We start from the raw sequence: 57,671 nt of genomic DNA on the forward strand, positions 1-57,671 counted from the left end.
ATGCCCGACGTGGAAAGTTTTTGGCATAGCCTTGAAGAAGCCTATCAAGCGATTTTGTCGGCGCCAAGTTTTGATGCTTGGATTAAAACCACACGCCCTTTGAAATTAGACAACAATCAATTGTGGCTAGAAGTCCCTTCTGCAGTTCATCGTGATTACTGGGAAAAAAATCTTTCGGCAAAAATTGTCGAAACTGGATTTAAATTGACCGGTGCAGAAGTGATGCCCCATTTTGTTGTTGCCGATGAAAAAGACGCAGCACTGGCACAAGAACTCGAAGAACCTGCCGAAGAAGAAGTTGTTTTTAGTGAACAAAGTAAAAAAGCGATGCTTAATCCTAAGTACACTTTCGACACCTTCGTTATTGGTAAAGGAAACCAAATGGCTCATGCTGCAGCGCTTGTTGTTGCCGAGGATCCAGGTTCGATTTACAATCCCCTTTTCTTCTATGGTGGTGTAGGGTTAGGGAAAACCCATTTGATGCATGCTATTGGTCATCAAATGTTAGTGAATCAACCAGATGCCAAAGTCAAATATGTTAGTAGCGAAACGTTTACGAATGAATTTATCAACTCAATTCAAACAAAGACATCCGAACAATTTCGGAAAGAATATCGCAATGTTGACTTATTATTAGTCGATGATATTCAATTTTTGGCGGAAAAAGAAGCAACATTGGAAGAATTTTTCCATACCTTCAACGATCTTTACAATGAAAATAAACAAATTGTTTTAACAAGTGATCGCCCGCCGAATGATATTCCAAAATTACCTGAACGATTAGTTTCTCGCTTTGCTTGGGGTTTGTCTGTCGATATCACCCCGCCTGATTTAGAAACACGGATTGCAATTTTGCGCAAAAAAGCAGATGCCGAGCGTTTAGAAATTCCGGATGATACACTAAGTTATATCGCTGGTCAAATTGATTCCAACATCCGTGAATTAGAGGGTGCTTTGGTCCGCGTTCAAGCCTTTGCAACTATTAATGGAGAAGATATTACTACTAGTTTAGCGGCGGACGCCTTGAAATCTCTAAAATCAGTTGGTAGTAAAAATCAATTGTCCATTTTACAAATTCAAGAAGAAGTATCCAAATATTATCATGTGCCTCTTAAAGATTTAAAAGGGAAAAAACGGGTGAAAACAATTGTGGTTCCTCGTCAAATCTCAATGTATCTTGCTAGAGAAATGACCGACAATTCCTTGCCAAAAATTGGTGCCGAATTTGGCGGCAAAGATCATACAACGGTGATTCATGCGCACGAAAAGATTCAGCAATTATTGGAAAAAGATCCAGCGATTCAAAAAGAAGTCAGTGAAATTAAAAATTTATTGAACTCTTAGGATGTGGAAAACTAAACAAAAAAGAACAAAGATATCCACAACTTATACACAAGTGGATAACTTAGTAAAATCAATGCTCTTTTGACTTTTCCACAGAATCAACATGCCCTATTACTTTTATTATTTATTTATATATAATATACAAAACAGTGGCGTACAAAATTAGAACGTATTGAAAATACTTAAAAAGGAGTTTACATTATGAAATTAACGGTCAAACGAAGTGTCTTTTTACAAGAATTACAAACTGTTCAACGAGCAATTTCTTCTAAAACAACGATTCCAATCTTAACAGGTGTTAAAATTGTGTTATCAGAAGATGGCTTATCACTTACTGGGAGTAACGCGGATATTTCAATTGAAAGTTTTTTAAGTAAAGACGATGAAAAAGCTCAAATGACCATTGAACGCACAGGTAGCATCGTTTTACAATCTCGTTTCTTTGGCGAAATTATTCGTAAATTACCAGAAGATATGTTCACAATGGAAGTTCTAGATAACAATCAAGTTGCAATTACTTCAGGAAAAGCTGATTTTACGGTTAATGGATTAGATGCGGATAATTATCCGCACTTACCAGTAATTGATACTCAAAACCAAATGAAATTACCTGTTCATTTATTGACAAAAATTATTAGTGAAACAGGTTTTGCTGTATCGATGCACGAAAGTCGTCCAATTTTAACTGGGGTTCACTTTATTTTAGAAAATCAAAAATTACTTGCCGTTGCGACAGATTCACATCGTTTAAGTCAACGTGTGATCCCGACAGAACAAGCAGTAGAAGACTTTAACATTGTAATTCCAGGAAAAAGTTTAACTGAACTTTCTCGTTCATTAACCAATGAAGAAGAAATGGTTGAAATCAGCATTATGGAAAACCAAGTGCTATTTAAAACAGAAACAATGTACTTCTATTCTCGTTTGTTAGAAGGAAATTATCCTGATACCAACCGTTTAATTCCAACTAGCCATAACACGCAAATTGAATTTTATGTACCAGAATTGCTTTCAGCAATCGAACGTGCCTCTTTACTTTCTCATGAAGGACGTAACAATATTGTTCGCCTTTCAATTTCACCAGATTCTGTTGTTTTATATGGAAATTCACCTGAAATTGGAAAAGTCGAAGAAGCGTTAAACTATGAAAATGTTTCTGGTGAAGCGTTGGATATTTCTTTCAACCCAGATTATATGAAAGATGCGTTGCGAGCGTTTGGCGATATGAATATTACCGTGAAATTCCTTTCTCCAATTCGTCCGTTTACATTGGAGCCAACCGAAACAGAACTAGATTTCATTCAACTAATTACACCGGTTCGTACAAATTAATCATGTTTAAAAAAGACCTTCGGAAAATCACTATGATCGCCGAAGGTTCTTTTTTGTCGTCTATTTAAAGTCGATAAACGCTGCTAGATAAGCTTTTTAAAACTGGAATAGCTTTTACGCTAATGTGATTGTGAATATTTGAACTATCGTTTAACGAATAAATTCTGCCTTTTTTTCGTGGATAAAGAAAAAAGCCCTTTAATTTTTCGTTTAAGAGCTGTTCATTTTTTTATGAACATTTCCTAGTGAAAGAAGTTTACGTTGCTTAAAACGACGCTCAGACCTCTACAAGCTACTTTTCTTCAATGCATGCCCTCTTCGTTTGTCTTTGAGTTACCCCAAATTGTTTTTTAGTTAAACGCTACTCGTCATTTCTGCCAAATCAGGCCCCTTTTTTCTCAAGAAAATATCAATTTCCGTTTTAAAATGCTTTTTAAGAGTTTTTTTATCCTAATAATATTTTCGGTCATTTAGAATTAAAATTGCTTAGAATGAAAATTAGACAGATAAATTTGTTTTCTCTTATGAAAAAGGGTATAATATATATGAGAACGTATTAGAAAAAAGAGGGATGCACATTGAAAAAAACGTTTGTTTTAGCAACTGAGTATATAACGCTTGGTCAGTTTCTTAAAGAAATCAACGTCATTGGTAGTGGCGGCCAAGCCAAATGGTATTTGGCAGATAATAGCGTGTTTGTTGATGGCGAGTTGGAAAATCGTCGCGGACGGAAACTTTATGCGGGCATGATGATTGAGATACCTGAAGAAGGTACTTTTTTTATGGTGAAAAACGGAAACGAGTCCGACGATGCGGCTGAATGAGCTGACACTTCAGCATTATCGTAATTATGAAACAGTCAGCTTAGATTTTCCAAAAACGTTAAATCTTTTTTTAGGCGAAAACGCCCAAGGAAAAACCAACTTGTTAGAAAGCATTTATGTTCTAGCAATGACACGAAGTCATCGAACCAGCAATGAAAAAGAATTAATTGACTGGGAACAAGCAGCAGCTAAAATTAGCGGTGTGGTTGAAAAAAAGACAGGCACCGTGCCATTGGAAATTTTAATTTCCAACAAAGGACGTAAAACCAAGGTTAACCACATTGAGCAAAAAAGGCTCAGTGCGTACATTGGGCAACTGAATGTTATTTTATTTGCCCCAGAAGATTTATCTTTGGTGAAAGGCTCACCTCAAGTCCGCCGGAAATTTATTGACATGGAACTCGGACAAGTGAGTCCTATTTATCTTTATGATCTTGTCCAATATCAGTCTGTTTTAAAGCAACGGAACCAATACCTAAAACAACTAGCTGAAAAGAAACAAACAGATACTGTTTATCTGGATATTTTGACAGAGCAGCTAGCTGAATTTGGCGGGAAAGTTCTATACGCTCGGTTAGGTTTTCTTAAAAAATTAGAACACTGGGCAAACTTACTCCATCAAAAAATTAGTCATGGACGCGAAACGCTCACCATTGACTACGCATCAAGCATCCCAATTGACAACACGGATCTTTCCTTAGAAGCACTTCAAAATCAATTGCTCCAACAATTAATGAACAATCGTAAGCGTGAATTGTTTAAAGCGAATACTTTTTTAGGCCCTCATCGTGACGATTTGCTATTTATTGTCAATGGTCAAAATGTTCAAACGTATGGCTCACAAGGCCAACAGCGGACGACAGCTTTAAGTATTAAATTGGCAGAGATTGATTTGATGCATTCAGAAACAGGAGAATATCCTGTGTTATTACTAGATGATGTCATGAGTGAATTAGATAATGAACGTCAAATTCACTTGTTAGAAACGATTGAAGGCAAAGTTCAAACGTTCTTAACGACAACTAGTTTAGATCACATAAAAGACAAGCTAACAGTTGAACCAGATATTTTTTATGTTCAACAAGGCAAGATAGAAAGGAATTCAGCGACATGACAGAAGAAGAAAAAAACATGAGAGAACGTGCGCAAGAATATGACGCTAGTCAGATTCAAGTTTTGGAGGGCTTAGAAGCTGTCCGGAAACGTCCTGGTATGTACATAGGTTCTACTAGTGGCGAAGGGTTACACCACTTAGTATGGGAAATCGTTGACAACTCTATCGACGAAGCCTTAGCAGGATTTGCTAAATCAATTCAAGTAATTATCGAACCAGACGATAGTATTACTGTTATCGATGATGGTCGTGGAATTCCAGTCGGGATTCAAGCCAAAACAGGTCGCCCAGCTGTGGAAACAGTGTTTACAGTGCTACATGCCGGCGGGAAATTTGGCGGTGGCGGCTATAAAGTATCAGGTGGCTTGCACGGTGTTGGTTCCTCTGTTGTTAATGCTTTATCGACCAGTTTAGATGTTCGTGTTTATAAAGATGGCAAAGTGTATTACCAAGAATATCGTCGTGGTGCGGTTGTTGATGACCTAAAAGTTATCGAAGAAACGGATCGTCACGGAACTACTGTTCACTTTATTCCAGATCCTGAAATTTTTACAGAAACAACCGTTTATGATTTTGATAAATTAGCAACACGGGTTCGTGAATTAGCCTTTTTAAATCGAGGCTTACACATTTCAATTGAAGACCGTCGTGAAGGACAAGAAGATAAAAAAGAGTATCACTATGAAGGCGGGATTAAGAGTTATGTTGAGCATTTAAATGCCAATAAAGACGTTATTTTCCCAGAGCCAATCTTCATTGAAGGAGAGCAACAAGATATTACAGTGGAAGTGTCAATGCAGTATACAGATGGCTACCACTCAAATATTTTAAGTTTTGCCAACAATATTCATACTTATGAAGGCGGAACGCATGAATCTGGTTTTAAAACTTCTTTAACACGTGTGATTAATGACTATGCACGTAAACAAAAATTGATGAAAGAAAACGATGAAAAATTAACTGGGGAAGATGTTCGTGAAGGTTTAACCGCAGTGGTTTCCATCAAACATCCAGATCCTCAATTTGAAGGACAAACGAAAACGAAATTAGGGAACTCAGAAGTACGGACCGTTACGGATCGTTTATTCTCAGAATACTTTACAAAATTCTTAATGGAAAATCCAACAGTCGGCAAACAAATTGTCGAAAAAGGTATGTTGGCCTCAAAAGCTCGTTTAGCCGCTAAAAGAGCCCGTGAAGTCACCCGTCGTAAAGGCGCGTTAGAAATTAGCAACTTGCCAGGGAAGTTGGCTGATTGCTCAAGTAAAGATCCGGAAAAATGCGAATTATTTATCGTCGAAGGAGACTCGGCCGGCGGTTCAGCAAAACAAGGCCGTAGCCGTGAATTCCAAGCCATTTTACCAATTCGTGGGAAAATCTTGAATGTTGAGAAAGCCAGCATGGATAAAATTTTAGCCAATGAAGAAATTCGGTCATTATTTACAGCTATGGGAACAGGCTTCGGCGAAGATTTCGATGTTTCTAAAGCACGTTATCACAAACTAGTGATTATGACCGATGCCGATGTCGATGGTGCGCATATTCGAACGTTGTTATTAACCTTGTTCTATCGCTTCATGCGGCCAATAGTTGAAGCTGGTTATGTGTATATTGCCCAACCACCACTATATGGTGTGAAACAAGGGAAAAACATCACCTACGTTCAACCAGGCAAACATGCTGAAGAGGAACTAGCAAAAGTGTTAGAAGAATTACCTGCTTCACCAAAACCAAGTGTTCAACGTTACAAAGGGTTGGGTGAAATGGATGATCACCAACTTTGGGAAACAACAATGGACCCAGAAAAACGATTAATGGCGCGAGTGAGTGTCGATGATGCCATTGAAGCTGACCAAATTTTTGAAATGCTAATGGGCGATCGTGTGGAACCACGTCGTGCGTTTATCGAAGAAAATGCCCATTACGTGAAAAACTTGGATATTTAATGTGTCGCAACGTTGTAAGAGACGCTAGAACATATATTTAGAGGGGAAAAAATTCATGAGTGAAGAAATTAAAGAAAACATTCAAGACGTCAATCTGACCAGCGAAATGAAAGAATCTTTCATTGACTACGCAATGAGTGTTATCGTAGCCCGCGCGTTACCTGACGTTCGTGACGGTTTAAAACCTGTTCATCGCCGAATCTTATATGGAATGAACGAATTAGGGGTAACCCCTGATAAACCACACAAAAAATCAGCCCGGATTGTTGGGGATGTTATGGGTAAATATCATCCCCATGGGGACAGTGCGATTTACGAATCAATGGTGCGGATGGCACAACCTTTTAGTTATCGGGCTATGTTAGTTGACGGCCACGGAAACTTCGGTTCTGTCGATGGTGACGGCGCTGCCGCTATGCGTTATACCGAAGCACGTATGAGTAAAATTGCTTTAGAAATGCTACGAGATATTAACAAAAATACAGTCGATTTCCAAGGAAACTATGATGATTCAGAACAAGAACCAGTAGTTTTACCTGCTCGTTTTCCAAACTTACTAGTTAACGGAACAACGGGGATTGCGGTGGGGATGGCAACAAATATTCCACCACATAATTTAAGTGAAGTGATTGATGCAACAAGTTTATTGATGGACAATCCTGATGTAACGACGAATGAATTGATGGAAGTGTTACCTGGACCAGATTTTCCAACAGGCGGTTTAGTGATGGGGAAATCAGGGATTCGCCGAGCATATGAAACAGGGAAAGGTTCGATTACTGTTCGTGCAAAAGTTGAATTGACTGAAATGCCGAATGGAAAAGAACGTATTTTAGTAACTGAATTGCCTTATATGGTGAATAAAGCCAAATTAATCGAACGAATTTCTGAATTACACAGAGATAAACGAATTGAAGGAATTACTGATTTGCGGGATGAATCTTCTCGTGAAGGCATGCGGATCGTCATCGATGTTCGTCGAGATGTGAGTGCCTCTGTTGTGTTAAACAACTTGTACAAAATGACTGCCTTACAAACATCTTTTGGTTTTAACATGTTAGCCATTGAAAAAGGCGTACCGAAAATTTTAAGCTTGAAACGTATTTTAGAAAACTACGTCGAGCACCAAAAAGAAGTCATTACTCGCCGGACGATTTTTGACAAAAACAAAGCAGAAGCACGGGCGCATATTTTAGAAGGTCTACGAATTGCCTTAGATCATATCGATGAAATCATTGCCATTATCCGTGGATCACAATCAGATGACGAAGCAAAAGCAACGTTAATTGAACGCTTTGAATTTTCAGATCGTCAAGCGCAAGCGATTTTAGATATGCGTTTACGCCGTTTAACAGGCTTAGAACGCGACAAAATTGAAAATGAATATCAAGAGCTATTGAAATTCATTGCGGACTTAGAGGACATTTTAGCCCGCCCAGAACGCGTCATTGAAATCATTAAAACAGAGTTAAATGACGTTCGCACAAAATTTGGTGATGCACGACGCACAGAATTATTAGTAGGTGAAGTCTTAAGTCTTGAAGATGAAGATTTAATCGAAGAAGAAGAAGTCGTGATTACATTAACCAATAACGGCTACATTAAGCGGATGGCAAACTCTGAATTCCGGGCGCAACGCCGTGGCGGACGTGGTGTCCAAGGCATGGGCGTTCATGATGATGATTTCGTGAAAAACCTAGTTTCTTGTTCAACACACGACACGTTATTATTCTTTACGAACACTGGGAAAGTTTACCGAGCAAAAGGTTACGAAATCCCTGAATACGGTAGAACAGCAAAAGGAATTCCAGTGATTAACTTACTGGGAATTGATTCTGCAGAAAAAATTCAAGCGATTATTTCTGTTGAGGGCAAAGCGGAAGCAGGTAAATACTTGTTCTTCACAACCTTAAAAGGAACCGTCAAACGGACAGCCGTAACAGCCTTTTCTAATATCCGTAGTAATGGATTAATCGCCATTAGCTTAAAAGAAGATGATGAGTTAGTTAACGTGGTAACGACTAATGGCAATCAGAAGATGATTATCGGAACACATGCAGGATACTCTGTCACATTTGATGAAAATACTGTACGTGATATGGGCCGGACAGCATCAGGTGTTCGGGGAATCCGTCTCCGCGAAAATGATTATGTGGTCGGTGCAGCGATTCTGGATGAAAACAAAGAAGTCCTAGTTATTACTGAAAATGGTTACGGTAAGCGTACAAAAGCTTCTGAATATCCAGTTAAAGGACGTGGCGGTAAAGGGATTAAGACAGCAAATATCACTGAGAAAAATGGTCCATTAGCTGGTTTAACCACGGTCAATGGTGATGAAGATATCTTATTGATTACGAACAAAGGCGTCATTATCCGCTTTAACGTTGATTCTGTTTCTCAAACAGGACGCGCAACATTAGGGGTTCGTTTAATGAGAATGGAAGATGGTGCCAAAGTGGTAACAATGGCTGTTGTAGAACCAGAAGAAGTGGAAGAAGAAATCGTTGAAGTTGTAGAAACAACAGAAAACGAAACAACATCAGAAACAGAAGAATAACATAAAAAAGTTTCGCCAGTTGGCGAAACTTTTTTATTGGGGCTTTTCAAAACTATTTCTTGCTTTTGTCCATCAATTAGCATATAATTAGAGATTGTGAACTACCTTTTTAGGTATGTTCTCCTTGCTCTTAGCCAACTAAGAGCCTTGAAGTCCATAGGGAGGTGAAAATCAATGAGTCAAGATACGAAGTACGAAATCATGTACATTATTCGTCCGAACATTGATGAAGAAGCAAAAACTGCTTTAGTAGAACGTTTCGACACAATCTTAAAAGATAACGGAGCAGAAGTTATCGAATCTAAAGATTGGGAAAAACGCCGCTTAGCATATGAAATGAACGGATTCCGTGAAGGCATCTATCATATCGTTAATGTTACTTCTCCATCAACAGCTGGCGCAATCAACGAGTTTGATCGTTTAGCAAAAATCAATGACGATATTATCCGTCATATGATCGTGAAGGTAGAAGCATAATTTGTTTCACATGAAACATTTATTGACGAAAGGAGATGTTTTGAATGATTAATAACGTTGTATTAGTCGGAAGATTGACAAAAGATCCTGACTTACGTTACACCGCTAGTGGTTCAGCTGTTGCGACCTTTACACTTGCTGTAAACCGTAACTTTACGAATCAAAATGGTGACCGTGAAGCAGACTTTATCAACTGTGTGATTTGGCGTAAACCCGCAGAAACAATGGCTAATTATGCCCGTAAAGGTACATTATTAGGTGTTGTCGGAAGAATTCAAACTCGTAACTACGAGAACCAACAAGGTCAACGTGTCTACGTAACTGAAGTGGTTTGTGAAAACTTCCAATTGTTAGAATCTCGTTCTGCTTCAGAACAAAGAGGAACTGGCGGCGGTAGCTTTAATAACAACGAAAATGGTTATCAATCACAAAATCGTAGCTTTGGTAATAACAATGCCGGTTCTGGATTTAATAACAACAACAATAGTTTCAATCCATCATCTTCTCAGTCGCAAAACAATAACGGTATGCCTGATTTCGATAAAGATTCTGATCCATTTGGTGGCTCAGGTTCATCTATCGACATTTCAGATGATGATTTACCATTCTAAACGAATTTGATAGGAGGGAACAAGAATGGCACAACAAAGAAGAGGCGGACGTAAACGTCGGAAAGTCGACTACATCGCAGCAAACCACATCGAATACATCGACTATAAAGATACTGAATTGTTAAAACGATTCATTTCAGAACGTGGCAAAATTTTACCACGTCGTGTTACAGGTACTGGCGCTAAAAACCAACGTAAATTAACGATTGCTATTAAACGCGCACGTATCATGGGATTATTACCATTCGTTAGTGACGAACAATAATTTTATGACAATTTCCAGAACCAAAGAGCTTGCTCTTTGGTTCTTTTTTATCTTGACTAGTGTTTCACGTGAAACATAACAAGGTTCGCAGAATGAAGTGTTTTGTGATAAAATAAGGGATGAAATAACTAGTGAATCACCAGAGCAATATGCTCGTTGGAACAAGTCGCCTCAAAGGTCTGCAGAAAGATTGGAGGCAAAAAAATGCAAAAGAAGAGAATTCAAAAAAACGGTTTCTTAATTGTTGTGGGTCTTCTCTTAGTAGAATTTCTCCTCTATTTCTTACTAACAAATAAATGGCTGCTATTGGCGGTAATTATCGCATTAGATATCTTTCTCTTAGTGGTTATTCGGCTGTTGATTAGAGATGTAGAAATTACGAACGTAGAAAAGATTCAAGAAGCAAGTTCCATTGCTGAACAATCGTTGGATTATGTTGTAAATGAAGTACCTGTGGGAATTATTACGTATAACGGGGAAACACGCGCGGTAGAATGGCTTAATCCTTATGCTGCTTCTATTTTTAATAAAGACAATCAGCTAACGTTAACCGCTAGCCAAGTGACGTCTTATTTAGAATTAGCAGAACGAAACCAAGATATTTTTACGATTGACGAAAATACCTATCGCTTTAGCGTCAATAAAGAACAACATACAATTACTTTTGAAGATATCACTAAAGAAAGTAATTTGTATCAAGAAAAAGTCGAAATGCAAACGGCTATTGGCATTGTGTCTGTCGATAATTATGATGATGTCACCGATACAATGGACGAGAAAGAAATTTCTTATTTGAATAGTTTCATTACGACGATGGTTTCTGATTGGATGGACCAATACAAAGTTTTTTATAAGCGAATCAACGCAGAACGTTATTTTTTCATTGCCCAATGGGAAGATATTCAAAAAATGATGGACGAAAAATTTTCTATTTTGGATACGATCCGTAAGGAATCAGCTAACCATGAAGTAGCCATTACGTTAAGTATGGGGATTGCTTATGGGGGGCCAACCTTAGATCAAACCGGGACCACGGCTCAAACAAACCTAGATACAGCTTTAGTACGTGGCGGCGATCAAGTGGTTGTAAAAGAAGCCAAAGATGAAGCGAAGCCGTTATTTTTTGGTGGAAAAACGGCAGTAACGACGAAACGTTCTCAAGTACGTTCTCGCGCAATGAGCATGGCAATTAAGGGAATTATTGCGGAATCAGCTGACATCTATATTATGGGCCATCGTTATCCAGATATGGATGCGTTAGGTTCAGCATTTGGTGTTGCTCGTTTAGCCTCGTTTAATAATCGAAAAGCGTGGATTGTTTTAGATGAAAATGAAATCATTCCCGATGTCAAAAGAGTGTTAGAGGCGATTAAAGAGTACCCAGAATTAGAAGAGCGCATTATTAGTCCTAAAGAGGCCATGAAGCGCAAGAAAGAAAGTAGCTTATTAGTTATGGTAGATTACCATAAACCGTCTCTATCGATCTCACAAGAGCTCTATGAGCGTTTTGATAAAGTGGTAATCATTGATCACCATCGACGAGGAGACGAATTTCCAGCAAAACCCTTGCTTTCTTATATTGAATCTTCTGCCTCTTCTGCTTCAGAATTAGTCACAGAATTGATCGAATACCAAAGTAATAGCGCAAATAAACTGCAGGCCTTTGAAGCAACCATGATGTTGGCGGGAATTGTGGTTGATACGAAAAGTTTCAATACACGAACGACGGCGCGAACATTTGATGTGGCTAGTTATTTACGAACTTGTGGAGCAGACTCATCTTTAGTACAATATCTATTAAGTTCTGATCTTACAAGCTATCTGGAAATGAACAACTTAATCTCTAAAAGCGAATATGTCACAAAAGATACCGTCGTTGTTGCCGGGAGTGAAGACAAAGAATATGATAGTGTCACAGCTGCCAAAACAGCGGACACATTACTTTCTATGGCAGGGATTAATGCAGCATTTGTCATTACCAAGCGGACGGATCAACAGATTGGCATTAGTGCTCGGAGTAATGGTTCAATTAATGTCCAAATTATTATGGAAAATTTAGGTGGTGGCGGTCACTTTACTAATGCGGCAGTACAATTATCAAACGTAACAGTAGCAGAAGTAAAAGAGCAACTACTTGATGTAATTCGTCAAAATATTAATGAAATGTATGAACAGGAGTGAAGGAAATGAAAGTCATTTTTTTACAAGACGTTAAAGGAAAAGGAAAAAAAGGGGACGTAAAAGAAGTGCCAACTGGTTACGCCCAAAACTTTTTAATTAAAAATGGTTATGCGAAAGAAGCCAATAAAGGGAGCATGAGTGCGTTAGCGGGTCAAAAGAAAGCCCAAGAAAAACATGAAGCAGAAGTTTTAGCACAAGCAAAAGAAATGCAAGCCTTTTTAGAAGATGAAAAGACTGTTGTAGAGATCAAGGCAAAAGCTGGAGAAGACAGCCGTTTATTTGGCTCAATTCCTTCAAAACAAATTGCAGAAGCCTTAAACAAACAATACAATGTAAAATTGGATAAACGCAAAATCGAATTAGCCAACCCAATTCGTTCTCTAGGTTACACTAACGTACCAGTCAAACTACATCATGAAGTTACAGCGAAAATTAAGGTTCATGTTATTAGTGAATAAAATATAAAAGTTCCTACTTTTAATTTAAATACGCTCCCAAAGTTAATCTTCAAAATCTGACTTCGGGAGCGTATTTAAATTAGCAAAAATAGTTTATTCTTTCAAGAAACAAGTAGTAGAAGTTTATCAACAGGATGATGATGAGGATATCCAATGCTAGCAAAACTTTTTATAAACAAGAGATTTCCTTTCAACTTAAAAATGTGAACATAAGAAGAATTAGCCTATGAAAACAAGCTATTCCAGTTCAGCTAAATGAAACTAGGCTATAACCCTACTCAGTATTATGAATGATGCTTTCCATAAAAACACCGACTAGCTTTCACCAATCGATTATTACTTTTACAAATAATTTGAATAATTTATTAATGATATTCTACACTTAATATCCTCATTCTTATCACTGTTTATTTTAAAGAGTAGAATTCTTATTTTATTATATATGTTTTTTATAGTATTTAAGTTAGTATTAAAAGATTTTCTTTGATAAGTGCAAAAAAAGTGTTGACGCTTTCATAAAAATGCCCTATACTTGAGCTAACAAAATATTAGGCGTGTTACTACATAATAGTAGGCATAACCGAGTTGAATCTATCCCTCTAAAAGGGGATGATTTAATTCGGTTTTTTTTGTTAAAAAAATGGAGGCGAAAAAATGGAAGAAAAAATAGTAGCAGAAGAGATCTTAAAAAATGTTGGAGGGGCGCAGAATGTTTCTCACTTGGAACACTGTTCAACCCGACTAAGATTTACATTGGTTGATGACAGTAAAGTAGATAAAGAAGCGATAAAAAATATTCCAGGTGTTTTAGGTGTCACTCAGACTATGCAAACCCAAGTAATTATTGGCAGTGCAGTTATTGAAGTATATCAAGAAGTGGAAAAATTACTTTCGGGTGTTAAAATGGACAAAAATATGAGCCCGAAGAAAAAGCAAAATTGGCAATCGTTTATAGTAGATTTTGTGATTAGTATTTTTCAGCCGCTGATCCCGGCCATTGCAGGTGGAGGAATTTTAAAATCGTTGTTGATGCTGTTAAACTTGATTGGTTTATTGGATAAAACAACGTCTACTTATCAGATTTTGACCTTTGTCGGTGATGCACCCTTATACTTTTTACCGTTACTCGTTGCAATAACTACTGCGAATAAATTAAAGGTGAATAGTTTAGTAGCAGTATCTGCTGTTGGTGGGCTACTACTACCTGGATTGACAGCTATGATTACAGAAGGAACTAATTTGGCAGGATTTCCCATTCAGAATATCAATTATGCATATCAAGTTTTTCCAGCTATTTTATGTGTGATTAGTTACTCGTTTTTAGAGAAATTCTTCACCAAAATCAGCCCTAAGGTAATTAGAAGTTTCTTTGTTCCTATGATGTCTTTATTAATTGTAGTACCATTAACATTACTGGTACTTGGTCCGATTGGGTTTACTTTTGGGCAAGCCTTTGCAAGCGTGATTATGACAATCTTTGCACGGTTTGGTTGGATTGCTGTAGCTTTACTGGCAGCTTTCTTACCGTTCATGGTGGTGACAGGTATGCATAAAGCGATGATCCCTTACGTTATCACTTCCTTAGGCGAGACAGGCAAAGAAATTATTTACAATGCAGCCTCTTTAGCACATAATATCGCAGAGGCTGGGGCTTGTTTTGCAGTTACTATTCGTTCAAAGGATAAAGGCTTGAAAGCAACTGCTATTTCTGCTGGAATTTCTGCTTTATTTGGAATTACTGAGCCAGCTTTATATGGTGTAACGATTTTGCATAAGCGTGTTTTATATGGTGTAATGTTTGGTAGTTTGATTGGTGGCGCAACGCTGGGCATATTAGGTGTTGAAGCGTATGTAGCTGTAGGACCGGGAATAGCTAGTTTGTCAATGTTCATTTCAGAAACACTTCCAAATAATCTTATGTATGCAGTAATCGGTTTAGTGGTTTCTTTTATTGCTTCATTTGTATCGGTATTTATTCTCTGGAAAGAGCCAATCAGTGATAAAAATAAAGAAGATGTAAAATCTAATGAACTAATTTTCAATGCTCCCGTTGAAGGAAAAATCATTCCATTGGCACAGGTAAATGATGATGTATTTGCAAGTAAGATGTTGGGAGATGGCGTGGCAATCATTCCAACAAAGGGTGAATTATATGCACCAATCGCTGGCACAGTTACGATGGTTTATAACACAAAGCATGCATTAGGAATGCAAACAGTTGATGGTACAGAGATTCTCTTTCATATTGGCTTAGACACTGTGAATTTAGATGGAAAGTATTTTGAAAGCTTCGTCAGAGAGGGACAAGCTGTAAGACAGGGAGAATTAATGATTAAATTTAATCTTGAAGAAATTCAGAAAGCTGGATTTGATTCTACAACGATAATTGTAATCACAGAGCCCAAAAATGCTGTGCTTACTATCTTGGGCGATAAGCAGGTTACCAAAGAAGAAAAAATATTTACATTAGAAGGGATAGAAGAAAATGTCATTGCGTAGTAATTTTTTGTGGGGGGGCGCTATTGCTGCAAATCAAGTGGAAGGTGCTTGGAATATAGATAATAAAGGAATGTCTGTAGCAGATGTAGCAACATACAAGCCTAATGTTGATGTGAAAGATTATAAAGCTCATAATACCGTAACAAGTAAAATGATAGAACAAGCAAGAGAAGATTCCGAAATACAATGGTATCCCAAACGAAGAGGAATAGACTTTTATCACAGATATAAAGAAGATATTCGATTGTTTGCAGAAATGGGATTTAAAACATTGCGCATTTCTATCGCTTGGACTCGTCTGTTTCCGAATGGAGAAGAGGAAGAGCCGAATGCAGAAGGAATAGTATTTTATAAAAATGTTTTTAAAGAATTAAAGAAATATGCTATTGAACCAATCGTTACCTTATCTCATTACGAAATGCCATTGGCTTTATCTGAAAAATACAATGGTTGGGTAGCCCGTGAATTGATTGATCTTTTTGTCAAGTATGCGGAAGTTTGTTTTAAGGAGTTTGGTGAATATGTAAAATATTGGCTAACTTTTAATGAGATTGATAGCGTGGGACGACATCCTTTTACAACGGCAGGGATTGTTGAAGACAAATGTATTGACTATTCTTTGGAAGAAGCAATATATCAGGCACTTCATCATCAATATGTAGCTGCTGCTATTGCAACTAAATTGTGCCATGAACAGATTCCAGAAAGTCAAATGGGTTGTATGTTGACGAAATTAACTACGTATCCGAATACCTGTAAACCGGAGGATGTTTTGCTTTCTTTAGAGAGTAACTTAAACAATTATGCGCATGCAGACATTCAGATTTTTGGTGAGTATCCTGCCTTGTATAAACAACAAATGAAAAATAAAGGAATTATAATAAAAAAAGCCAAAGAAGACGATCAACTATTAAAAGATTATACGGCGGACTATTTAGCCTTCAGTTATTACATGTCAAGGACTGAATCATCTGATTCTTCATTAGAGCGAACATCTGGTAATACGATTATGGGTGTAAAAAATCCTTATCTTCCTTCAACTGATTGGGGTTGGCAAATTGATCCGATGGGGTTAAAAATCTCTCTTATTGAACTTCAAGATCGTTACAATGTGCCATTAATTATTGTTGAGAACGGGATGGGTGCAAGGGACGAAATCGCAGAAGATGGTCAAATTCATGATAATTATCGTATTAGTTACCTTAGAGAGCATATCAAAGCAATTTTAGAAGCAGTGGAGGCAGGCGTTGATTTATTCGGTTATGCAAGTTGGGCACCGATTGATTTAATCAGTGTCTCTACTTCACAAATGAGTAAGCGGTATGGCTATATTTATGTGGATCAGGATGATCTTGGTAAAGGAACCCTGAAGAGAACCAAAAAGGACTCTTTCTACTGGTATCAACAAGTGATTGCGAGTAATGGTCAAAATTTAGATTAGGAGAATGCAGAATGATTATAAGAAAAATACTAAATCCTAATACTATCTTAGCAGTCGACGAAGATAAAAAAGAGTATGTCTTTTTCGGAAAAGGCATTGGATATAGTCGAAAAATCGGACAAGCGGTTGATGATGAAGAGATTAATCGTGTGTTTATTCCTGTAGATAATCGTCAGATTCAAGAATATTTACGCTTGTTTGATTCAATTCCAGCGGTCTATTTTGATATTACTCAGCAAATTATCAAAAAAGCTGAAAAATTGCTGAATACGAAACTGAATACGAGCTTGTTCTTTACATTGAGTGACCATTTAAATTTTTCTATTGAGCGACATAAAAATGGTTTGAATATCTTAAACCGTGTTTTCTGGGAAATCAAAAATTATTACCCAATCGAATTTTCAGTCGGGGAGTATGCATTGAAGTTGCTAAAAAAAGAATTAGGTCAAATACTTCCTCAAGAAGAAGCGGCCAACGTTGCGTTTCATATTATTAATGCACAAACTATCGCTTCATCCACTAGTAAAGGATTAGAATATGCAAAATTGGTCGGTGGGATATCAGATATCGTTAAATATGAACTCAAAATGGATTTTGACCGAGAAGATGTCCATTATCAAAGATTTATTACCCATCTAAAATTTTTTGTAGAGCGATATTACGAAGGAAAAATGATAACAGAAAATGATTCTAGTCTTTTTGAGCAGATTGCACAGCTTTATCCAAAGGCTTTAACAGTAGCTTTCAATGTAAAGGACTACATTGAAATAATAAATGATAATAAAGTTACAAAGGAAGAAGTTGCCTATCTAACAGTTCATATTAATCGATTGATGAGTAATAAAAAATTGAATAATCGATAATCATCTAATATAGAGACAACTGGTTTAAATTGAAAAGTTGTAAGGTAGAGGCTGGTCCATAAGTGGGAATGACTTATGGACCAGCCTCTAAACCTTGAGATAAACGGATGAGGTCGGGACAGAAGTATTTAACTCCGAGAACCAAGTAGGTACTGTTCAACACTCCCAAAGGCTCAAATACACCGAGTAACCGCAGGAGCACTTTCTTAGTTCTTCGTGATTCTCAACATTTGGAAGGATTAAGATACGCCGAACACTTGTGTGAGAAAGTCAATTTCGGCTTATTGTTTTCTCGCCAAAGGCTCGTCAAAGTTTTATCCTTGTAAGTTCCAAAGGACCTTCACCAAGTAGGTACGATGATTTCATCTGCTCATGCTTCACAGTGAAACATCGCAACTCTTAGAGTTGTAGCTTCTGTTCCCGCCATTTATCAGTTTTTGAGCGGAGAGTGGAGCAAAAATCCAAAGTGATTTTTGTCCCACGCTCTTTCTTATTTTTAATTGGATTAACAGTTTATCTAGTAGATTCGATTCTCTGACTGTTCTTGAACTGGAAACACTGATTGAAAGGCACATTACTATTTAGCGATAACTTTATTTCTCCACCTTTTCCTAAATATAATTTAAACCAGCCTTTGAATTCTTAATTCTTTGAAAAGGTTAGGATCTGAAAACGATTATTTTTTTATAATAAAAATTATATAACAAATGGAATTGTTTTAACAATAATAACAGATGTATAAAGTAATTAATGTATAAATGATAATGAATCATTTTATTAGATTGTTAAGTGGAATTTTTTAGTAAATTACAACTAACTAAGATACTCTTTTTTAAAGGGCTGTGTTAAAATAAAAAGACTATAACTTTGTGGGAGAGAACAGCATGAACGAAATATTACAAGATAGAGTTCCACCGCAAAATATTGAAGCGGAACAAGCCGTTTTAGGTTCTATTTTCTTAGATGCAGATGTGCTAATAGAAGCGATGGAATATGTGGAACCTAAAGATTTCTATCGTCGTAGTCATCAGTTGATTTTCCAAACGATGATGACCTTAAGCGACCGAAATGAAGCGATTGATGTGGTAACAATCAAAGATCGCCTAGAACAAGAGAATTTGTTAGAAGATGTTGGTGGACTAAGTTATCTGTCAGATTTAGCTTTAGCTGTACCGACAGCTGCCAATGTCATTTATTATGCAAAAATTGTTGAACAAAAATCGTTGCTGCGCAACTTAATCCAAACCGCTACAGAGATTGTAACTAAAGGCTTTGAGCAAGGTGAAGATGTTGAATCTATTTTGGATGATGCAGAACGAAGCATTTTAGAAGTCTCCGAAAAGCGGAATCGTAGTGGCTTTTTATCAATTTCAGATGTTCTAAATACAACTATTGCGAATATTGACCAATTATACCAAAATGATGAAGAGATTACTGGTTTACCTACAGGCTATCAAGCATTGGATAAAATGACTGCCGGCTTGCAAGCGGAAGAGCTAATTATTTTAGCGGCCCGTCCAGCGGTAGGGAAAACCGCTTTTGCATTAAATATTGCCCAAAATGTCGGCACCAAAACAGATAAAGCTGTCGCTATTTTTAGTTTAGAAATGGGGGCAGAATCATTAGTGAACCGGATGCTTTGTGCAGAAGGATCCATTGAGGCCAGCCATTTAAGAACAGGGCAATTATCTGAAGAAGAATGGCAAAACTTAATTATTGCGATGGGTAGTTTGTCCCGTGCGAATATCTATATTGATGACACACCAGGGATTAAAATTACCGAAATTCGTGCGAAATGTCGTAAATTAGCACAAGAAAAAGGCAACTTAGGTCTAATTTTGATCGACTACCTACAATTGATTGAAGGAACTGGAAAAGAGAACCGCCAACAGGAGGTTTCTGATATTTCACGTCAATTAAAAAAATTAGCGAAAGAATTAAAAGTCCCGGTTATCGCTTTGTCACAGCTTTCTCGTGGCGTGGAACAACGTCAAGATAAACGTCCTGTGTTAAGTGATATTCGTGAGTCAGGTTCCATTGAGCAAGATGCCGATATCGTTGCCTTTCTTTATCGTGATGATTACTACGATCGTGGTGAAGGAGAAGACGGCGATCATGAGCCACCAGAAGTGGACAATGTTGTAGAAGTTATCATTGAGAAAAACCGTAGTGGTGCGCGTGGAACGGTCGAATTACTTTTCATTAAAGAATATAATAAATTTTCTTCGCTTTCGCCGAGGACAGAATTTTAAAAAAACGAACTCATTTTTTGAGTTCGTTTTTTTGCTTATTAAGGGATTAAAATCAGAGAGTAAAACACGAACAATATTCGTATATTTTATTATTTTAAAAAAACATAACTAAAAATGTTCGTATTTTTGACAGAAACGCTTTTGATTGTGAAAGAATATTCGATTTTTACCCTTGAAAGGGACTGGTTTTACTGGTACAATGATTCAGGACAAAAAAATTATGAACGAGGTGTTCGAATGTCATCAGTAGTAGTTGTTGGAACGCAATGGGGCGACGAAGGTAAAGGAAAAATTACAGACTTTCTAAGTGAAAACGCAGAAGTGATCGCTCGTTACCAAGGCGGAGATAACGCCGGACATACCATTAAATTCGACGGCGTAACGTATAAATTACATTTAATTCCTTCAGGGATTTTCTATAAAGAAAAAATTAGTGTAATTGGTAACGGCGTAGTTGTGAATCCAAAATCTTTAGTAAAAGAATTAGCTTATTTAAAAGAAAATAATGTTGCCACTGATAATTTACGTATTTCAGATCGTGCCCATGTCATCTTGCCGTATCATATTAAATTGGATCAATTGCAAGAAGATGCGAAAGGTGAAAACAAGATTGGGACAACGATTAAAGGAATTGGCCCAGCCTACATGGATAAAGCAGCACGGGTGGGAATCCGTATCGCTGATTTATTGGATAAAGAAATTTTTGCGGAACGTTTGCAAATTAACTTAGAAGAAAAAAATCGTCAATTCGTTAAAATGTTTGATAGCGAAGCCATTGAATTTGATGATATTTTTGAAGAATACTATGAATACGGACAACAAATTAAACAATATGTTACAGATACTTCGGTTATTTTAAACGATGCATTAGATGCTGGAAAACGGGTTTTATTTGAAGGGGCACAAGGTGTCATGTTGGATATCGATCAAGGAACCTATCCATTTGTTACTTCCTCTAATCCAGTAGCTGGTGGCGTAACTATCGGTAGTGGCGTTGGTCCATCAAAAATTAATAAAGTGGTTGGTGTCTGCAAAGCGTACACTTCACGTGTCGGTGACGGCCCATTCCCAACAGAATTATTTGATGAAACAGGAGAAACCATTCGTCGTGTCGGTAAAGAATACGGAACAACAACAGGACGTCCGCGTCGTGTCGGCTGGTTTGATTCAGTAGTTATGCGTCATTCAAAACGTGTATCAGGGATTACAAACTTGTCATTAAACTCGATTGACGTGTTAAGTGGTTTAGAAACGGTGAAAATTTGTACAGCTTATGAACTTGATGGTGAATTAATTTATCATTATCCAGCAAGCTTGAAAGAATTAAGCCGCTGTAAACCAGTTTATGAAGAATTACCAGGTTGGTCTGAAGATATCACTGGTTGCAAAACTTTAGCTGATTTACCAGCTAATGCTCGTAACTATGTGCATCGGATTTCAGAATTAGTTGGTGTGCGCATTTCAACATTCTCTGTAGGTCCAGACCGTAACCAAACGAACGTTTTAGAAAGCGTTTGGGCACAAATTTAAGCAGATTTTTAAGGGAACGTAAAGGATGGCTTATGCCAGTTCAGCCTTTACGTTCTTTTTTAATTTTATATAAAAATGAAAAACTATGGTAAAATAAAAGAAAACATGAAGGGGGCAATTGTCCGTGAATTATCAATTAGTGACAGATTCTTGTTGTGACTTGCCGTATACATACTTAAAAGAAAACCAAGTACCTTTTATTAGCATGAATATTCAAATTGACGGGAAAGAATATCGCGATGATTTAGGTGAAACGTTTGATTATCAGAACTTCTTAACGGCTATTAAAAATGGAAGTATGCCCACTACCTCTCAAGTTAATGTAGGACGCTACAATGAATTTTTCCGTCCTTTTGTGGAGCAAGGGTTACCGGTGATTTATTTAGCTTTTTCATCTGGGTTAAGTGGCTCTTATCAAAGTGCGTTGCAATCAGTAGAGATGTTAAAAGAAGAGTACGATAATGTAGAAATTCATATTATTGATACAAAAGCAGCTAGCTTAGGTCAAGGGATGTTAGTCCGAGAAGCCATTCGATTACAAACAGATGGTCATTCATTAGGAGAAGTTGTTGCCTATCTTGAAGAGCAAAAAATGAAACTTCACTCGTGGGTAACGGTAGATGATTTAAAACATTTAGAACGTGGCGGACGGATTTCTAAAACAGCGGCAGCACTTGGTGGCTTAATGAACATTAAACCAATTATTCGCGTGGATGCGGCAGGCAAACTAGCATCCGTTGGTAAAACTCGTGGACGAAACAAGTCCTTGCAAAAGATTGCGCAAGAAACGATTCAAGGCATTGTAGAGCCAATGAAACAAACACTGTTGATTGCATATGCGGGAACGAAAGATGACGCGGAAAAAGTCAAAGAATTAATTAAAAAAGAAATAGAGGTTAATGAGATACTGATTTATCCTCTAGGACCCACCATTACTAGTCATACCGGAATAGGTTGTATTGCTGTGTTTTCTTTTGGTGAAAAAAGAAAATAAAAAATGAGCCTGGGACAAAAATCACTTTGGATTTTTGTCCCAGGCTTAAAAATTGATAAACGGCGGGAACAGAAGCAACACTACGCGTTGCTCCGATCTCAACAACTTCTAAGAGCTAAAGCTCTAAGAGTTGAAGGTCCTTCGGAAATAAGCCGAAATTGTTGAGAATCACGAAGAACGTAGTGATTCGATGATGAACAATACCTACTTGGTCTCCAAAAATTATAGAACAATTTTCGGAAATTCTTTCTTATTTCTCGGAGTTAAACGCTTCTGTCCCGACCTCATTTTTTTAATAATCTGAACTGAATAAAACGTCCATTTGTTTTTGAATTTCTGGGTTTTCCAAGAATTCATCATAGGTTGTTTCTGCTCGATCAATGACACCTTTATCAGAAACAGCAATAATTCGGTTCGCTAATGTTTGGATAAATTGGTGGTCATGTGAAGCAAAAAGAATTGAACCAGTGAAAGCCATCAACCCATCATTTAATGCAGTGATTGATTCTAAGTCTAAGTGATTCGTTGGATCATCTAAAACTAAGACATTGGCTTTGGAAAGCATTAATTTTGAAAGCATGACACGCACTTTTTCGCCTCCGGAAAGAACATTGACTGGTTTTAGTACCTCTTCACCAGAGAATAACATCCGACCTAAGAAACTACGTAAGAACGTATTGTCATCTTCTTCTTTACCAGCAAATTGACGTAACCAATCTAAAATGGTTAATGGCTCTTCAAAGTTTTTGCTGTTGTCTTTTGGTAAATAAGCTTGGCTAGTTGTAACGCCCCAACGAACAGAACCTGTATCGGGAGTAATTTCGCCCATAATCACTTTGAATAACGTAGTCGTTGTAATATCTGAGTCAGCGATGAATGCCACTTTATCATCTTTTGTTAAGTTGAACGAGATATTATCTAAGATTTTTTTGCCATCAATCGTTACAGAGACATTTTCAACTTGTAATAAGTCATTGCCGATTTCACGTTCTGGTGTAAAACCAACGAATGGATAACGACGAGAGGAAGGTTGAATGTCATCTAAGGTAATTTTATCTAACATTTTTTTACGAGACGTTGCTTGTTTTGATTTTGAGGCATTGGCGCTAAAACGAGCGATAAAGTCTTGTAATTCTTTGATTTGTTCTTCTTTTTTGGCATTAGATTGTGCTTGCAATTTTGTCGCTAGTTGGCTTGATTCCAACCAGAAATCATAGTTACCAACGTAAAGTTTGATTTTACTAAAGTCTAAATCTGCCATGTGAGTGCAGACTTTGTTTAGGAAATGACGGTCATGGGAAACCACGATAACGGTATTTTCAAAGTTGATTAAAAATTCTTCTAACCAATTGATTGAGCGAGTGTCTAAACCATTTGTCGGCTCGTCTAATAGTAAGACATCTGGTTTGCCAAAAAGAGATTGAGCTAATAATACTTTGACTTTTTGACCAGCTGTTAATTCGCTCATTTTTTGATCATGTAATTCTTCTGGAATGTTTAGCCCTTGGAGTAAAACAGCTGCTTCAGGTTCTGCTTCCCAACCGTCAAGTTCAGCAAATTCGCCTTCTAGTTCTGCGGCACGAATCCCATCTTCATCTGAAAAATCTTCTTTCATATAGATAGCATCTTTTTCTTTCATTACTTCGTAAAGACGTTTATGTCCCATAATTACAGTTTCTAAAACAGTGTAGTCTTCGTAGTCAAAGTGATTTTGTTTCAGCGTCGCTAGTCGCTCATTAGGACCCATTGAAACCACGCCAGTTGTCGGTTGAATCTCACCTGATAAAATTTTAAGAAACGTTGATTTTCCTGCACCGTTTGCGCCGATTAAGCCGTAACAGTTGCCAGGAGTAAATTTAATATTCACTTCTTCAAAAAGTTTACGATCTGGAAATTGTAAACTTACATCATTAACAGTAATCAATTGTTTTCCTCGCTTTTAATATATTCTTGAACCTCTCTGCATTATATCGGCTACAGAACCTTTTTTCAAGGAGTTTCAATCTTTTTACAGAAACGAATAAAAAGGTGGGTTTTTTATAGAAAAAAGGCGCTTTTTTAAAATGTTTCATGTGAAACAGAAATTTTTTTCATGAAAGGGTTTTTAGTGTATTTTTTTAATGATACACTGTATCATGTAAATTAATTAGTGTATCGATTAAAGGAGCCATCAAAAATGAAGCGGATTGAAAAAATCTATCAATATGTTAAAGAGCAAACGAAGAATTTAACGCCAATGACCTTAACAAGTGATGCGGGAGTCACGACACAAGAAATTTCAGAACGTTTAAACATTCAGCGGACCAATGCTAGTAAAGATTTGAATCAACTGGTTCGTGAAGGGCGCTTGAAAAAATTATCTGGTCGACCAGTAAAATATGTCGCGCAGGTGGCGTTTCAGCATCGACCATTAACCAAGCCAGTTAAAAGTTATCGGGAAAAATCAATGGATCACTCCACAAAAACTTTTATCGAACCATTGGTTGAACCAGTAGTCACGACAAGTAAAACCCCAGAAGTTGAAGATATTTTCAAAAAAATTATCGGTTCAGCTGGAAGCATGAAAACGCCGGTTGAACAAGCCAAAGCAGCGATTTTATATCCGCCAAAAGGCTTGAATTGTTTAATTACTGGACCAACAGGTTCTGGGAAAACTTATTTTGCTCATGCCATGTTTCAATTTGCGAAGCTGAACCAAATTGTGGCCAAAGAAAAAGAGTTTGTGGTGTTTAACTGTGCAGACTATGCGCATAATCCAGAACTTTTGATGTCGCATTTATTTGGGTATGTAGAAGGGGCCTTCACAGGCGCTACGAAAGCGAAAGAAGGGATTATTGATGAAGCAGATGGCAGCATTCTGTTTTTAGATGAAGTACATCGGTTACCACCCGAAGGACAAGAAATGATTTTTTATTTTATGGATCACGGTGTGTACGCGCGTTTAGGTGAAACAGTGAAATCACATCATGCGGATGTTCGGATTATTTGTGCTACGACGGAGAATCCTACTTCTTCTTTATTGAATACTTTTGTGCGACGCATTCCGATTATCATTCAATTACCGAACTTTAGTGACCGTCCTGCGAAAGAAAAAATTGACCTCCTAAAAGTGATGGTTTCAATGGAAGCAGCGCGGATTCAACGGCGAATCTCTTTGTCAGAAGATGTGGTCAAAGCGTTAATTGGAAGTGTTTCTTATGGAAATGTCGGTCAGCTAAAATCGAATGTGCAACTTGTGACTGCGCGAGGGTTCCTTAATCAGATGGAACAAGAGGAATTAATGATTACGATGGACGAATTAACGGACAATATTAAAGAAGGCATTATGCAACTTGCCAGTAATCGAGAAGTATTGTCGGAGTTATCGAAATATCTGGAACCGCAATTAGTGGTATCACCAAATGAATCTTTAGTAGCTATTCAGTCAGATGCCTATGAATTGCCTTACAATCTATATGAGATTATTGGAGATAAAGCGGCTCTCTTAAAAGCAGACGGCTTGGACCAAGAACTAATTAATAATTTTATTACAACGGATATCAATGTTCATTTAAAATCTTTCTACAAAGATTATGGATTCACCTTTGATACAGAAAATAAATTGGCTGAAATTGTTGACCAACGAATTATTGATGTCACTAAGAAAATTTATAATTTTGCAGCGAAGCGGTTATCGTATTCGTTTCAACCCAATTTTATTTATGCAATGAGTTTACACATTAGTTCTTTCTTGAAACGCATCCAATTAGGTAAAGATCCTAAGCATCCTTTAAATGAAAGTATTCGAAATATGGTTTTAGATTATCCAACAGAGTTTGAAACAGCAAAAGAAATTAAAAATATTATTGAAAGTAGTTATCAGATGGAGATTCCTGAATCTGAAAGTTACTATTTAGCTGTTTTGCTCATTTCTTTAAGAGAAAATCCTGAGGCTGGCCGGATTGGCATTGTCGTGGCTGCGCACGGAAATAGTACCGCTAGCAGTATGGTACAAGTGGTTTCTCAATTGTTAAATGTTGATAATTTGAAGGCTGTGGATATGCCTTTAGATATGCCACCGAAAGAAGCTTTGCGTAAAATCGTTGAAGCAGTTGGTGAAGTGAATGAAGAAAATGGCGTACTATTATTAGTGGATATGGGTTCATTAAGTACGTTTTCAGAAGAAATTGTACGCCAGACAGGCATTGATGTGCGGACAGTAGACATGGTGACTACGCCAATTGTGCTTGAAGCGGCCCGCAAAACCGCATTAATTGATACACAATTGGAAACACTTCACGAGTCTTTAAAAAACTTTCATGGCTATGCCGATATTCGCCAAAGTGAAACGAAACAAATCATTGAAAATTGGAAAACAAGAGCAATTATTGCTATCTGCGCTTCTGGAGAAGGAACTGCGCGCCGAATGAAAGAGCTGATTGAGGAAGCTGTCTTGCCACAAATAGACTGGCATTTAGAAGTGATTCCTTTGTCCATTGTAAATATGAAAGAAGTCTTGCCTAAAATTCAAGAAGACTATGAAATTATTGCGACAACTGGGATTACCAATCCCAAAATTGGAGTTCCTTATATTTCCATGGAAAATTTCTTTTCCGGTGAAGCAGAAAAAATTATTCAGCAATTACTAGCAGAGCGGAAAGAAGAAGTAATGAATAAGCCGTTGGACGAAGCGGCAGCAAAAGAAATTTGTCTAAAATATATGGAGCAAAGTTTCACTTTCATTAATGGAAAAAAAATCATTGATCTGTTGTGGTCATTCGCTAAAAATATCCAAACCCAATTAGCGATGCCAGAAGAGTATACATTTTACATCAATTTGATTATGCACACATCGGGCATGTTGGAGCGTATTTTACGGAATGATACACTGACGGTTTCAGAAAAAGAACTTGGTCGATTGGTTCAAGAGCCAATTTATCCAGTGATTGTGGCCTCAATTGAGACTATGGAAGAAGCTCTTAATATGGATGTTCCAGCAGAAGAAGTTTATTTTATCGCACAGTTAGTCAAAAATGCTCAGTGTATCGAAGATAAAATCACCGAAATTGATACACTAGATTAATACAGAAAAAACGATACACTATTTATTAGTGTATCGTTTTTTTATTTTCTTAAAAAAACCTATAATTTTCTAGGTTTCGAACCGATACACTAAAGTTGGCACGAAACTTGCTTATAATAAGGTGTCCCTTTTTACCTAAAATTTTTAGGTAAAAAGACAAAGGTCCTAACCTTTAAAAATGAATTTAAAGGAGCATTCCCGATGGTAATGGATATTCGTTTAGCTCGAATTGATGATCGATTAATTCATGGCCAAGTAGCAACTGTTTGGGCAAAATTGACGAACATTAATCGCATTTTAGTGGTTAGTGATTCCGTTGCTCATGACAATTTGAGAAAAGCCTTGTTGGTTCAAGCTGCTCCACCTGGTGTCAAAGTAAATGTCATCACTGTTCAAAAAATGATTGATGTTTACCCTGATCCTCGTTTTGATTCGTTTCGAGCCATGTTGTTATTCACTAATCCTTTGGACGTGAAACGAGTGGTCGAAGGCGGTGTACAACTAACTTCTGTGAATATTGGCGGAATGAGTTTCAGTACAGGCAAGCGAATGATTACGAATGCAGTCGCAGTGGATGCCAACGATTTAAAAGCATTTCTGTTTTTAAATGAACAAGGTATTGAATTGGAAATTCGAAAAGTCGCAGCAGACAGCCAAGTGAATTTGATGGATTTACTGAAAAAAGAGCGTAGCAAAGAAAATAACGCCAGCTGACGTTCATTTTTACAGACGAAAGACATTGAAAGGATGTGGTGGCCTAGGACCAACATCATTGCTTCATGAACTGTATTGATAAAGGCAAGTGCTGATGTTGAAAAAAATCAAGAACTATTGAAATTTTTTCATTTATTTTTGTCAGAATCTGATTTATCTGATTTTTTTCAAAAAGTGAAAGCGTTTAGCAGTACAACCATGAAAAAAAACATCAATTATACAGGAGGTATAAAAATGGTAGGAATTATCCTAGCAAGTCACGGTGAATTTGCTGAAGGGATCTTGCAATCTGGTGCAATGATCTTTGGCGAACAAGAAAATGTAAAAGCAGTTACGTTAATGCCTAGCGAAGGTCCCGATGATGTAAAAGCAAAAATGCAAGAAGCCATTGCATCGTTTGACAATCAAGACGAAGTACTATTTTTAGTTGACCTATGGGGAGGAACACCATTTAACCAAGCGAACTCATTGTTAGAAGATCATAAAGACAAATGGGCAATCGTTGCAGGTATGAACTTACCAATGGTTATTGAAGCATATGCTTCTCGTTTCTCTATGGAATCAGCACAAGAAATTGCGACACACATTCTTGAAACAGCAAAAGATGGTGTCAAAGTTAAACCAGAAGAGTTACAACCAGCAGAAGCACCAAAAGCTGCTGCGACAGAAGATGCACAGCCAAAAGGTTCGTTACCACCAGGTACAGTTGTTGGCGATGGCAAAATTAAATTTGTGCTAGCACGTATTGATTCACGTTTATTACATGGTCAAGTAGCAACAGCTTGGACAAAAGCAACACAACCAAACAGAATTATTGTTGTTTCTGATGCCGTTGCAAAAGATGACTTACGTAAGAAATTAATCGAACAAGCAGCTCCTCCAGGAGTAAAAGCCAATGTTATTCCAATCAGTAAAATGATTGAAGTAGCGAAAGATCCACGTTTTGGCAATACAAAAGCATTATTATTATTTGAAAATCCTGAAGACGTCTTAAAAGTGGTTGAAGGCGGCGTAGAAATCCCAGAAGTAAACGTTGGTTCAATGGCTCACTCTGTTGGAAAAGTCGTTGTAAGCAAAGTATTATCAATGGGTCAAGAAGACGTTGATACGTTTGATGAATTAAAAGCCAAAGGCATCAAATTTGATGTGCGTAAAGTGCCAAATGATTCAAAAGCGAATATGGACGAAATTTTGAAAAAAGCAAAAAATGAGTTAGCAAACGCGTAACTCGCCAAATACAAATCAAAATAGGAGGCTTATCATGTCTGTTATATCAATTATTTTAGTTTTACTCGTTGCCTTTCTAGCTGGTATGGAAGGGATTTTGGATGAGTTCCAATTCCACCAACCGTTAGTAGCATGTACATTAATCGGATTAGTTACTGGTAATTTAGAAGCCGGAATTGTTTTAGGTGGTACTTTACAAATGATCGCGTTAGGTTGGGCGAACATCGGGGCTGCCGTTGCGCCGGATGCCGCTTTAGCATCTGTTGCCTCAGCAATTATTTTAGTTTTAGGTGGCCAAGGTGTTAAAGGTGTTCCTTCAGCGATTGCCATCGCAGTTCCTTTAGCGGTTGCAGGTTTGTTCTTAACAATGATCGTTCGGACAGTTGCGGTTCCAATCGTTCACATGATGGATGCGGCTGCTGAAAAAGGCAACATTAAACAAGTTGAAATGTTACACATTTTCGCTGTATGTTTACAAGGTATTCGTATTGCGATTCCAGCAGGTGCTTTACTATTCATTCCTGCTGACACTGTTCGTAATTTCTTAGAATCAATGCCAGCTTGGTTAACTGATGGTATGGCTATCGGTGGTGGTATGGTCGTTGCCGTAGGTTATGCATTAGTAATCAACATGATGGCAACAAAAGAAGTATGGCCATTCTTCATTATCGGTTTCGTAGTCGCAGCGATTTCTCAATTAACATTAATCGCATTAGGTGCTTTAGGTGTCGCTTTAGCTCTTATTTACTTGAACTTATCTAAAATGGGCGGTTCTTCTAACTCAAATGGCGGAGGCAACTCTGGCGACCCATTAGGCGATATTTTAAACGACTACTAATTCTGAAGGAGGAGCAAAGAAATGGCAGAAAAAATTCAATTAACTAAAAAAGATCGTTTAGCTGTAGCTTGGCGTTCAACATTTATCCAAGGTTCTTGGAACTATGAACGTATGCAAAACGGCGGTTGGGCATTCTCAATGATTCCAGCAATCAAAAAATTATATAAAACGAAAGAAGAACGTTCAGCGGCGTTAAAACGTCACTTAGAGTTCTTTAATACACACCCATACATTGCCTCACCAATCCTTGGTGTAACATTAGCTTTGGAAGAAGAACGTGCCAATGGCGCACCAGTTGATGACGTAGCGATTCAAGGGGTTAAAGTTGGGATGATGGGTCCTTTAGCCGGTGTTGGTGACCCAGTTTTCTGGTTTACTGTTCGTCCAATGTTAGGAGCTTTAGGTGCTTCCTTAGCAATGGGTGGTAATATCTTAGGCCCAATCTTATTCTTCGTTGCTTGGAACTTAATTCGTTGGTCATTCATGTGGTATACACAAGAGTTTGGTTACAAAGCAGGTTCTAAAATTACTGATGACCTTTCAGGTGGTTTACTACAAGATATTACAAAAGGTGCTTCTATTTTAGGGATGTTCGTACTGGCCGCATTAGTTCAACGTTGGGTATCGATTAAGTTCTTACCAATTGTCTCACAAGTTAAGTTAGACAAAGGTGCTTATATCGAGTGGGATAAACTTCCTGCTGGCGGTGAAGGAATGCATAAAGCCTTTGAACAAGTGAACCAAGGCTTGGCGCTTTCACCAACGAAAGTTACTACTTTACAAGATAACTTAGATCAATTGATTCCAGGTCTAGCACCATTACTACTTACATTCTTATGTATGTGGTTATTGAAGAAAAAAGTTAGCCCAATCGTTATCATTCTTGGTTTATTCGTAGTCGGCGTAGTCGGCCACTTAATCGGCTTATTATAAGAATGACGAAGTAAGTTCATTACTTCTAATCAAAAAAAGCGGAAGAGAAGTCGAGAAACTTTTCTTCCGCTTTTTTAAACAAAGATGTAATTTTGTTTGTTTCGATCAGGAAAGAAACGTATAATAAAGAGGAATTAGTCGAATGAAATGGAGCAGATAACATGGTACAATCATTAAACACAAAAGTTGATTTAGTTATAGATGCGACGGCATTTACAGGATTAACAGATTATGGACAAATTATGATAGGTGACCGCGGGTTTGAATTTTACCATGCCAAAGATCCACGTAAGTTTATCCAAATTCCGTGGGAAGAAGTCGATTACGTGTTGGCTTCAGTAATGTTCAAAGGAAAATGGATTCCTCGTTATGCGATTCAAACCAAGAAAAATGGGACGTATACGTTTGCTTCAAAAGAGCCGAAGCGAGTGTTACGAGCTATTCGTGAATATGTTGATCCAGATCACATGGTCCAATCTTTGAGTTTCTTTGATGTCATAAAAAGAGGGATCCTCTCGATTGGGAAAAAGAAAAAATAATTTATAACTGTTACTTTTTTATAAACTAGATGAAAAAGTAGCGGTTTTTTTGTGGGAAAACGAGGGACTTATTTATACAAAAAAGGCACAATTTTGCACCAAAAAAGAGACAATCAAGTGATACGTTGTTTTTAATGGAGTTATCATTGAAATGGTTTTCAGAAAGCACGATGAAAATATTTGACACCTTGTAAAATAGTAGTAACATAATAAGTGTAATAAATTATTTTATAGAGGAGTGAGTGTCATGGAACAACGACAACATCATGGAATGGACTGGGGTTCATTAGTATTAGGAATTCTATTTGTTCTGACTGCATTAATTTCTTTCCAAAATCCTGCCGGTAATTTAATTGCCATTGTGATGGTTTTTGCGATTTTTGCTATTATTAAAGGGATTTTTGAAATTTTTGTACGTAATCGTATGAAAGAATTGCTAGGCTACAAAGCTTATGCACCGATCATCTTAGGGATTATTGATATCCTAATTGGTGTTTACTTATTGTTTAACTTAAATATTGGTGTCGCTGTGTTACCATTTGTTTTTGCAATTTGGTTTTTATTCGACTCAATTTTCGGCTTATTTACTTTAGATTTTGCTAAACGAGTAAGTACAGGTTACTTCTGGTTCACATTAATTGTTGATGTTTTAGGGATTATCTTAGGTGTAATGTTATTATTTAATCCATTGTCTTCAGCATTAACTCTAAGCTTCTTAGTTGGCTTCTACTTTATGATGTTTGGTATTAGCAATATTGTATATGCTTTTAGATAAAAGAAGTAAAAAAAACAGGTTTTCCGAAAAGGAAAACCTGTTTTTTTAATAACGACGGCGGCAGTTACCATTATTTCCCGAAATTGTTCGAACAAGCCACACGATAATCGCTACGGGAACTAAAATTTTTACTGCTAGCCACAATAAGCTTCCCACGATACCGACAACGGCACTAAAGAGTGAACCGACAACTAAAAATAAAAGGACCACTAAAAGAATATTTATAAACATTGGTCGTTGATTATTCATACGTACTACCTCCAAATTTTTCCTGTTTTCTATATACAGAGTATAGCAAGAAAGCGCAACAAACACCTCCATCGGAAGGCTGATTTTTTTCTCTGGCGAATGATGGAGCCGCTGTTGGTTATTTTGGACTTTCTTATTGAAATAATCAGAATATTCTGGTGTATAATTATAAAAAAGGATTTAAAGTGAGGGATTGGATGTCGACTGAGGGATTAATCGCTTTGTTAGAAAAGAAACGAAATCATTTAAGTAAAATTGAAAATCAAGTACTGGATTATATTTTGACGCATATGACGGAAATTAGTTCACAAACCATTTATGAGGTGGCGCAGGCGTTGTTTGTCTCAACAGCCACTATTTCTCGAACAGCAAAACACTTAGGTTATCGAGGCTTCCAAGAATTAAAATACGCGATCGTCCAATCGGTGCAGAGCGAGAGCACAGAAAGCGATAGTCGTAGTTTTCAAGCCATTACACAACAGTTGATCGCCAATGTGCAAGACAGTTTTCAACAAATGGATGAAGCCAAAGTCGCGGAAATGCTTAAAATGATTGAGCGTGCGAATACGATTGAAGTGTTCGGTGTTGGTGGCAGTTTTCCTATTTGTACTGATTTTGCACGAAAGCTAACATTTTTAGGAAAAAAAGCCTATGCACGATCTGATTGGGATGAACAAGCGGTAGCAGTTAAGAATCTGGATGGACAGGATTTAGCCATTTTTGTCAGTTATACAGGAGAAACTAAGGGGATTTTAGCGTATGCACGTGTAGCGCAGGAACAGCAAGTGCCGATGATTAGTTTGATTTCGACTAAAGGAAGCACCTTGGAAAAATTGTCGACGACGACGTTATTTGCCAAAGGGACGACACGTTATCATCAGCGCGTAGATTTAAGTTCAAGAATTGCTGTCATTTGTTTGTTCGATACGGTTTTATTAATGTATGCAGAGGCAAAGCAGCCGCGGTAATTTTATGCAACACCATACTAAATGATGTAAGGGGATACAGAAAGAGTGTAGCCTCTTTTTTCTTTGTTTTGGGCTAGTTATAATGAGGGCAATGAATGTAAACGCAATCATTTTTAGTTTTGTAAAGAATGAATGGAGGAGTTAAGAAATGGCAGTAAAGAAAAAGAAAGCGACTTTCTGGGAGTTTTTCCAAGGATTAGGTAAAACGTTTATGTTGCCAGTGGCTTTATTAGCTTTTATGGGGATTTTGTTGGGATTAGGAAGTTCTTTTTCCAGTGAATCCATGATTGAAACGATCCCGTTTTTAGGAAAGCCCGCAGTAAAAATTATTTTCCAATTTATGTCGACAATTGGTGGTTTTGCGTTTGCCTATTTACCTGTCATGTTTGCAATGGCCATTCCGTTGGGGTTAGTTCGGAAAGAAAAAGGAATTGCTGCGTTTTCAGGTTTCGTAGGCTATACGGTGATGAATTTAGCGATTAATTTCTATTTAGTGCAGACGAATCGTCTCGTGGATCCTGAACAGTTGCGGGAAGCCGGCCAAGGAATGGTTTTTGGGATTCAAACGATTGAAATGGGCGTTCTTGGTGGAATTATCGCTGGGCTTATTGTATATAAGTTGCATAATCGATTTTATACGGTGCAACTACCAGATAGTTTTGCCTTCTTTTCTGGCGCACGGTTTGTACCAATTATTACTTCATTAGTGATGGCATTCGTGGGCTTAGTAATTCCGTTAGTTTGGCCACTTTTCGCGCTAATGATTATGGGGATTGGCCAACTTATCCAACGTTCTGGTATTTTTGGGCCTTTTCTGTTTGGGTCAGGGGAACGTCTACTGTTGCCGTTTGGGTTGCATCATATTTTGGTTTCCATGATTCGTTTTACTGAAGCAGGGGGTTCAGCGGTGGTGGCTGGCAAAGAAGTGTTTGGTGCGTTAAATATTTTCTATGCAGAATTGCAAAATAATTTACCGATTTCACCAAGCGCAACAGCTTTCTTGTCACAAGGGAAAATGCCGACCTTTATTTTTGGCTTACCAGCGGCGGCACTTGCGATGTATCATACTGCAGCTCCGGCGAATCGACATAAGATTAAAGGCTTACTCCTTTCGGGTGTAATTGCTACGGCTATCACTGGCATTACAGAACCAATTGAATTTTTATTCTTATTTATTAGTCCGTTATTATGGCTGTTTCATGTCATTATGACTGGTCTAGGTTTCATGGTAATGGCTTTATTGGGTGTTGTGATTGGGAACACTGATGGCGGGCTACTGGACTTTGTTATTTTTGGCTTGTTACAAGGAACTTATACAAAATGGTGGTGGGTTCTCATTGTCGGCGCTATCTGGTTTGTTATTTATTATTTCGTCTTTAAAACAGTCATTGTAACCTTTGATTTAAAAACACCTGGACGAGACAAGGTTTTAGATGAGACTGAATATACCGATCAAGAAGTTCAATATAAGAAAACGGGTGGCTATGATGCGCCTGGGATTTTAGCGGCTTTGGGTGGGCAAGAGAATATTCAAGCTATTGATAATTGCATTACGCGTTTACGTTTAGTGTTAGCAGATGCTAATAAAGTAGATGATGACAAATTAAAGCAATTAGGGGCTTTAGGCGTTGTACATTTAGATGCGCAGAATGTACAAGTGATTATCGGAACCAAAGTGACAACGGTCCGTAATCAATTAGAGATGATTTTAGGTTAGAAAAAAGACAGAAGGTGAAGAGTGTGTCGTTTGATAAAGCAATTGATCGACGAGGAACGTATTGTACACAGTGGGATTTTGTAGAAGACCGATTTGGGGAAGCGGACTTGCTTCCCTTCACTATTTCCGATACGGATTTTGCTGTGCCAGAGGCAGTTCTGGCAACATTACAGGAGCGTTTGAAACATCCCGTATTTGGCTATACGAGGTGGAACCATCCGCAATTAAAAGAAGCAATTCAAACGTGGTACCAGACAAGATTCCAGACGAAGATTGAAGAACACTGGATTATGTATACCCCGACCGTTATCTATGGGATTTCTGCTTTGATTCAATTATTGACTAACGAAGGGGAGGGCATTATTTTACAAACACCTGCCTATGATGCATTTTTTAAAGTTATTCAGGAAAATAAGCGGCAAGTAGTGGCGAATGAACTGCTTTATCAAGAGAAGCGCTACAGCATTGATTTTATTGATTTAGAAAAAAAACTAGCGCAACCAGAAAATCGCTGTTTGCTTTTATGTTCCCCGCATAATCCAACAGGACGTGTTTGGGAGCAATGGGAATTAGAGCGAATGGTTTCATTGTGCCAACAGTATGATGTGTTTTTACTTTCTGATGAAATTCATATGGATATCGTTAATAAAGGCCAAGTTCATCGACCAATTACGCAATTTGATTATAAAAAATCTGCCATTATTACCAGTGGCACGAAAACCTTTAATTTTCCAGGGCTGATTTTTGCTTACACCTTAATTCCAGATAACGAATTGCGTGACGCTTTTCAGCTCAAATTAAAAAACGCCGATGGTTTATCATCAACAAGTATTTTGGGAATGCTAGCAACCATGACGGCCTATCAAAAATGTGGTACTTGGGTTGACGAGTTGAATGATTATTTAGCGGAGAACCAACGTTACGTGAAAGATTTTTTACAGACATATTTGCCAAAAATTAAAGTGACGGAGCTGGAGGCAACTTACTTAATGTGGTTGGATGTATCAGCGGCAGTTCCAGATGTGGTCCGCTTACAAGAGGCTTTAGTTTCTGTGGGGAAAGTCGCCATTATGGACGGCTCGATTTATGGCGGTAATGGGCAACGATTTTTACGGTTAAATATTGGCTGTTCGCAAGCAAAACTACACGAAGGACTTGAAAGGATGCGCCAAGGTTTTGAAGCTGTTTTACAAAAGGATGGCACAGCATCAGCGCTTGGGAATAATTGAGAAAAGATAGCATTCCGAAAATGGTTGCAGTACAATGGAAAAATAGAAACAAATAAAATAACAAAAAGTAACAACTTGTCATTTACTGGGGGAAAAGAAATGAAAACAATTAAAACAAAGCAAGCACCACAAGCAATTGGGCCATATTCACAAGCAAAAATTGTGAATGGTTTATTGATTACTTCTGGTCAGATTCCACTGGATCCTGAAACAGGCAAGGTGGTTGGTACAACGATTAAAGAACAAACCAATCAAGTACTGAAAAATATTCAAGGGATTTTAACAGAAGCTGGTAGTGATTTTGCTCATGTAGTCAAAACGACATGCTATTTACAAAATATGGCGGATTTCACGGCATTCAATGAAGTCTATGCTGAGTATTTTAGTGCGGAATATCCTGCACGCACAACGATTGAAATCTCTAAATTACCGATGGATGTGTTGGTGGAGATGGAGATTATCGCAGAAGTAGTGGCGTAAAAAATACAGATAAAAGAGTGAGAAAAAAATCGTCTTAGATTTTTTTCTCACTCTTTTTTTCAATAAAACAATACGATTCAGCCAAAATGTCTAGCCGTGCTGGAAAATTTTCAGCAAATAGGCTACCATGGAAGAAAATCGATAAAACGAAAGTTAAATGAACAGAAAAGAGATATGAAAGAGGCTACAAGATGAAAAAAAATATTAGCCAACTAACGCAGTGGTTGAAAGAACACAGTTTATTATTGAAACTAATTTTTCTTGGTTCTGTATTAGTTTTCGTGGCTAACCAAGTGACACATATCGCTCAAGGCATGACCTGGGCGGATATTTTTTCCACGATGGAACAACAAAGTACGGGGCGTTTAATTGGTATGGTCTTGGCAGGACTGTTAGGGGTTATTCCAATGCTCCTTTATGACTATGTAGTCGTTAAGTTATTGGAAAAAGAAGGTAAGCCACCAATGAAACGAATGGATTGGTTAACTTCGGCTTGGGTCACTAATACCATTAATAACTTAGCGGGTTTTGGCGGCGTGGTTGGGGCAACGCTACGGATTAATTTTTACGGAAAAGATGTACCGCGGGGCAAGGTTGTAGCAACGGTCTCAAAAGTTGCTCTGTTCTTGATTTCAGGGTTATCTATTTTATCTTTTGTGGCGTTTGTTGATTTATTTTTTATTCGAACCCAAAATGTTTTTCGTGAATATTGGGTTTGGTTATTATTGGGCAGCCTGATTGCGCCAGCGCTCTGGTTTTTCACGTATTTAAAACGGCGAACATTGTTTAAAACATTTTTTCCAAAAGCAGTGCTCCTATTATTCGGCGCTTCATTAGGTCAATGGCTAGGTGGGATGTTTGCTTTCTTGATGATAGGTCGCTTGATGCAGGTGCCAGTTTCGATGGTTTCTGTTTACCCAATGTTTGTTATCGCTACGTTAATCGGGATGTTAACCATGGTTCCTGGTGGTATGGGAACGTTTGATGTCTTAATGATTTTGGGCTTGTCACAATTAGGGATTGATCGATCACAAGCGGTCGTCTGGTTGTTGTATTATCGTTTGTTTTATTATGTGACGCCTTTTATGACAGGAGTTATTTTGTTCTTGCAACAAGCAGGCATGAAAGTCAATCAATTTTTTGATAATTTACCTCGGTTATTTTCACAAAAAGTGGCGCATTTTATTTTGGTGGCGGCGTTATATTTTGCAGGGATTATGATGGTTCTATTGTCGACTGTGACGAATTTGTCGAATGTCAGTCGTTTATTCCAAGTGTTACTTCCCTTTTCTTTTAATTTTTTAGATCAAACATTGAATTTATTTGTAGGATTCTTGTTATTAGGTTTAGCTCGAGGCATTTCTATGAAAGTGAAAAAAGCTTATTGGCCTACAATTATTTTACTAGGATTTTGTATTGTAAATACGGTGGCACGAACGACTTCGTGGCAGTTAATTGCTGTTTATGCTGTTATTTTATTGGCGGTTATTTTGGCTCGTAAAGAATTTTATCGTGAAAAGTTTGTTTATTCATGGGGCGCTTTAACGGTAGATAGTATTTTGTTTGGCTGCTTGTTTATCGGTTATGCGGTTGCTGGCTATTACGCCGCACGACCAGCTGGTGGCAATCAAGTTATCAATCACTTTTTGTTGTTTCCGTCAGATGATGTTTGGTTTAACGGATTGATTGGTTTAAGTATTTCCTTGATTGGTTTATTCTTTTTGTATCAATATTTAGCCGAAACAACTGTTACTTTAGGTGAGGGTTTTGAGGAAGCGCGGTTGACACGCTTTTTGGAAAAATTTGGTGGCAACGAAGGCAGTCAATTTTTGTATTTAAAGGATTATGGTCATTTTTATTACCAAGAAGAAGGTGAAGATCAAGTACTTTTTGGGTTTCAAATGAAGTTTAATAAATGCTTTGTCTTGGCGGATCCAATTGGGCAACGAGAGAAATGGACAGCGGCGACACTGGCGTTTATGGATCAAGCTGATTTGTTAGGCTATCAATTAGTTTTTTATCGTATTTCGGAAGAATATGTTATGAATCTTCACGATTGCGGCTTTGAATTTATGAAAGTTGGGGAAGAAGGCTTGATTCAATTTGATGAGCCGTCAACAGTGAATCAAACAGCCTGGACGGAAACAGTGACTGAAAAAATAGCAGCAGAAGCAGCGGATTTTCAGTTTGAATTTTATCCCGAAACGATTAGTGATGCCTTATATCAAGAGTTAGAACGAGTTTCTGCGGACTGGTCACGGAATCAAAAAGAGCGCTACTTTATTGGTGGACGGTTGGATCTCGAGTACTTGAAATGCAGTAGCGTGGGCTTGGTGAGACAGAAACAAACGGTCATCGGTTTCATTACTGGAAAAGAAATGGAAAAAGGCAAAAGTATTTCGTATGATTTGTTACGTATTCGTTCAGAAGCACCTGCTTTTACTAGAGAATATTTGTTCACTCATTTTATTGAAACCTATCAACAGCAGGGCTATCAATTAATTGATATTGGGATGGCGCCGTTGGCTAACGTAGGGGAGAGCAAGTACTCTTTCTTAAAAGAACGCTTTGTTAATATTTTTTACAAGTATAGTTATCAAATTTATGCGTTTCAAGATACACGCAAGCGCAAAGAACAATATGTCACTAGTTGGCAACCACGTTATTTTGCTTATCCTAAGCGGACCAGTGTACTCTTTGCTTTTGTGCAACTTTCCTTGTTGATTACGAAAGGAAGACATCAAAGTGTTTCGCTTGTGGAAGAAGCAATGACTGAAATTTAAAAAAATCACGCGATGACTTAGCCATCGCGTGATTTTTTTATTTGTCTTCTTTTTTACGGTTTCGTCTAGCAGGAATCAAGGTTACGTAGGCAACGAAACCACCAGTACATAGAACGAATAACACGATGCCAGGAATCAATCCTTCTGGTAAATAAGAGAACTGAATAGTATGGGTTCCAGCGCTGACAGGAACGCTTAGAAAGGCATCTTTAAAGGCTTTTGGGGTAACTTTTTTGCCATCAATTTTGACACGCCAACCTTTGTCATAAGGAATTGTAGTGACGAGTACTTGATCTTTGTCGGCGGTAAAGGTACCTGAAGCAGAGCGTTTGCCAGTGGTTAAATCAACGCCTTTTTCTTGCACGGCGGAAATGGCTTTTTCAAATGCATTGGTATTTAAGCCAACTACTTGCGGCTGAACAAAACTTACTGCTTTGGTTCCATAAAAACTTACTTTGAAGTTAACAGTTGTATCTTTTGGATAGTAGCCTAAATTATAATATTGGCCAGTAATGCCAATTTGTGATTGCTGACTTGAGCCGTTCACGGTGACCGTCGCAGTGGAACTTTCCAATTGAGCAAAATCCGTTGGGAATAAACTCAAATAAGCTTGCGTATTGGCGGGCACATTGACTGTATAAGAAATCTCTTTGGCTACGTTATGTTGTTTCTCCGTAAAAGTTACGCCAGCTGTATTTTGCGTAATTGTCACGTTATTTTGAAGCGTCATCGTTGGTTGATAAAAGGTAAAATACCGTTCATTGGTATTGGCTAAAGCATTTAGTAAATTTGTTTGACTACCTAAATTATCATTGAGAGGTTGCCGAACATTGTAAATCTCTTTGTCTGCTAAAAATCCTAACGGCAAAGCATTTTCGTTACGATAAAGCTGATATTTACCAGCAGCTGCTTGTCGCTCAAAGCCGAATTTCATTGGATTGTTTTCAGCAATATTGTATTTAATGCCCATCAAAGCATCCATTAACAAGGTATTATTTTGGTAACGAATATTTAAATTCGTGCCTCGCGAGCGGAAACCTAAGGCGTTTAGGTACGTTGAAGAATGTCGGTTCCGCACGGAAGAAAACATGCTAATGCCACTGTAGCCATAGTTAATGCCGTCATTGGCCGAAACACCATTTAAATTTTCCAAGCGGTAAAAGGTATCATTTTCTTTTTTTGTTTGATCGACTAGATTTTTTAAGTCAGGATAAGGTTCAGAATACAAGCTGCGTGATGCGTAGTTCCAATCATCTAAAATACCAGTGACCATCGCCCGTGTATTAATGATTGCTTCACCAGAAACGAGCAGCAACAACAAAATCACTAAGTATTGCATAGGCGCTTTTTTCAATTGATAAAAAGCAATCCCGAAAAAGTATAATAGTAAAAAAGTTGCCGTTAATACGAAAGAGGTTAAAGTCACATACGTATAACTAGTAGCACCTTTTGTGCCCATTGCAAGAGCAAAAATTGCTAAAAGAATCAAAATCAAGCCGCTTAAGACGCCGAGATCATCCTTTTCAAATTTTTCCCAACCATAACCAGCAAGCAAAATAACTAGGAATGAAAAGAGGAAACTATAGCGGAAAAGAAACATGTTCGGCGCATGCATACCGTGCCAGAATAAATTTAAGGGCGTGATGTAAAAGCTAGCAATCAATAGGACAAACAAACTGCCAAAAAGTAGTTTGTTTTTCAATGGAACTTCTTTCGTAACGAAATAAAAGAGACAAAAAATCAAAGGCAACAACCCAATGTAAATAAAAGGAATGGACCCATATTTGGTTGTATCGTAAACGCCAATCATATTTTTCATAATAATATCTAAAAAGGCAGTCGCTTCTGTTTTAAAGGTTGTAATTTCAGAAAGAGTTTCACCATTGGTTCGTAAATCTAAGACAGCAGGTAAGACCATAATCATAGATGCTCCACCAGCTAAAAGAGAAGTAGTAAAATACGCAACGATTCGAGATTTATATCGTTGCCAGTCTGTAAACGTTCGTGCAAAATAGTACAGGAAGGAAAACAACCCAATCATAAAGCCAAAATAATAATTTGTAATGAAAAGCAAGAAATAACTGACAAACAATAATGTCGGTTTTCGTTGGTCCATTAAACGATGAATTCCTAAAATTACGAGTGGCAGATAAATAAAGGCATCCAGCCACATAATTAATTCTGAATGGGCCACAATGAAGGACATTAGCGCATAAGACACACTTAAAGTCACATGGGACCATTTAGGAATCTTAAAGGTTTGTTTTGCCAAGAACCAAAAACTCAAGCCAGCACTCCCAATTTTCAACAACGTTAGGAAATAGAGCGCATCAGGCATGTTTTGATTGTTAAAGAAAAAGACGAGCGGCGTAAATAAGCCACCAAGATAATAGGAAATTAAGGACAAGTAGTTTAGTCCCAAAGAAGCATTCCACGTATAGAAAAGACTTTGTTTTCCATGAAGAACATTGTTAAAGCTTGCGTGAAAATTTGAAAATTGAGAAAAGGCATCGCTGGCTAAAACACTGCGACTACTTCCTGGATAAATCCCAATACTCAAATAGATAATTGCCATAATTAAAAATGGAATGAAGAAACTGGCTAACATATAAGGCCAGTTGTTTTTTAAAAACTGCCTACTTTTATTTTTCATAAATAACCTCACCTGATTTTTCGAAAGTACCTATAGTTTATCATACTCTTTATTTGATGTACCAATAGAAGAAAAACTTTAAAATTTTATTAGGATCCTAAGGGTGGAGTGAAGAAGAATTAGTAGTAAGGGATTGACATTCAAATGCTAAATCACCAGCTATGTTTAGAAAAGAGCGTAGAGTCGAATAAACAAATTACTGAAGGATTTACTATTGAATGGGGTGTTATTGTGTATCAATTCATTTCATTCGCACTTCCAGTATCACATGTTTTTAAAGTAGGTCAAGTTTTGTGGTTATAAATTAAGTTGAAATGAAGCGATTGTTCTACACTCAAGCTAGCTTCTAGCGAGGGATTAAAAGACTCTCAAACGGTTATATGAAGTCGATTTTCCAATCACCACATCAAACAACGAATATTCTCCGAAAAATTGCTGAAAACGCCCTGTGGATAACTTTGTGCATAACTCTGTTGAAAACCACAAAAAAGCTTTTTATCTCGGTTTATCCACAAGGATAAGTTTTCGAGTTGCTAAAAAAAAATAGACGCAAGTTCAGAAGGCCTGCTTGCTAAAAATAAAGGAATCCCTAAAGTTGAAAGAAGATTAAAACGTTATTAAAACAACGTTTTAATCTTCTTTTTTCTAGAATTTACAAAGATTTAATGTCGAACAAATAAGCACTGTGGAAAAGTTTTTTGGAAAAAATAAGAAATTTCATCCACAAAGTTTTCTGTGGAGAATTTAAAAATGCTTGTCAAGCTTTTTTTGAAAAAATGTGGATAACTTTTTAAAGACACGCTTTTTTCCATTTGCGAATTTGCGTTCGGAAACTAGTAAAAGGGGCAACGCTATTAATGTGAATCCATTTCCAAAGAGGCCATTGTGCTTTGGTAGTCGCCCAAGCCCGTTGTTGAGGTAAAAATAATTCGTCTTCGGAAAGCGAGTCAATCCAATGAAGTAATTTTTCTAAGGTGTCTTGCAACGCAATCAGCTGACTTTCTAAACTCATTTGTCCATAGGTTTGATAAAATGATTGATAGAGAGCACCCAGTTGATTCCATTTATAACCTTCAGCTGGCGTTTGAACGGTCAGACCACGTTGTTCTTGTTCTTCCCAAGAAAGCAGCAAGTTGAGCCAGCCTAATTGATAGGCTAAGTTCTCTGAAGGTGTTTTAGCTACTGTTTCAATTCGGTGATCTTTAAGTGTTTCAGGAATTTCTGCAAATTCAGCTAAATATTTTTGTGAAGCTATTTGAATGGCCTCAATCAAGGCTTCTTTTGATTCATAGGTTCGCATTCTTCGGCTAACTTCCTTTCTTGGTAGGATCTGCTTGTTTTTCTTGAGTAATTTGAGTGACTAAACCAAAAGGATCTTTCACAATCGCATAAAATGTTGCAAATTCATTTTCAATTGGTTCTTGGATAATACAGGATTCGGGATGGCACGTGAGTTTTTCAAAAATTGTTTTGGCAGAGTGACGGCTGTCGACGGTTAAGCTGAGGGTCAATTGTTCTGTGGGCGTGGTATTCATTCCTGCAAACAAAGGATTATCAGCTAGTTGTAATTGAAAAGTGTCCATTTGTAAAATCGAGTGAGAAAGCCAGTGTTCTTCGCCAGCGGGAATGGTCAAAGAAGGATTTAAACGCTCTTTAAATTCTTGATTAGTAATTTTAAAAAGAATATCACCAGCAAAGGCTTCTTGGTAAAACGTCAAGGCTTCCGTTGCTCGTCCGTTTAAGACCATAAAAAGGGCAAATTGTGTGTTTTTCATTGTTTGAACCTCCTAAGATTGATAAGATAAGCATAACAATAAAAGGTGTCAAAAAGTGACACCGATGGAGGGAAAAATGAAAAAATCAGAACGTTTAAATCAGGAACTTTTTTTCTTGAGAACCCATCCTCAGTTTAATTTAAATCAGTTAATGAAAACTTTTGGGATTTCTAAAAGCACAGCTTTGCGGGATATTGAAGCTTTGGAAAATTTAGGCGTGCCGCTATATGTGGAGAATGGTCGTTATGGTGGCTATCGAGTTTTAAACAAACCGTTGTTGCCGCCGATTTATTTTAACGAAAATGAAGTGTTAGCAATCTTTTTTTCGTTACAATTACTGAAATTAGTCGCAGAGTCACCGTTTGGTCATTCCTATCAGCAAATTAAGCAAAAATTATTGCATTCTTTAGATGAACCAACCCAATTTAAAATCAGTCAAATGAGTAAGGTCGTCTACTACGAAGGAATTGAACAAGTAGAAGCACCAGGCAATTTAGAGCAGCTGTTTCATTGTATTTTGGCGCAACAAGTAATTCAGTTTAACTATACCAGATATGAAGCAACAACGAAAAAAATCTTACCAACCCGGTTAACTATTTTAGAAGGGTATTGGTATTGTTCAGGCTATGATGTGACTAAAAAGGCTTGGCGTACTTACCGCTGTGATTTTATGGAGGCTATTCAGCAGTTAAACCAAACACTGGATTTTACGACTGAAGAACTGAAAGAATCGTATCGCCATCAACAAACGACGGCACGTACGATTCCATTTAAAGCAATCATTACAGAAAAAGGCAAAGAATTTTTTTATAAACATCGCTTTGACAATATTCAGTTGGAAGAAACGCTCACGCAGTGTTTTTTAGTTGGACAGATTCATCCAACAGAAACACAATTTTTAGCCAACTATTTTATGGGCTTTGGTGAAGAAGTGACAATTTTAGAGCCAGTCCAAGTGAAACAAGCGTATGTAGAAAGTATAATGAGGATTCAAAAAAAATATCAAGAATAGATTGTGGAACTGTGAACAATCTCATGTGTAAAAATGCACATTGGAGAGGAGAAAGAAAAACCCTTGATTTAAAAATCAAGGGTTTTTCTTTCTAAGAACGTGCTTGCCCATTTCCATAAATAACATATTTTGTCGAAGTAAGCTCTGCTAGACCCATAGGTCCACGGGCATGTAATTTTTGCGTACTAATGCCGATTTCGGCGCCAAATCCAAATTCAAAACCATCCGTGAAACGAGTTGAAGCATTCGCATAAACAGCGGCTGCATCCACTTGTTGTAAAAATTGTTGTGTGGCAAAGTAATTATCACTAATAATACTTTCAGAATGTTTTGTATTGTAGCGATTAATATGCTGGATGGCTTCGTCTAAAGAATCAACGACTTTCACTGCTAAGATAAAGTCGAGAAATTCCGTTTCCCAATCTTGTTCAGTCGCTGGAATGGCTTCTTCAAAAATTGCTAACGCACGTTCATCTGCCCGAAGTTCCACGTGAAACTCCTTCAAGGCTTTTTCAATTGTTGGTAAAAAGGCTTCAGCCACCTCTTGATGAATTAATAACGTTTCGGCGGCGTTACAGACAGAAGGACGTTGACATTTAGCATTGACAATAATTTCAGTTGCCATTGTTAACTGGGCGTCTTTGTCCACGTAAATATGACAATTGCCTGTTCCTGTTTCAATAACAGGAACAGTTGCTGTTGTCAAAACAGTTTTGATTAAGTTGGCGCCGCCACGCGGAATGAGGACATCCAAGTAGTCATTTAAGCGCATAAGTTGTTGGGCTGTTTCTCTAGAAGTATCATCAACAAATTGAATGAGATGGGGAGAAACGGCTTCTTGGATTAGCGCTTCTTGTAAAATTGTCACCAATATCTGATTGGAGTGAAACGCTTCTTTTCCGCCTCGAAGAATAACAGCATTTCCTGATTTGAAACAAAGGCTAGCGGCATCTGTTGTCACGTTCGGCCGCGATTCATAAATGATTCCAATAACACCTAAAGGCACGCGTTGTTGCCCAATTAACAGCCCCGCTTCATTGCGCCACATTTTATCTACTTCCCCAATTGGATCGGGTAAAGTAGCGACTTGGCGTATGCCCTCGGCCATCGCTGTGATCCGTTCTTCTGTTAAACGTAAGCGGTCTTGCATTGTTTCAGAAATTCCGTGGGTAGCGGCTTGCTCTAAATCTAATGCATTTGCTTGTAAAATGCGGGGTGCATTGGCTTCAATGGCTGCGGCCATTTTGTTTAACAAAGTATTTTTTTGACGAGTATCCATCAAGCCTAGCGTATAAGAGGCTTCTTTAGCTTGTTGCCCTAGTTGCTTTAAATCAGTCACTTTCATGCCCTCCTTTAATAAATAACGTACCGATATCTTTTCCTTCTAAAATTTCAAAAATGATTTTTGGCTGCTTTCCGTTTGCTAAAATCATCGCCTGTTGATTAGCTAACACACGTTCAGCAGCTTTTAATTTACTAGACATCCCACCAGTGCCAAAGCGGCTCCCCTTACCACCGGCTAATTGGAACAAGTCTTCATTAATTTCATTGATTTCAGAGAATAACGTGGCTTCTTTGTTGACAGTAGGGTTATCTGAAAAGAAACCATCAATATCTGATAACATAACTAACAAGTCAGCTTGAACAATTTGGCAGACAATGGCAGACAATTGATCGTTATCCCCGAACTTGGTTAAGTGATCCAATTCTTCAATTGCGACAGTATCATTTTCATTGACAATAGGAATAATATTCATTTTTAACAGTTGTTCAAAAGTATTAGTAACATTATTGCGACTTTCAGGATATTCAATAACATCACGTGTTAATAAAACTTGTGCCATTTGTTGGCTATAGGTTGAAAACCGCTGATTATAAATGTTCATTAATTCTGCTTGTCCGACTGCAGCGACTGCCTGTTGTTCTGGAATTGTCGTTGGGCGCACAGATAGATTTAATTTATTCAGTCCGACACCAATTGCGCCAGAAGAAACTAAAATAATTTCTTTGCCTTGGTTGCTTAAATCACTCAAAGTAAAGGCTAATTGATCAATTGCTTTTAAGTTAATATTGCCATTGGGATAAATCAGAGAACTGGTTCCGACTTTGATCACAATTCGTTTGGCCTGTTGGAGTTTGTTTCTCATAAGTGCCTCGTTTCTTTTTACAGTAAAATTTGACACTCATTATAACAAAATCAGCGGCTACTAGAAAGTGCTAAATAATGAATAGTAAAGAAAGTTTAATGAAAGTGTGAACTTTTTGAGGGAATCTTGGGACTTTTTGGGATTTGGTCTGTTTATTTTAAGAGAAGATGATAGACTAAAAGAAGGAAAATAAACAAAAATTCTCCTCTTTTTTGCGTAGTCTAGATTAACTGGGCTTTTAGAAATGAGAAACTTACTAAAAACAACCAGAGTATCAGAGATTATGGTAAAATAGGAGTAGTTTAGACAGTAGGGGAGAATGAATATGAAACAACGTGGTTTTGAGATTATTTCTAAGTATCAAGAAGAGGGCTTGAGTGTCCCACAACGAGCAACAAAAGGTGCCGCGGGGTATGATTTTCAAGCAGCCGAAACGGTCGTTGTACCAAGTCTTTGGAAGTTACAACAAGCTGAAGAAAATCCCAAACCAATTTTAGTTAAAACAGGAATTAAGGCGTATATGCCTGATTCTGAATATTTAGAATTGGTAAGTCGTTCTTCGAACCCGCTAAAACGATTCCTACTTTTAGCGAATGGTGTCGGAGTCATTGACAGTGATTATTATAATAACGAGAATAACGAAGGACATATCATGTTCCAATTTTTAAACTTTGGATATGAAGATGTTGTCATTGAAAAAGGTGAACGAATTGGCCAAGGGATTTTTAAACCGTTTTTATTAGCGGATGATGACCAAGTCGATGCAGAAAGAACGGGCGGTTTTGGTTCGTCTGGACAAAAATAAAGCCCATTTTTTCAGTAGGCAACGTTATTCAAACCATTTAATAAATGTTAAAATAAACAACAGATAAGGAGATTCTACATGGCAAAAAAAGCAAAAGTTCAATTTGAATGTCAAAGCTGTGGGTATGTGTCTCCAAAATATCTCGGCCGCTGTCCTAATTGTGGACAATGGAATTCGATGGTGGAAGAGGTTATTCAAGATACTTCTGATCGTCGTGCTAGAGTAAGTTTGACTGGTAAAAAGACACAACCACAACGGCTATCTGAAGTCGTACCTAAAAAAGAGCCTCGTGTAAAAACTGAATTAGTGGAGCTGAATCGGGTTTTAGGTGGTGGCGTTGTTCCAGGTTCGTTAGTTTTAATCGGTGGCGATCCCGGAATAGGTAAGTCAACATTGCTCTTACAAGTATCGCAACAATTAGCAGCCACAGGTGGCACGGTTTTATATGTTTCTGGTGAAGAAAGTGCTGAGCAAATTAAATTGCGAGCGGAGCGTTTAGGCACCGTCAACGAGACATTTTACTTATACGCAGAAACAGATATGCACGAAATATCACGAGCCATTGAAAAATTAGAACCAGACTATGTCATTATTGACTCGATTCAAACAATGACGCAGCCAGATGTTACCAGCGTTGCTGGTAGTGTCAGTCAAGTCCGAGAAACAACTGCCGAATTATTGAAACTGGCAAAAACGAATGGGATTGCCATTTTTATTGTCGGACACGTAACGAAGGAAGGGTCTATCGCAGGGCCACGGATGTTGGAACATATGGTAGACACGGTTCTTTATTTTGAAGGAGATAAGCATCACACCTTTAGAATCTTACGGGCTGTCAAAAATCGGTTTGGCTCAACGAATGAGATTGGTATTTTTGAAATGCAGACACATGGATTGGTTGAAGTTATGAATCCTTCTCAGGTCTTTTTAGAAGAACGTTTAGAAGGAGCCACCGGATCTTCGATTGTGGTAGCAATGGAAGGTTCACGCCCCATTTTGGTGGAAATCCAAGCGTTAGTTACCCCAACGATGTTTGGCAATGCCAAGCGAACGACCACCGGGTTGGACTTTAATCGCGTTTCTTTAATCATGGCGGTTTTAGAAAAACGGGCAGGCCTTTTATTACAAAACCAGGATGCGTATCTAAAAGCGGCTGGTGGAGTCAAAATTAATGAACCAGCTATTGATTTAGCGTTAGCAATCAGTATTGCTTCTAGCTATAAAGAAAAAGGAACCTCATCTTCAGAATGTTTCATTGGTGAGATTGGTTTAACTGGTGAAATCCGCCGCGTGAATAGTATTGAACAACGAGTGCGTGAAGCGCAAAAACTAGGCTTTACAAAAGTCTATGTCCCTAAAAATAACCTTGGTGGCTGGGAAGCGCCTGAAGGGATTGAAATTATTGGCGTTTCAACAATTGGTGAAACGTTAAGAAAAGTTTTTAAATAATGAAAAAAGTAGAAATAATCCGTTTAGGTTGTTAGTGGCGTATGATTTTTGTACGCCCCACAACACTAGACGTCTTTATTAAATAAACGAGGAGGATGGCTATATGCAAAAACGAATCATCACGTTGCTGATGATCATTGCTGGTGCAAGTTTAGGAATTTCTCTTTTCCCAATGGCTTGGGAAATGGCTAAGCAAGGCAATAACAGTTGGTTAAACAATAACTTTACGAACGGATTAATCGGTGCAATTATTTTCTTTATTTTATCTTTAGGGTTAGCAAAGTATATTGTTTCCGCTGTCAAAAAAATCGAAGCAGCTTTAAATGAAATGAGTTTAACCTATTTATTATTTGGAAGTATTGGTGCCATCATTGGTTTAACAATTGGTGTCATTATTTCCATTCCAATGTACAACTTACAAATTCCTGTCGTGAATAGTTTACTGCCAATTCTAGTTATGATTATTCTGGGTTACTTAGGTTTCCGAATGGGAACAACACGGATTGAGGAGTGGAAAAAAGTTTTTACACCTCGCCAAAAGAAAGCAAATACGGAAGACACCGAAGGACAAATGTTGGAACGTAAAGTGGAAGACAACTTCCATAAATACAAAATTTTAGACACCAGTGTCATCATTGATGGCAGAATCTACGATATCGCGAAAACGGGCTTTTTAGAAGGTGTTTTGCTCATCCCTAACTTTGTTTTATATGAATTACAATACATTGCTGATTCTGGAGACAGTTTAAAACGGGTGAGAGGTCGTCGTGGCTTAGATATTTTAAATGCTTTACAAAAAGAAGAAGGTATCTCCGTTGAGATGTATGACGGAGATTTCGAGGATATCTCTGAAGTAGACAGTAAATTAATCAAATTAGCAAAATTATTAGATGGCGTGGTTGTGACCAATGACTACAACTTAAATAAAGTCTCTGAATTTCAAAATGTGCCTGTTTTAAACATTAATGCTTTAGCTAATGCTGTGAAACCAGTGGTGATTCCAGGTGAAACGATGAATGTGATGGTTGTAAAAGCCGGAACAGAGCGTCAACAAGGGGTCGCTTACTTAGATGATGGCACAATGGTTGTGGTAGAAGATGGCCAGCATTACATGAATGAGCAAATCGAAGTGGTCGTCACAAGTGCTTTACAAACCGCAGCTGGGCGTATGATTTTTGCCAAACCGGCGCACGCGGGTCGCGGGATTAATGATCGCAAGGATAACCATCCTAAAAACGATAAAAATTAAGCAAAGTGAGGACTTAGTATGATTCGAATCGGTCAAGGTTTTGATGTTCATCAATTAGTTCCGCAACGACCTTTAATTATTGGTGGGGTTACTCTTCCTTATGAAAAAGGTCTGTTAGGTCACTCAGATGCTGATGTTTTAACACATGCAATTATTGATGCAATCCTTGGTGCCGCTGGTCTGGGTGATATTGGGCAACTGTTTCCCGAAACCGATCCGCAGTTCAAAAATGCGAATTCTGTAAACTTATTAAAAAAAGTAAATGAAAAAGTTGGGCGGTCGGGCTTTACTATTGGCAATATTGATTGTACAATTTTAGCGGAAGAGCCAAAGATGAGCCCATACTTGGCAGAGATGAAAAAGAATCTAGCCGCGAGTTGCCACTTAGCGGTCACACAAGTGAACATTAAGGCAACGACCATGGAAACAATGGGCTTTGTTGGTAAAAAAGAAGGAATCGGCGCAATTGCCATTGCTTTATTGGAAAAATAACTGAAAACGACGTTAAACCGTCTGTTTTTAAAAAATGGAAAGAGGAATGAACATGACGAAAGTTCGTGTGCGTTACGCACCAAGTCCAACTGGACACTTGCACATTGGGAATGCAAGAACAGCATTATTTAACTACTTATTTGCCCGCCACAATGACGGAGAATTTATCATTCGTATCGAGGATACCGACCAAAAACGGAACATCGAAGACGGCGAGAAAAGTCAGTTGGAAAACTTAGCATGGTTAGGGATGGAATGGGATGAATCACCTGCTCATCCGGGAGAATATGGTCCATATCGTCAATCAGAACGTAAAGAAATTTACCAACCATTGATTGATCAATTATTAAGTAGCAATCGTGCGTATAAGTGTTATTGTACGCCAGAAGAATTAGAAGCAGAACGTGAAGCACAACAAGCTCGTGGGGAAATGCCTCACTACGCAGGCACTTGTGCGAATTTAACACCTTCTGAACAAGCAGCCAAAGAAGCGGCTGGTCTAGAACCAGTGATTCGTTTCCGTGTGCCACGTAATACAGAATACAAATTTGATGACATCGTGAAAGGTGAAATTACTTTTGAGTCAGATAACATTGGTGGCGATTTTGTCATCCAAAAACGCGATGGGATGCCAACGTATAACTTTGCCGTTGCAGTAGATGATCACTTAATGAAAATTTCTCACGTTTTACGTGGCGATGATCACATTGCGAACACACCAAAACAATTAATGATTTACGAAGCGTTTGAATGGACACCACCTGTCTTTGGCCATATGACCTTAATCATTAATTCAGAAACTGGCAAAAAATTGAGCAAACGTGATGAAACAATTTTACAATTTATTGAACAATACCGTGAATTAGGTTACTTACCAGAAGCCATGTTCAACTTTATTGCTTTACTAGGATGGTCTCCTGTTGGCGAAGAAGAAATCTTCTCACAAGAAGACTTGATTAAATTGTTTGATGAACAACGCTTAAGCAAGTCACCAGCGGCCTTTGATGCGAAAAAATTAGAATGGATTAACAATCAATACATGAAACAAATGGACTTAGGTGAACTAACAGATATGTGTATTCCTTATTTAGTCGCTGACGGTCGTGTTGAAGAAAATCCATCTCCTGAAAAAATCGAATGGTTAAAACAATTAGTTAGCTTGTATCAACCACAAATGAGTTATGCAGCTGAAATTGTGGAACTATCAAACTTGTTCTTTAATGAACATCCAGTTTTAGATGATGCTGCGAAAGAATTCTTGCAAGGAGAAACAGTGCCAACTGTGTTACATGCGTTTAAAGAACAATTAGAAGCCTTGGACGTTTTCGATGTCCCAAGTATTAAAGCAGCGATTAAAGCCGTCCAAAAAGAAACCGGCGTTAAAGGCAAAAACTTGTTTATGCCAATTCGAATTGCTGTTTCTGGACAAATGCATGGTCCTGAATTAGGCGAAACCATCGAATTATTAGGCAAAGAAAAAGCATTAGATCATTTAAATAAAGTGTTATAAAAACACAAAGAATAGAAGAAGTAGACAAGCAGATGGATTTCAGAGACGCTGTGGGTGGTGAGAACAGCGAGCATCTTTTGTCGAAATGCATCTATGAGTGGCTTTGGTGAAAAAAGTAACCGAAGACGTCGGCAGGCGTTAACTGTATCGAGGCAAGAGCTAGTTCTTGTGAAGAAAAGTGGAACCACGCATGGGCGTCTTTTAAGCAACGTTTTTTTGTTGCTTAAAAGACGTTTTTTATTTTTGTATAATAGAAAGGAGTTCACCATATGAGTTGGTTGAAACGTAGCGTCGCAGCTGTTAAAAGAAACGATCCTGCAGCGCGGACCACACTAGAAGTTCTTTTAACGTATCCTGGCTTGCACGCCCTGTTTTGGCATCGCTTGTCTCATTTCTTATATAGGCATCAGTTGTTTTTGTTGGCGAAGATTCATGCACAATTTTGGCGTTTCATAACGGGCGTAGAAATTCATCCTGGGGCCACAATTGGTGCGGGGGTTTTTATCGATCACGGCATGGGCATTGTGATTGGGGAAACCGCGGAAATAGAAGAAGATGTTGTTTTGTTTCACGGAGTGACGTTAGGTGGGACCGGTCGTGATACGGGTAAACGCCATCCAACAGTGAAAAAAGGAGCGATGATTTCGGCACGAGCTCAAATTTTAGGGCCAGTTGTGATTGGTGAACGTTCAAAAATTGGGGCGGGTGCTGTTGTTATTTCAGACATCCCAGCAGATGCTACAGCTGTGGGTGTTCCTGCGAAAGTCGTTCGTCTAAATGGAAGAAAGGTGGAAAAAGGGCATGATTAAAATTTATAATACATTGACCAGAGAAAAAGAAGTATTTACGCCAATTGAGGCGCATAAAGTTCGGATGTATGTCTGCGGACCAACCGTGTATAACTATATCCATATCGGTAATGCGCGCAGTGCGATCGCCTTTGATACAATTCGTCGTTATTTTGAATATCGTGGGTATGAAGTGAATTATGTCTCGAATTTTACAGATGTCGATGATAAAATTATCAAGGCAGCCAAAGAATTGAAAATTACTGCGCCGGAAGTGGCGGATCGTTTTATCAAAGCCTTTGAAGAAGACACGCAAGCATTGAATGTTCAACCAGCAACGTTACATCCTCGGGTGATGGACCACATGCCTGATATCTTAGCTTTCATCGAAGTTTTAATTGAAAAAGGTTTTGCTTATGAGGTCGCAGGTGATGTGTATTATCGCACCCGTAAATTCCCTAATTATGGTAAATTAAGCCATCAATCGATTGATGAATTAGAAGTGGGGGCAAGTCAACGAACTGGCGTTGAACAACAATTAAAAGAAGACCCATTGGATTTTGCTCTTTGGAAAAGTGCCAAAGAAGATGAAATTTCTTGGGATTCTCCTTGGGGTAAAGGACGTCCCGGCTGGCATATTGAATGCTCTGTCATGGCGACAAAACACTTGGGAGAGACGATTGATATTCATGGCGGTGGACAAGATTTAGAATTTCCACATCATGAGAATGAAATTGCACAGAGCGAAGCCAAAACAGGTCATACCTTTGCCAATTACTGGATGCATAACGGCTATGTCACAATTGGTGAAGACGATGAAAAAATGAGCAAATCCCTAGGTAACTTCATTACTGTTCATGAAATGATTCAAAAAGTGGATCCGCAAATTTTACGTTTCTTTATGTCCACCACCCAGTACCGTCGCCCGATTCGTTATAGCGAAAGCACTCTAAAAGAGGCAGCAGCCAATTATCAAAAATTGAAAAATGCGTTTGAAAATTTACGTTTTAGACAAGCAGATGCGGTCGCAAGTTTGCCAGAGGATGAACACTATTTGGCTCAATTAAACGAATTAGAACAACGTTTTATTACGGAAATGGACGATGATTTCAATGCAGCTAACGGGATTACGGTCGTTTATGAATTAGCGAAGATGATGAATCAGTACAGTGAACAAGCGACAGTTTCGGAACCAATTCTAGTGGCGATGGATAAGCTTTTCAGTGGCTGGTTAGCTATTTTTGGTTTATTCTTTAAAAACGAAGAATTAGTGGATGCACAAGTCGATGCGTTAATTGAAGAACGGAACCAAGCACGGAAAGACCGTGATTTTGCCCGAAGTGATGAAATCCGCGATTTATTAAAAGAACAAGGCATTGTTTTAGAAGATACTCCGCAAGGAACGAGATGGAGAAGAAGTGAATGAGAGATTACAAACAATTAAACGGTTTAGCTTTGGCCTATGTTGGCGATGCGATTTATGAAATTTACATTCGTGATTATTTAGTTTCCTTAGGACAAACGAAACCGAATGTTTTGCATCGCATGGCGACACACTACGTGTCAGCAAAAGCCCAAGCAAGCTTAATGCAAGCGATGTTAGCGGGAGAAATGCTAACGGAGGAAGAAGAAGTGATGTACAAACGCGGTCGGAATGCTAAAAGTCACACCTTTGCCAAAAATGCTGATGTGACGACCTATCGGGTAGCGACCGGTTTCGAATCCTTGATGGGTTATTTACATTTAACACAACAAAAAGAACGTTTAGAAGAATTAATTAACTGGTGTATCAAGAAAGTAGGTGAAACCAATGAAAAATGAAAAATCTCGTCCTTTTAAAAAAGGTAAGAAACGTCCAGAACGTTCAGATAAGCGTTCAAAAGAACGGAACCCACGACCAGCGACAGCAGGTGCTGATGGAACCTCAGAAGAGCTAGCAGATAACTTTGTCTTTGGTTTCCATGCCACTGTTGAGGCGTTGCAGCAAGGACGCGGGAATAAATTGTTTTTACAAGAAGATGCTCGTGGCGAGAAAATTGAGCAATTAAAACAAGCAGCGAAAGAACAGGCTGTTCCAGTCAAATGGGTGCCTAAAGCAAAATTAGATACGATGAGTGATCACGGCGTGCATCAAGGCATGGTTTTAGCAATCACAGCGTATCAATATTTAACTTTAGAAGAATTATTGGAACAAACAAAAGAAAAGACAGAAACACCATTTTTCCTAATTTTAGACAGTCTAGAGGACCCACATAACTTTGGCTCAATTTTGCGAACAGCTGATGCGACAGGCGTGGACGGTATTATCATTCCGAAACATCGTGCAGTGGGAATTACACCAACCGTAACCAAAGCGTCAACAGGGGCCGTGGAACATATTCCAGTGGCTCGTGTAACGAATCTAGCGCAAAGTATTGCAACGCTAAAAGAGAATCAATTTTGGATTTTTGGTACAGATATGTCTGGGACGGATTATCGTCGCTGGAATACACAAGGCGCAATTGCCTTAATCATCGGAAATGAAGGTCGTGGCATGAGTCAAGGTCTTCATAAAGAAGTGGATGAATTATTAACGATTCCAATGACTGGACACGTTCAAAGCTTAAACGCTGGTGTGGCTGCAGGCTTGCTAATGTATGAAGTCTATCGTGGCCGCAACCCATTATAGAAGAAGGCGATTGTATGAAAAAACAATTGTTAATCGTTGATGGCTATAATATGATTGGTGCTTGGCCAGAATTGGTCCAGTTGAAAAAGCAAGAGCGTTTAGAGGATGCGCGTGAACTGCTTCTTAGTCGTCTGTCCAATTATGCCAAATATGAAGGGTTGGAAATCATTGTGGTCTTTGATGCCCAATTAGTCCCAGGTATTCAGCAAACGTACAAAAAGTACCTTTTGACCGTGGTTTTCACCAAAGAAGATGAAACAGCAGATAGTTATATTGAACGTCTAGCTGGTGAAAAAAATGATCGTTTAACGCAAGTAACAGTCGCAACGAGTGATTTGGCTGAACAATGGGTGGTCTTTTCACAAGGTGCATTGCGGACTTCGGCCAATGAACTTTACAAAGCTGTCCAGAAAACAGAAAAGACGATTGCCATTCATGCAACAGATATCCATTTCCAGCAATTTCGTCGAAATTCTCCATGGAACGTGGAGCAGTTATCAAAACTTTCTGAGAAGCTAGAAGAATTGTCTCAAAAAAAAGATTAAACAAATGTTCGCTTAAGTCATAAATTTCTAACATGCTATGCTCTCCTAAATCATTCGATACGTTTATCGAAAAGGAGGGCTTTTTATGTTAGAACAGATTCAACAAGCATTAGCAGGAGACCAAGAACAATTTCAAGCCTTATATGGGCAATATCAGCCAGTGATTTATAAGTGCATGAAAAAATACTATTTAAAAGATTATGATACTGAAGACTGGCTTCAAGAAGGACGAATTGTCTTCTTTCGGACGTTAGAACGATTTGATTCAGAAAAACAAGCATCATTAGGAAAGTTTTTTAAACGAAATTTTGAAAATCACGTACATAGCTTAATTCGCCATCAATGCGCCTATAAGCGGCGAACAGATACCTTGTCT

The 57,671-nt window shown here is 38.0% G+C and carries 48 protein-coding genes and 1 other annotated feature (1 of these 49 running past the window's edge); of the genes, 41 read left to right on the forward strand and 7 right to left on the reverse strand.

Annotated elements, in window-relative coordinates; translation table 11 throughout:
- From dnaA to IGJ37_RS00085, 17 genes are all read left to right on the forward strand, one after another.
- Window positions 1-1,344 (forward strand): chromosomal replication initiator protein DnaA, encoded by a 1,344-nt coding sequence (gene dnaA, locus IGJ37_RS00005; protein WP_002356013.1) that lies wholly within the window; start codon window positions 1-3, stop codon window positions 1,342-1,344.
- 201 nt (window positions 1,345-1,545) lie between these two features.
- Window positions 1,546-2,676, forward strand: coding sequence for a DNA polymerase III subunit beta (dnaN, locus tag IGJ37_RS00010; protein WP_002356014.1), 1,131 nt, complete (start codon window positions 1,546-1,548; stop codon window positions 2,674-2,676).
- Window positions 2,677-3,254: 578 nt separating this feature from the next.
- Window positions 3,255-3,500: a S4 domain-containing protein YaaA gene (yaaA, locus tag IGJ37_RS00015; RefSeq protein WP_002356015.1), complete on the forward strand. Its 246-nt coding sequence runs from the start codon at window positions 3,255-3,257 to the stop codon at window positions 3,498-3,500.
- Window positions 3,487-4,614: a DNA replication/repair protein RecF gene (gene recF / locus IGJ37_RS00020; RefSeq protein ID WP_010709099.1), complete on the forward strand. Its 1,128-nt coding sequence runs from the start codon at window positions 3,487-3,489 to the stop codon at window positions 4,612-4,614. Before yaaA ends, recF begins: the two co-directional genes overlap by 14 nt.
- Window positions 4,611-6,560 (forward strand): DNA topoisomerase (ATP-hydrolyzing) subunit B, encoded by a 1,950-nt coding sequence (gene gyrB / locus IGJ37_RS00025; protein WP_002359210.1) that lies wholly within the window; start codon window positions 4,611-4,613, stop codon window positions 6,558-6,560. The genes recF and gyrB overlap by 4 nt, the downstream gene beginning before the upstream one ends.
- Before the next feature lie 55 nt (window positions 6,561-6,615).
- Complete coding sequence (gene gyrA, locus IGJ37_RS00030; RefSeq protein WP_002361457.1) at window positions 6,616-9,117, forward strand: DNA gyrase subunit A; 2,502 nt, start codon at window positions 6,616-6,618, stop codon at window positions 9,115-9,117.
- Window positions 9,118-9,291: 174 nt separating this feature from the next.
- A complete protein-coding gene (gene rpsF / locus IGJ37_RS00035; protein ID WP_002356019.1) occupies window positions 9,292-9,594 on the forward strand; it encodes a 30S ribosomal protein S6 in 303 nt (100 codons plus the stop codon).
- A gap of 44 nt (window positions 9,595-9,638) precedes the next feature.
- Entirely contained in the window at window positions 9,639-10,205 is a 567-nt protein-coding gene (gene ssb / locus IGJ37_RS00040) for a single-stranded DNA-binding protein (RefSeq protein WP_002364599.1), read from the forward strand.
- 25 nt (window positions 10,206-10,230) lie between these two features.
- Window positions 10,231-10,470 carry a 30S ribosomal protein S18 gene (rpsR, locus tag IGJ37_RS00045; protein ID WP_002356021.1) on the forward strand — a complete coding sequence of 80 codons (240 nt, stop codon included), beginning with the start codon at window positions 10,231-10,233 and terminating at the stop codon, window positions 10,468-10,470.
- Window positions 10,471-10,626: 156 nt separating this feature from the next.
- Window positions 10,627-12,651 carry a DHH family phosphoesterase gene (locus IGJ37_RS00050; RefSeq protein WP_002363542.1) on the forward strand — a complete coding sequence of 675 codons (2,025 nt, stop codon included), beginning with the start codon at window positions 10,627-10,629 and terminating at the stop codon, window positions 12,649-12,651.
- Window positions 12,652-12,656: 5 nt separating this feature from the next.
- A complete protein-coding gene (rplI, locus tag IGJ37_RS00055) occupies window positions 12,657-13,109 on the forward strand; it encodes a 50S ribosomal protein L9 (RefSeq protein ID WP_002379834.1) in 453 nt (150 codons plus the stop codon).
- A gap of 654 nt (window positions 13,110-13,763) precedes the next feature.
- Window positions 13,764-15,608 carry a beta-glucoside-specific PTS transporter subunit IIABC gene (locus IGJ37_RS00060; protein WP_002379835.1) on the forward strand — a complete coding sequence of 615 codons (1,845 nt, stop codon included), beginning with the start codon at window positions 13,764-13,766 and terminating at the stop codon, window positions 15,606-15,608.
- The gene (locus tag IGJ37_RS00065) at window positions 15,595-17,049 is read left to right on the forward strand and encodes a glycoside hydrolase family 1 protein (protein WP_002397045.1); all 1,455 of its coding nucleotides are present in this window, start codon (window positions 15,595-15,597) and stop codon (window positions 17,047-17,049) included. The genes IGJ37_RS00060 and IGJ37_RS00065 overlap by 14 nt, the downstream gene beginning before the upstream one ends.
- 11 nt (window positions 17,050-17,060) lie before the next feature.
- Complete coding sequence (locus IGJ37_RS00070) at window positions 17,061-17,912, forward strand: PRD domain-containing protein (protein ID WP_002379837.1); 852 nt, start codon at window positions 17,061-17,063, stop codon at window positions 17,910-17,912.
- A gap of 884 nt (window positions 17,913-18,796) precedes the next feature.
- Window positions 18,797-20,164 (forward strand): replicative DNA helicase, encoded by a 1,368-nt coding sequence (gene dnaB / locus IGJ37_RS00075; RefSeq protein ID WP_002393102.1) that lies wholly within the window; start codon window positions 18,797-18,799, stop codon window positions 20,162-20,164.
- Window positions 20,165-20,401: 237 nt separating this feature from the next.
- A complete protein-coding gene (locus IGJ37_RS00080) occupies window positions 20,402-21,694 on the forward strand; it encodes an adenylosuccinate synthase (RefSeq protein WP_002359213.1) in 1,293 nt (430 codons plus the stop codon).
- A gap of 124 nt (window positions 21,695-21,818) precedes the next feature.
- Window positions 21,819-22,688 (forward strand): DegV family protein, encoded by an 870-nt coding sequence (locus tag IGJ37_RS00085; RefSeq protein ID WP_104866470.1) that lies wholly within the window; start codon window positions 21,819-21,821, stop codon window positions 22,686-22,688.
- A gap of 292 nt (window positions 22,689-22,980) precedes the next feature.
- On the opposite strand, the gene IGJ37_RS00090 is transcribed toward IGJ37_RS00085, so the two are convergent.
- Entirely contained in the window at window positions 22,981-24,612 is a 1,632-nt protein-coding gene (locus IGJ37_RS00090; RefSeq protein WP_325815127.1) for an ABC-F family ATP-binding cassette domain-containing protein, read from the reverse strand.
- 252 nt (window positions 24,613-24,864) lie between these two features.
- Here IGJ37_RS00090 and IGJ37_RS00095 point away from each other — a divergent pair, with 252 nt between their 5' ends.
- The 7 genes from IGJ37_RS00095 to IGJ37_RS00125 all read left to right on the forward strand — a co-directional run bounded on the left by IGJ37_RS00095 (window position 24,865) and on the right by IGJ37_RS00125 (window position 32,776).
- A complete protein-coding gene (locus IGJ37_RS00095; protein WP_002356028.1) occupies window positions 24,865-27,750 on the forward strand; it encodes a sigma 54-interacting transcriptional regulator in 2,886 nt (961 codons plus the stop codon).
- A gap of 201 nt (window positions 27,751-27,951) precedes the next feature.
- Window positions 27,952-28,464, forward strand: a complete 513-nt coding sequence (locus IGJ37_RS00100) for a mannose/fructose/sorbose PTS transporter subunit IIB (RefSeq protein WP_002385473.1) — start codon at window positions 27,952-27,954, stop codon at window positions 28,462-28,464.
- 234 nt (window positions 28,465-28,698) lie between these two features.
- Window positions 28,699-29,691 carry a mannose/fructose/sorbose PTS transporter subunit IIA gene (locus tag IGJ37_RS00105; protein ID WP_002356030.1) on the forward strand — a complete coding sequence of 331 codons (993 nt, stop codon included), beginning with the start codon at window positions 28,699-28,701 and terminating at the stop codon, window positions 29,689-29,691.
- A 34-nt stretch (window positions 29,692-29,725) separates the two neighbouring features.
- Window positions 29,726-30,529 carry a PTS mannose/fructose/sorbose transporter subunit IIC gene (locus tag IGJ37_RS00110; protein ID WP_002356031.1) on the forward strand — a complete coding sequence of 268 codons (804 nt, stop codon included), beginning with the start codon at window positions 29,726-29,728 and terminating at the stop codon, window positions 30,527-30,529.
- Between the two features lie 21 nt (window positions 30,530-30,550).
- Complete coding sequence (locus IGJ37_RS00115) at window positions 30,551-31,462, forward strand: PTS system mannose/fructose/sorbose family transporter subunit IID (protein WP_002356032.1); 912 nt, start codon at window positions 30,551-30,553, stop codon at window positions 31,460-31,462.
- 161 nt (window positions 31,463-31,623) lie between these two features.
- Window positions 31,624-32,001 (forward strand): DUF956 family protein, encoded by a 378-nt coding sequence (locus IGJ37_RS00120; RefSeq protein WP_002356033.1) that lies wholly within the window; start codon window positions 31,624-31,626, stop codon window positions 31,999-32,001.
- Between the two features lie 247 nt (window positions 32,002-32,248).
- Entirely contained in the window at window positions 32,249-32,776 is a 528-nt protein-coding gene (locus IGJ37_RS00125) for an HdeD family acid-resistance protein (protein WP_002356034.1), read from the forward strand.
- Window positions 32,777-32,821: 45 nt separating this feature from the next.
- Here IGJ37_RS00125 and IGJ37_RS00130 read toward each other — a convergent pair whose 3' ends face one another.
- Window positions 32,822-33,025 carry a hypothetical protein gene (locus tag IGJ37_RS00130; protein WP_002381332.1) on the reverse strand — a complete coding sequence of 68 codons (204 nt, stop codon included), beginning with the start codon at window positions 33,023-33,025 and terminating at the stop codon, window positions 32,822-32,824.
- 197 nt (window positions 33,026-33,222) lie between these two features.
- Here IGJ37_RS00130 and IGJ37_RS00135 point away from each other — a divergent pair, with 197 nt between their 5' ends.
- The 5 genes from IGJ37_RS00135 (at window position 33,223) to mprF (ending at window position 40,202) form a co-directional block, all read left to right on the forward strand.
- A complete protein-coding gene (locus IGJ37_RS00135) occupies window positions 33,223-33,993 on the forward strand; it encodes a MurR/RpiR family transcriptional regulator (protein ID WP_033593352.1) in 771 nt (256 codons plus the stop codon).
- A gap of 148 nt (window positions 33,994-34,141) precedes the next feature.
- Window positions 34,142-35,710, forward strand: coding sequence for a maltose/glucose-specific PTS transporter subunit IIBC (malX, locus tag IGJ37_RS00140; protein ID WP_033593349.1), 1,569 nt, complete (start codon window positions 34,142-34,144; stop codon window positions 35,708-35,710).
- A 14-nt stretch (window positions 35,711-35,724) separates the two neighbouring features.
- The gene (locus IGJ37_RS00145) at window positions 35,725-36,939 is read left to right on the forward strand and encodes a MalY/PatB family protein (protein ID WP_033626856.1); all 1,215 of its coding nucleotides are present in this window, start codon (window positions 35,725-35,727) and stop codon (window positions 36,937-36,939) included.
- Window positions 36,940-37,038: 99 nt separating this feature from the next.
- The gene (locus IGJ37_RS00150; protein WP_033598408.1) at window positions 37,039-37,419 is read left to right on the forward strand and encodes a RidA family protein; all 381 of its coding nucleotides are present in this window, start codon (window positions 37,039-37,041) and stop codon (window positions 37,417-37,419) included.
- Window positions 37,420-37,610: 191 nt separating this feature from the next.
- Complete coding sequence (gene mprF, locus IGJ37_RS00155) at window positions 37,611-40,202, forward strand: bifunctional lysylphosphatidylglycerol flippase/synthetase MprF (protein ID WP_325815130.1); 2,592 nt, start codon at window positions 37,611-37,613, stop codon at window positions 40,200-40,202.
- Window positions 40,203-40,239: 37 nt separating this feature from the next.
- Here mprF and IGJ37_RS00160 read toward each other — a convergent pair whose 3' ends face one another.
- From IGJ37_RS00160 to IGJ37_RS00170, 3 genes are all read right to left on the reverse strand, one after another.
- Window positions 40,240-42,855, reverse strand: a complete 2,616-nt coding sequence (locus IGJ37_RS00160; protein WP_002361467.1) for a YfhO family protein — start codon at window positions 42,853-42,855, stop codon at window positions 40,240-40,242.
- A 790-nt stretch (window positions 42,856-43,645) separates the two neighbouring features.
- Window positions 43,646-44,155, reverse strand: coding sequence for a ClbS/DfsB family four-helix bundle protein (locus IGJ37_RS00165; protein WP_002356044.1), 510 nt, complete (start codon window positions 44,153-44,155; stop codon window positions 43,646-43,648).
- 7 nt (window positions 44,156-44,162) lie between these two features.
- Window positions 44,163-44,630, reverse strand: coding sequence for a VOC family protein (locus IGJ37_RS00170; RefSeq protein ID WP_002370604.1), 468 nt, complete (start codon window positions 44,628-44,630; stop codon window positions 44,163-44,165).
- Window positions 44,631-44,694: 64 nt separating this feature from the next.
- On the opposite strand from IGJ37_RS00170, the gene IGJ37_RS00175 reads away from it, so the two are divergent.
- A complete protein-coding gene (locus IGJ37_RS00175) occupies window positions 44,695-45,642 on the forward strand; it encodes a helix-turn-helix transcriptional regulator (protein WP_252671665.1) in 948 nt (315 codons plus the stop codon).
- Window positions 45,643-45,733: 91 nt separating this feature from the next.
- Here IGJ37_RS00175 and IGJ37_RS00180 read toward each other — a convergent pair whose 3' ends face one another.
- The gene (locus IGJ37_RS00180) at window positions 45,734-46,987 is read right to left on the reverse strand and encodes a glutamate-5-semialdehyde dehydrogenase (protein ID WP_002385467.1); all 1,254 of its coding nucleotides are present in this window, start codon (window positions 46,985-46,987) and stop codon (window positions 45,734-45,736) included.
- Window positions 46,974-47,789, reverse strand: coding sequence for a glutamate 5-kinase (proB, locus tag IGJ37_RS00185; RefSeq protein ID WP_002389550.1), 816 nt, complete (start codon window positions 47,787-47,789; stop codon window positions 46,974-46,976). Before proB ends, IGJ37_RS00180 begins: the two co-directional genes overlap by 14 nt.
- Window positions 47,790-48,108: 319 nt before the next feature.
- Here proB and IGJ37_RS00190 point away from each other — a divergent pair, with 319 nt between their 5' ends.
- The 11 genes from IGJ37_RS00190 to IGJ37_RS00240 all read left to right on the forward strand — a co-directional run.
- On the forward strand, window positions 48,109-48,594 hold the full coding sequence (locus tag IGJ37_RS00190) for a dUTP diphosphatase (RefSeq protein ID WP_252671659.1): 486 nt from the start codon (window positions 48,109-48,111) through the stop codon (window positions 48,592-48,594).
- A gap of 78 nt (window positions 48,595-48,672) precedes the next feature.
- On the forward strand, window positions 48,673-50,043 hold the full coding sequence (gene radA / locus IGJ37_RS00195) for a DNA repair protein RadA (RefSeq protein WP_002356050.1): 1,371 nt from the start codon (window positions 48,673-48,675) through the stop codon (window positions 50,041-50,043).
- A 103-nt stretch (window positions 50,044-50,146) separates the two neighbouring features.
- Entirely contained in the window at window positions 50,147-51,292 is a 1,146-nt protein-coding gene (locus IGJ37_RS00200; RefSeq protein WP_002368622.1) for a PIN/TRAM domain-containing protein, read from the forward strand.
- An 18-nt stretch (window positions 51,293-51,310) separates the two neighbouring features.
- Window positions 51,311-51,784 (forward strand): 2-C-methyl-D-erythritol 2,4-cyclodiphosphate synthase, encoded by a 474-nt coding sequence (gene ispF, locus IGJ37_RS00205; protein WP_002408156.1) that lies wholly within the window; start codon window positions 51,311-51,313, stop codon window positions 51,782-51,784.
- Between the two features lie 52 nt (window positions 51,785-51,836).
- Window positions 51,837-53,294 (forward strand): glutamate--tRNA ligase, encoded by a 1,458-nt coding sequence (gene gltX, locus IGJ37_RS00210; RefSeq protein WP_002381335.1) that lies wholly within the window; start codon window positions 51,837-51,839, stop codon window positions 53,292-53,294.
- Window positions 53,293-53,499 (forward strand) — a binding site (T-box leader). It overlaps the preceding gene by 2 nt.
- Before the next feature lie 64 nt (window positions 53,500-53,563).
- The gene (epsC, locus tag IGJ37_RS00215; protein WP_002356054.1) at window positions 53,564-54,103 is read left to right on the forward strand and encodes a serine O-acetyltransferase EpsC; all 540 of its coding nucleotides are present in this window, start codon (window positions 53,564-53,566) and stop codon (window positions 54,101-54,103) included.
- Window positions 54,096-55,508, forward strand: coding sequence for a cysteine--tRNA ligase (cysS, locus tag IGJ37_RS00220; protein WP_002364581.1), 1,413 nt, complete (start codon window positions 54,096-54,098; stop codon window positions 55,506-55,508). Before epsC ends, cysS begins: the two co-directional genes overlap by 8 nt.
- Window positions 55,505-55,903 (forward strand): Mini-ribonuclease 3, encoded by a 399-nt coding sequence (locus IGJ37_RS00225; protein ID WP_002356056.1) that lies wholly within the window; start codon window positions 55,505-55,507, stop codon window positions 55,901-55,903. Before cysS ends, IGJ37_RS00225 begins: the two co-directional genes overlap by 4 nt.
- Window positions 55,893-56,750, forward strand: a complete 858-nt coding sequence (gene rlmB / locus IGJ37_RS00230) for a 23S rRNA (guanosine(2251)-2'-O)-methyltransferase RlmB (protein ID WP_002356057.1) — start codon at window positions 55,893-55,895, stop codon at window positions 56,748-56,750. The genes IGJ37_RS00225 and rlmB overlap by 11 nt, the downstream gene beginning before the upstream one ends.
- Before the next feature lie 14 nt (window positions 56,751-56,764).
- Window positions 56,765-57,295 carry an NYN domain-containing protein gene (locus tag IGJ37_RS00235; protein ID WP_002356058.1) on the forward strand — a complete coding sequence of 177 codons (531 nt, stop codon included), beginning with the start codon at window positions 56,765-56,767 and terminating at the stop codon, window positions 57,293-57,295.
- A gap of 85 nt (window positions 57,296-57,380) precedes the next feature.
- A protein-coding gene (locus tag IGJ37_RS00240; RefSeq protein WP_325815133.1) for a sigma-70 family RNA polymerase sigma factor crosses the window boundary here: on the forward strand, window positions 57,381-57,671 show its 5' portion. 276 nt of this gene lie beyond the right edge of the window; the window shows 291 of its 567 coding nt (coding positions 1-291); it begins with the start codon at window positions 57,381-57,383; its stop codon lies off the right edge, out of view.

Origin of the sequence: Enterococcus sp. AZ104, assembly GCF_050546705.1 — a bacterium.
GTDB lineage: Bacteria > Bacillota > Bacilli > Lactobacillales > Enterococcaceae > Enterococcus > Enterococcus faecalis.

Excerpts from the sequence above, each read along its gene's own strand:
- dnaA (WP_002356013.1), top strand. The coding sequence starts at position 1 with ATGCCCGACGTGGAAAGTTTTTGGCATAGCCTTGAAGAAGCCTATCAA.
- dnaN (WP_002356014.1), top strand. The coding sequence starts at position 1,546 with ATGAAATTAACGGTCAAACGAAGTGTCTTTTTACAAGAATTACAAACT.
- recF (WP_010709099.1), top strand. The coding sequence starts at position 3,487 with ATGCGGCTGAATGAGCTGACACTTCAGCATTATCGTAATTATGAAACA.
- gyrB (WP_002359210.1), top strand. The coding sequence starts at position 4,611 with ATGACAGAAGAAGAAAAAAACATGAGAGAACGTGCGCAAGAATATGAC.
- gyrA (WP_002361457.1), top strand. The coding sequence starts at position 6,616 with ATGAGTGAAGAAATTAAAGAAAACATTCAAGACGTCAATCTGACCAGC.
- rpsF (WP_002356019.1), top strand. The coding sequence starts at position 9,292 with ATGAGTCAAGATACGAAGTACGAAATCATGTACATTATTCGTCCGAAC.
- ssb (WP_002364599.1), top strand. The coding sequence starts at position 9,639 with ATGATTAATAACGTTGTATTAGTCGGAAGATTGACAAAAGATCCTGAC.
- rpsR (WP_002356021.1), top strand. The coding sequence starts at position 10,231 with ATGGCACAACAAAGAAGAGGCGGACGTAAACGTCGGAAAGTCGACTAC.
- rplI (WP_002379834.1), top strand. The coding sequence starts at position 12,657 with ATGAAAGTCATTTTTTTACAAGACGTTAAAGGAAAAGGAAAAAAAGGG.
- IGJ37_RS00060 (WP_002379835.1), top strand. The coding sequence starts at position 13,764 with ATGGAAGAAAAAATAGTAGCAGAAGAGATCTTAAAAAATGTTGGAGGG.
- IGJ37_RS00065 (WP_002397045.1), top strand. The coding sequence starts at position 15,595 with ATGTCATTGCGTAGTAATTTTTTGTGGGGGGGCGCTATTGCTGCAAAT.
- IGJ37_RS00070 (WP_002379837.1), top strand. The coding sequence starts at position 17,061 with ATGATTATAAGAAAAATACTAAATCCTAATACTATCTTAGCAGTCGAC.
- dnaB (WP_002393102.1), top strand. The coding sequence starts at position 18,797 with ATGAACGAAATATTACAAGATAGAGTTCCACCGCAAAATATTGAAGCG.
- IGJ37_RS00080 (WP_002359213.1), top strand. The coding sequence starts at position 20,402 with ATGTCATCAGTAGTAGTTGTTGGAACGCAATGGGGCGACGAAGGTAAA.
- IGJ37_RS00095 (WP_002356028.1), top strand. The coding sequence starts at position 24,865 with ATGAAGCGGATTGAAAAAATCTATCAATATGTTAAAGAGCAAACGAAG.
- IGJ37_RS00100 (WP_002385473.1), top strand. The coding sequence starts at position 27,952 with ATGGTAATGGATATTCGTTTAGCTCGAATTGATGATCGATTAATTCAT.
- IGJ37_RS00105 (WP_002356030.1), top strand. The coding sequence starts at position 28,699 with ATGGTAGGAATTATCCTAGCAAGTCACGGTGAATTTGCTGAAGGGATC.
- IGJ37_RS00110 (WP_002356031.1), top strand. The coding sequence starts at position 29,726 with ATGTCTGTTATATCAATTATTTTAGTTTTACTCGTTGCCTTTCTAGCT.
- IGJ37_RS00115 (WP_002356032.1), top strand. The coding sequence starts at position 30,551 with ATGGCAGAAAAAATTCAATTAACTAAAAAAGATCGTTTAGCTGTAGCT.
- IGJ37_RS00120 (WP_002356033.1), top strand. The coding sequence starts at position 31,624 with ATGGTACAATCATTAAACACAAAAGTTGATTTAGTTATAGATGCGACG.
- IGJ37_RS00125 (WP_002356034.1), top strand. The coding sequence starts at position 32,249 with ATGGAACAACGACAACATCATGGAATGGACTGGGGTTCATTAGTATTA.
- IGJ37_RS00130 (WP_002381332.1), bottom strand. The coding sequence starts at position 33,025 with ATGAATAATCAACGACCAATGTTTATAAATATTCTTTTAGTGGTCCTT.
- IGJ37_RS00135 (WP_033593352.1), top strand. The coding sequence starts at position 33,223 with ATGTCGACTGAGGGATTAATCGCTTTGTTAGAAAAGAAACGAAATCAT.
- malX (WP_033593349.1), top strand. The coding sequence starts at position 34,142 with ATGGCAGTAAAGAAAAAGAAAGCGACTTTCTGGGAGTTTTTCCAAGGA.
- IGJ37_RS00150 (WP_033598408.1), top strand. The coding sequence starts at position 37,039 with ATGAAAACAATTAAAACAAAGCAAGCACCACAAGCAATTGGGCCATAT.
- mprF (WP_325815130.1), top strand. The coding sequence starts at position 37,611 with ATGAAAAAAAATATTAGCCAACTAACGCAGTGGTTGAAAGAACACAGT.
- IGJ37_RS00160 (WP_002361467.1), bottom strand. The coding sequence starts at position 42,855 with ATGAAAAATAAAAGTAGGCAGTTTTTAAAAAACAACTGGCCTTATATG.
- IGJ37_RS00165 (WP_002356044.1), bottom strand. The coding sequence starts at position 44,155 with ATGCGAACCTATGAATCAAAAGAAGCCTTGATTGAGGCCATTCAAATA.
- IGJ37_RS00170 (WP_002370604.1), bottom strand. The coding sequence starts at position 44,630 with ATGAAAAACACACAATTTGCCCTTTTTATGGTCTTAAACGGACGAGCA.
- IGJ37_RS00175 (WP_252671665.1), top strand. The coding sequence starts at position 44,695 with ATGGAGGGAAAAATGAAAAAATCAGAACGTTTAAATCAGGAACTTTTT.
- IGJ37_RS00180 (WP_002385467.1), bottom strand. The coding sequence starts at position 46,987 with ATGAAAGTGACTGATTTAAAGCAACTAGGGCAACAAGCTAAAGAAGCC.
- proB (WP_002389550.1), bottom strand. The coding sequence starts at position 47,789 with ATGAGAAACAAACTCCAACAGGCCAAACGAATTGTGATCAAAGTCGGA.
- IGJ37_RS00190 (WP_252671659.1), top strand. The coding sequence starts at position 48,109 with ATGAATATGAAACAACGTGGTTTTGAGATTATTTCTAAGTATCAAGAA.
- radA (WP_002356050.1), top strand. The coding sequence starts at position 48,673 with ATGGCAAAAAAAGCAAAAGTTCAATTTGAATGTCAAAGCTGTGGGTAT.
- IGJ37_RS00200 (WP_002368622.1), top strand. The coding sequence starts at position 50,147 with ATGCAAAAACGAATCATCACGTTGCTGATGATCATTGCTGGTGCAAGT.
- ispF (WP_002408156.1), top strand. The coding sequence starts at position 51,311 with ATGATTCGAATCGGTCAAGGTTTTGATGTTCATCAATTAGTTCCGCAA.
- gltX (WP_002381335.1), top strand. The coding sequence starts at position 51,837 with ATGACGAAAGTTCGTGTGCGTTACGCACCAAGTCCAACTGGACACTTG.
- epsC (WP_002356054.1), top strand. The coding sequence starts at position 53,564 with ATGAGTTGGTTGAAACGTAGCGTCGCAGCTGTTAAAAGAAACGATCCT.
- cysS (WP_002364581.1), top strand. The coding sequence starts at position 54,096 with ATGATTAAAATTTATAATACATTGACCAGAGAAAAAGAAGTATTTACG.
- IGJ37_RS00225 (WP_002356056.1), top strand. The coding sequence starts at position 55,505 with ATGAGAGATTACAAACAATTAAACGGTTTAGCTTTGGCCTATGTTGGC.
- rlmB (WP_002356057.1), top strand. The coding sequence starts at position 55,893 with ATGAAAAATGAAAAATCTCGTCCTTTTAAAAAAGGTAAGAAACGTCCA.
- IGJ37_RS00235 (WP_002356058.1), top strand. The coding sequence starts at position 56,765 with ATGAAAAAACAATTGTTAATCGTTGATGGCTATAATATGATTGGTGCT.